This window comes from Kitasatospora sp. NPDC093679, assembly GCF_040683455.1.
GTDB classification, from domain to species: Bacteria; Actinomycetota; Actinomycetes; order Streptomycetales; family Streptomycetaceae; genus Kitasatospora; species Kitasatospora arboriphila.
The window spans coordinates 1-56,722 of sequence record NZ_JBFBDW010000036.1; the positions used below are offsets into that span (position 1 = coordinate 1).

General features: G+C 74.4%; 47 protein-coding genes and 5 pseudogenes (1 of these 52 cut by a window edge). 19 read left to right on the top strand and 33 right to left on the bottom strand.

The features are described 5' to 3' along the window. Positions 1-431: 431 nt before the first annotated feature. Both AB0O09_RS25925 and AB0O09_RS25930 read right to left on the bottom strand, forming a co-directional pair. Positions 432-974 carry a GNAT family N-acetyltransferase gene (locus AB0O09_RS25925; protein ID WP_363545135.1) on the bottom strand — a complete coding sequence of 181 codons (543 nt, stop codon included), beginning with the start codon at positions 972-974 and terminating at the stop codon, positions 432-434. A 122-nt stretch (positions 975-1,096) separates the two neighbouring features. After that, positions 1,097-1,969: a protein phosphatase 2C domain-containing protein gene (locus AB0O09_RS25930; protein ID WP_363544999.1), complete on the bottom strand. Its 873-nt coding sequence runs from the start codon at positions 1,967-1,969 to the stop codon at positions 1,097-1,099. Between the two features lie 196 nt (positions 1,970-2,165). On the opposite strand from AB0O09_RS25930, the gene AB0O09_RS25935 reads away from it, so the two are divergent. Then, on the top strand, positions 2,166-2,606 hold the full coding sequence (locus AB0O09_RS25935; protein ID WP_363545002.1) for a NucA/NucB deoxyribonuclease domain-containing protein: 441 nt from the start codon (positions 2,166-2,168) through the stop codon (positions 2,604-2,606). 19 nt (positions 2,607-2,625) lie between these two features. Beyond that, on the top strand, positions 2,626-3,153 hold the full coding sequence (locus AB0O09_RS25940; protein WP_363545005.1) for a hypothetical protein: 528 nt from the start codon (positions 2,626-2,628) through the stop codon (positions 3,151-3,153). Positions 3,154-3,170: 17 nt separating this feature from the next. Here AB0O09_RS25940 and AB0O09_RS25945 read toward each other — a convergent pair whose 3' ends face one another. The 6 genes from AB0O09_RS25945 to AB0O09_RS25970 form a co-directional block, all read right to left on the bottom strand. Further along, positions 3,171-3,674, bottom strand: coding sequence for a methylated-DNA--[protein]-cysteine S-methyltransferase (locus AB0O09_RS25945; RefSeq protein ID WP_363545008.1), 504 nt, complete (start codon positions 3,672-3,674; stop codon positions 3,171-3,173). Between the two features lie 334 nt (positions 3,675-4,008). Next, positions 4,009-6,660 (bottom strand): bifunctional FO biosynthesis protein CofGH, encoded by a 2,652-nt coding sequence (locus tag AB0O09_RS25950; protein WP_363545011.1) that lies wholly within the window; start codon positions 6,658-6,660, stop codon positions 4,009-4,011. A gap of 68 nt (positions 6,661-6,728) precedes the next feature. Next, positions 6,729-9,176: a SpoIIE family protein phosphatase gene (locus AB0O09_RS25955; protein WP_363545014.1), complete on the bottom strand. Its 2,448-nt coding sequence runs from the start codon at positions 9,174-9,176 to the stop codon at positions 6,729-6,731. 133 nt (positions 9,177-9,309) lie between these two features. Beyond that, positions 9,310-9,825 carry a hypothetical protein gene (locus AB0O09_RS25960; RefSeq protein ID WP_363545016.1) on the bottom strand — a complete coding sequence of 172 codons (516 nt, stop codon included), beginning with the start codon at positions 9,823-9,825 and terminating at the stop codon, positions 9,310-9,312. 76 nt (positions 9,826-9,901) lie between these two features. After that, the gene (locus AB0O09_RS25965; RefSeq protein ID WP_363545019.1) at positions 9,902-11,419 is read right to left on the bottom strand and encodes an alkaline phosphatase; all 1,518 of its coding nucleotides are present in this window, start codon (positions 11,417-11,419) and stop codon (positions 9,902-9,904) included. A 148-nt stretch (positions 11,420-11,567) separates the two neighbouring features. Next, a complete protein-coding gene (locus AB0O09_RS25970) occupies positions 11,568-11,780 on the bottom strand; it encodes a hypothetical protein (RefSeq protein WP_363545022.1) in 213 nt (70 codons plus the stop codon). A gap of 242 nt (positions 11,781-12,022) precedes the next feature. Between AB0O09_RS25970 and AB0O09_RS25975 the strand changes: the two are divergent. The 3 genes and pseudogenes from AB0O09_RS25975 to AB0O09_RS25985 all read left to right on the top strand — a co-directional run. Next, positions 12,023-13,420: pseudogene (locus AB0O09_RS25975) on the top strand (APC family permease); the annotation flags it as partial. 402 nt (positions 13,421-13,822) lie between these two features. Then, positions 13,823-15,178: a dipeptidase gene (locus AB0O09_RS25980; RefSeq protein ID WP_363545137.1), complete on the top strand. Its 1,356-nt coding sequence runs from the start codon at positions 13,823-13,825 to the stop codon at positions 15,176-15,178. A 25-nt stretch (positions 15,179-15,203) separates the two neighbouring features. Then, on the top strand, positions 15,204-16,325 hold the full coding sequence (locus tag AB0O09_RS25985) for an aminopeptidase P family protein (protein WP_363545024.1): 1,122 nt from the start codon (positions 15,204-15,206) through the stop codon (positions 16,323-16,325). Between the two features lie 99 nt (positions 16,326-16,424). On the opposite strand, the gene AB0O09_RS25990 is transcribed toward AB0O09_RS25985, so the two are convergent. Next, positions 16,425-17,051 carry a response regulator transcription factor gene (locus AB0O09_RS25990; RefSeq protein WP_363545027.1) on the bottom strand — a complete coding sequence of 209 codons (627 nt, stop codon included), beginning with the start codon at positions 17,049-17,051 and terminating at the stop codon, positions 16,425-16,427. A gap of 220 nt (positions 17,052-17,271) precedes the next feature. Here AB0O09_RS25990 and AB0O09_RS25995 point away from each other — a divergent pair, with 220 nt between their 5' ends. Then, entirely contained in the window at positions 17,272-19,008 is a 1,737-nt protein-coding gene (locus AB0O09_RS25995) for a GAF domain-containing SpoIIE family protein phosphatase (protein WP_363545030.1), read from the top strand. A 10-nt stretch (positions 19,009-19,018) separates the two neighbouring features. Here the strand turns inward: AB0O09_RS25995 and AB0O09_RS26000 are convergent. Continuing rightward, positions 19,019-20,113 (bottom strand): annotated as a pseudogene (locus tag AB0O09_RS26000) (ATP-binding SpoIIE family protein phosphatase); the annotation flags it as partial. A gap of 228 nt (positions 20,114-20,341) precedes the next feature. Beyond that, a pseudogene (locus AB0O09_RS26005) lies at positions 20,342-21,154 on the bottom strand (ATP-binding cassette domain-containing protein); the annotation flags it as partial. Between AB0O09_RS26005 and AB0O09_RS26010 the strand changes: the two are divergent. Next, positions 21,090-21,314: a hypothetical protein gene (locus tag AB0O09_RS26010; protein WP_344624723.1), complete on the top strand. Its 225-nt coding sequence runs from the start codon at positions 21,090-21,092 to the stop codon at positions 21,312-21,314. The pseudogene AB0O09_RS26005 and the gene AB0O09_RS26010 overlap by 65 nt on opposite strands. On the opposite strand, the gene AB0O09_RS26015 is transcribed toward AB0O09_RS26010, so the two are convergent. Beyond that, a complete protein-coding gene (locus AB0O09_RS26015) occupies positions 21,293-22,111 on the bottom strand; it encodes a peptidoglycan recognition protein (RefSeq protein ID WP_363545032.1) in 819 nt (272 codons plus the stop codon). The genes AB0O09_RS26010 and AB0O09_RS26015 overlap by 22 nt on opposite strands. Before the next feature lie 331 nt (positions 22,112-22,442). Between AB0O09_RS26015 and AB0O09_RS26020 the strand changes: the two genes are divergently transcribed. The 3 genes from AB0O09_RS26020 to AB0O09_RS26030 all read left to right on the top strand — a co-directional run bounded on the left by AB0O09_RS26020 (position 22,443) and on the right by AB0O09_RS26030 (position 26,033). Beyond that, positions 22,443-23,438, top strand: coding sequence for an endonuclease/exonuclease/phosphatase family protein (locus AB0O09_RS26020; protein WP_363545034.1), 996 nt, complete (start codon positions 22,443-22,445; stop codon positions 23,436-23,438). Between the two features lie 87 nt (positions 23,439-23,525). Next, on the top strand, positions 23,526-24,455 hold the full coding sequence (locus AB0O09_RS26025) for an NAD(P)-dependent oxidoreductase (protein ID WP_363545036.1): 930 nt from the start codon (positions 23,526-23,528) through the stop codon (positions 24,453-24,455). 105 nt (positions 24,456-24,560) lie between these two features. After that, entirely contained in the window at positions 24,561-26,033 is a 1,473-nt protein-coding gene (locus AB0O09_RS26030) for a S28 family serine protease (RefSeq protein ID WP_363545039.1), read from the top strand. A gap of 27 nt (positions 26,034-26,060) precedes the next feature. Here the strand turns inward: AB0O09_RS26030 and AB0O09_RS26035 are convergent, their stop codons facing one another. From AB0O09_RS26035 to nhaA, 6 genes are all read right to left on the bottom strand, one after another. Beyond that, the gene (locus tag AB0O09_RS26035; RefSeq protein ID WP_363545041.1) at positions 26,061-26,771 is read right to left on the bottom strand and encodes a pyridoxamine 5'-phosphate oxidase family protein; all 711 of its coding nucleotides are present in this window, start codon (positions 26,769-26,771) and stop codon (positions 26,061-26,063) included. A 332-nt stretch (positions 26,772-27,103) separates the two neighbouring features. After that, complete coding sequence (locus AB0O09_RS26040) at positions 27,104-27,955, bottom strand: YhjD/YihY/BrkB family envelope integrity protein (protein WP_363545044.1); 852 nt, start codon at positions 27,953-27,955, stop codon at positions 27,104-27,106. Between the two features lie 112 nt (positions 27,956-28,067). Then, complete coding sequence (locus AB0O09_RS26045; protein WP_363545140.1) at positions 28,068-29,069, bottom strand: YihY/virulence factor BrkB family protein; 1,002 nt, start codon at positions 29,067-29,069, stop codon at positions 28,068-28,070. Positions 29,070-29,158: 89 nt separating this feature from the next. Beyond that, positions 29,159-29,500 carry a hypothetical protein gene (locus tag AB0O09_RS26050; RefSeq protein ID WP_363545047.1) on the bottom strand — a complete coding sequence of 114 codons (342 nt, stop codon included), beginning with the start codon at positions 29,498-29,500 and terminating at the stop codon, positions 29,159-29,161. A 106-nt stretch (positions 29,501-29,606) separates the two neighbouring features. Continuing rightward, the gene (locus AB0O09_RS26055; protein WP_363545142.1) at positions 29,607-31,025 is read right to left on the bottom strand and encodes an MFS transporter; all 1,419 of its coding nucleotides are present in this window, start codon (positions 31,023-31,025) and stop codon (positions 29,607-29,609) included. A gap of 211 nt (positions 31,026-31,236) precedes the next feature. Continuing rightward, positions 31,237-33,066: a Na+/H+ antiporter NhaA gene (gene nhaA, locus AB0O09_RS26060; protein ID WP_363545145.1), complete on the bottom strand. Its 1,830-nt coding sequence runs from the start codon at positions 33,064-33,066 to the stop codon at positions 31,237-31,239. Positions 33,067-33,363: 297 nt separating this feature from the next. On the opposite strand from nhaA, the gene AB0O09_RS26065 reads away from it, so the two are divergent. Together AB0O09_RS26065 and AB0O09_RS26070 are read left to right on the top strand one after the other, a co-directional pair. Further along, the gene (locus AB0O09_RS26065) at positions 33,364-34,155 is read left to right on the top strand and encodes a hypothetical protein (protein ID WP_363545049.1); all 792 of its coding nucleotides are present in this window, start codon (positions 33,364-33,366) and stop codon (positions 34,153-34,155) included. Positions 34,156-34,249: 94 nt separating this feature from the next. Continuing rightward, positions 34,250-34,432: an antitoxin gene (locus AB0O09_RS26070; RefSeq protein ID WP_363545052.1), complete on the top strand. Its 183-nt coding sequence runs from the start codon at positions 34,250-34,252 to the stop codon at positions 34,430-34,432. A 114-nt stretch (positions 34,433-34,546) separates the two neighbouring features. Here AB0O09_RS26070 and AB0O09_RS26075 read toward each other — a convergent pair whose 3' ends face one another. The 3 genes from AB0O09_RS26075 to AB0O09_RS26085 all read right to left on the bottom strand — a co-directional run bounded on the left by AB0O09_RS26075 (position 34,547) and on the right by AB0O09_RS26085 (position 37,560). Beyond that, positions 34,547-35,368, bottom strand: coding sequence for an SDR family oxidoreductase (locus AB0O09_RS26075; RefSeq protein WP_363545054.1), 822 nt, complete (start codon positions 35,366-35,368; stop codon positions 34,547-34,549). A gap of 228 nt (positions 35,369-35,596) precedes the next feature. Beyond that, positions 35,597-36,496: a hypothetical protein gene (locus AB0O09_RS26080; RefSeq protein ID WP_363545057.1), complete on the bottom strand. Its 900-nt coding sequence runs from the start codon at positions 36,494-36,496 to the stop codon at positions 35,597-35,599. Continuing rightward, on the bottom strand, positions 36,493-37,560 hold the full coding sequence (locus tag AB0O09_RS26085; RefSeq protein WP_363545059.1) for an SPFH domain-containing protein: 1,068 nt from the start codon (positions 37,558-37,560) through the stop codon (positions 36,493-36,495). Before AB0O09_RS26085 ends, AB0O09_RS26080 begins: the two co-directional genes overlap by 4 nt. 262 nt (positions 37,561-37,822) lie before the next feature. Here AB0O09_RS26085 and AB0O09_RS26090 point away from each other — a divergent pair, with 262 nt between their 5' ends. Further along, complete coding sequence (locus AB0O09_RS26090) at positions 37,823-38,194, top strand: hypothetical protein (protein ID WP_344624737.1); 372 nt, start codon at positions 37,823-37,825, stop codon at positions 38,192-38,194. A gap of 30 nt (positions 38,195-38,224) precedes the next feature. Here AB0O09_RS26090 and AB0O09_RS26095 read toward each other — a convergent pair whose 3' ends face one another. From AB0O09_RS26095 to AB0O09_RS26110, 4 genes are all read right to left on the bottom strand, one after another. After that, positions 38,225-39,757 carry a serine/threonine-protein kinase gene (locus AB0O09_RS26095; RefSeq protein ID WP_363545062.1) on the bottom strand — a complete coding sequence of 511 codons (1,533 nt, stop codon included), beginning with the start codon at positions 39,755-39,757 and terminating at the stop codon, positions 38,225-38,227. A 46-nt stretch (positions 39,758-39,803) separates the two neighbouring features. Then, complete coding sequence (locus AB0O09_RS26100; RefSeq protein WP_363545065.1) at positions 39,804-40,571, bottom strand: serine/threonine protein kinase; 768 nt, start codon at positions 40,569-40,571, stop codon at positions 39,804-39,806. 296 nt (positions 40,572-40,867) lie between these two features. Further along, entirely contained in the window at positions 40,868-42,097 is a 1,230-nt protein-coding gene (locus AB0O09_RS26105) for a PP2C family protein-serine/threonine phosphatase (protein ID WP_363545068.1), read from the bottom strand. Between the two features lie 205 nt (positions 42,098-42,302). Next, entirely contained in the window at positions 42,303-42,530 is a 228-nt protein-coding gene (locus AB0O09_RS26110; RefSeq protein ID WP_363545071.1) for a hypothetical protein, read from the bottom strand. 652 nt (positions 42,531-43,182) lie between these two features. Here AB0O09_RS26110 and AB0O09_RS26115 point away from each other — a divergent pair. The 3 genes and pseudogenes from AB0O09_RS26115 to AB0O09_RS26125 all read left to right on the top strand — a co-directional run bounded on the left by AB0O09_RS26115 (position 43,183) and on the right by AB0O09_RS26125 (position 46,695). Next, positions 43,183-44,577: an IS30 family transposase gene (locus AB0O09_RS26115; protein ID WP_363545074.1), complete on the top strand. Its 1,395-nt coding sequence runs from the start codon at positions 43,183-43,185 to the stop codon at positions 44,575-44,577. A 7-nt stretch (positions 44,578-44,584) separates the two neighbouring features. Further along, positions 44,585-44,764: pseudogene (locus AB0O09_RS26120) on the top strand (integrase core domain-containing protein); the annotation flags it as partial. 218 nt (positions 44,765-44,982) lie between these two features. Next, complete coding sequence (locus AB0O09_RS26125; RefSeq protein WP_363545076.1) at positions 44,983-46,695, top strand: GAF domain-containing protein; 1,713 nt, start codon at positions 44,983-44,985, stop codon at positions 46,693-46,695. Positions 46,696-46,730: 35 nt separating this feature from the next. Here the strand turns inward: AB0O09_RS26125 and AB0O09_RS26130 are convergent, their stop codons facing one another. From AB0O09_RS26130 to AB0O09_RS26140, 3 genes are all read right to left on the bottom strand, one after another. After that, a complete protein-coding gene (locus AB0O09_RS26130) occupies positions 46,731-47,129 on the bottom strand; it encodes a pyridoxamine 5'-phosphate oxidase family protein (RefSeq protein ID WP_363545079.1) in 399 nt (132 codons plus the stop codon). Positions 47,130-47,220: 91 nt separating this feature from the next. After that, positions 47,221-47,925, bottom strand: a complete 705-nt coding sequence (locus AB0O09_RS26135) for a response regulator transcription factor (RefSeq protein WP_363545082.1) — start codon at positions 47,923-47,925, stop codon at positions 47,221-47,223. Between the two features lie 789 nt (positions 47,926-48,714). Next, positions 48,715-49,599: a universal stress protein gene (locus AB0O09_RS26140; RefSeq protein WP_363545084.1), complete on the bottom strand. Its 885-nt coding sequence runs from the start codon at positions 49,597-49,599 to the stop codon at positions 48,715-48,717. A 325-nt stretch (positions 49,600-49,924) separates the two neighbouring features. Here AB0O09_RS26140 and AB0O09_RS26145 point away from each other — a divergent pair. Continuing rightward, positions 49,925-50,275: pseudogene (locus AB0O09_RS26145) on the top strand (amino acid permease); the annotation flags it as partial. On the opposite strand, the gene AB0O09_RS26150 reads toward AB0O09_RS26145, so the two are convergent. Then, positions 50,245-50,679, bottom strand: a complete 435-nt coding sequence (locus AB0O09_RS26150) for a helix-turn-helix domain-containing protein (protein WP_363545148.1) — start codon at positions 50,677-50,679, stop codon at positions 50,245-50,247. The pseudogene AB0O09_RS26145 and the gene AB0O09_RS26150 overlap by 31 nt on opposite strands. A 646-nt stretch (positions 50,680-51,325) precedes the next feature. On the opposite strand from AB0O09_RS26150, the gene AB0O09_RS26155 reads away from it, so the two are divergent. Continuing rightward, positions 51,326-51,514, top strand: coding sequence for a hypothetical protein (locus tag AB0O09_RS26155; RefSeq protein ID WP_363545087.1), 189 nt, complete (start codon positions 51,326-51,328; stop codon positions 51,512-51,514). Between the two features lie 387 nt (positions 51,515-51,901). On the opposite strand, the gene AB0O09_RS26160 is transcribed toward AB0O09_RS26155, so the two are convergent. The 3 genes from AB0O09_RS26160 to AB0O09_RS26170 form a co-directional block, all read right to left on the bottom strand. Further along, entirely contained in the window at positions 51,902-52,525 is a 624-nt protein-coding gene (locus AB0O09_RS26160) for a hypothetical protein (protein ID WP_363545090.1), read from the bottom strand. Positions 52,526-52,647: 122 nt separating this feature from the next. After that, complete coding sequence (locus AB0O09_RS26165) at positions 52,648-54,219, bottom strand: oleate hydratase (RefSeq protein WP_363545151.1); 1,572 nt, start codon at positions 54,217-54,219, stop codon at positions 52,648-52,650. A 242-nt stretch (positions 54,220-54,461) separates the two neighbouring features. Beyond that, the gene (locus AB0O09_RS26170; protein ID WP_363545093.1) at positions 54,462-54,641 is read right to left on the bottom strand and encodes a hypothetical protein; all 180 of its coding nucleotides are present in this window, start codon (positions 54,639-54,641) and stop codon (positions 54,462-54,464) included. A 273-nt stretch (positions 54,642-54,914) separates the two neighbouring features. Between AB0O09_RS26170 and AB0O09_RS26175 the strand changes: the two genes are divergently transcribed. Beyond that, complete coding sequence (locus AB0O09_RS26175; protein ID WP_363545096.1) at positions 54,915-56,114, top strand: globin domain-containing protein; 1,200 nt, start codon at positions 54,915-54,917, stop codon at positions 56,112-56,114. A 136-nt stretch (positions 56,115-56,250) separates the two neighbouring features. Here the strand turns inward: AB0O09_RS26175 and AB0O09_RS26180 are convergent, their stop codons facing one another. After that, positions 56,251-56,722, bottom strand: partial view of a class I SAM-dependent methyltransferase gene (locus tag AB0O09_RS26180; protein ID WP_363545099.1) — the 3' portion only. It continues 140 nt past the right edge of the window; only the last 472 of its 612 coding nucleotides appear in the window; its start codon lies beyond the right edge, outside the window; the stop codon is at positions 56,251-56,253.

Genomic DNA, 56,722 nt, shown 5'->3' on the forward strand with positions numbered 1-56,722 from the left:
TTCAAGCGTCCCGGGACGACACCCGGGCACGGGTCAGCAGACCCGATCGGCCTGCGGTTCATGGGGTGAGCCGGCACCGAACCCGCCGGGCCCTGGGGCCTCGGCGGTGTGCCGCGCTGGATTCGAAGTTACGGACCCCCCGCACCCGACACAAGGTTCGACCACGAACCCGCAGCTCAGCGCCCGGTTACCACCGGTATCCACCGAAAGTCGACCCCCATTTCACGGGCCCGACCACCACCACCCGCCCCCCGATGTGACCCGCACCACCGCAAACCGTCCGTGAACCGGACCACATCGTCGACAGCGCGTGAGGGGCCGCGAACACCGTGCGCAGGCCGGACCCCCGCCCCGACCCCCCGCGGATGGCGTGGGTCACACCGCACACGGACGGTACCGCCGCGGCCTCGCTCGGCAACCGTTCGCGCAGGTCAGGGGGGCGATCGGAGCCACTGCTCCCGGGTCAGGGCGTACTCCACGTCCCCGTGCTCGGCGCCCTCGACGTACTCCGGCCACTCCTCGAAGAAGGTCCGGACGTGGCGCAGCCCCGCCTTCTCCAGCACCCGGCGGGAGGCGGTGTTGACGGTCATCGTGGTGGCCACCACCCGGTCGGCGCCGAGTTCGGCGAAGGCCAGCCGGACGAGCTCCCGCGCGCCCTCGGTGGCGAGTCCTCGCCCCCACACGGCGGGCCGCAGCCGGTAGCCGAGCTCCGTGCCGCCGTCCAGGCCCGGGCTGCTCGCCGGAGCCAGGGCGAACCAGCCCAGGAACTCCCCCGAGCCGCGGGCCACCGCGGCGAAGCACCCCTCCCCCGGCGGGAGCTCCGCATAGCCGCGGAGCAGCGCCGGGAGCGTCTCGCGCTCGACCACCGGACGCGGCACCGGTCGCCCGTCGTCGATCCGCCGCATCACCTCGGGGTCGCCGTGCAGGGCGGCGAGGTCGTCGAGGTCGTCCGCGGTGAAGCGGCGGAGCAGCATGCGGGCGGTGGCGGCACGGATCGACACGGCGCGATTCGACCACCGGCACGGGCCGCCGGGCAACCGGATTCGGAACCGCCCGGCGCCCGCTCAGCCCGGCACCGGCTCAGCCCGGCAGCCGCTCAGCCCGGGCCGGTGGCGGCCGGCCGGCCGGGCGCCGCGGCGGCGACCGGGAGCAGCAGGGCGGTGATGTTGTCCTGTCCGCCGGCGGCCAGGGCGTGGTCGACCAGTGCCCGCGCCCCGGCGAGCAGCGGCCGGCCGGCGGGTGCGGTCCCGTGCCGGGCGCCGCGGTCGGCGACCGTCCGGAGGGCTCCCGGGTCCGGCAGGTGGCGCCAGAGTCCGTCGGTGCAGAGCAGCAGGCGGCCGGGCACGGCCGGCCGGTAGCTGCGGATCCGCGGCGCGGGCTCGCCGGCGTCCGCGCCCAGCCAGGCCGCGAGGACGTCGAGTTCGCCGGTGTCGTCCTCGGTGAGGGCCGTCCCCGGGCCCTCGTCGGGGAGCCAGTAGACGCGGCTGTCGCCGACCCAGGCGCTCCAGATGCCCTCCGGTCCTGCGATGCCGGCGGCGTAGGTGCAGGCGGGTGCGGTGCCCGGGGAGGCGGCGAGGGCGGTCACCGCCCGGCCGGCCCGGAGAGCGGACTCGGCGAGGGCGGTCTCCGGCAGGACGCCTTCGGCCAGCCGTGCTGCCAGGGCCGCGGCGCCGACGTCCGCGGCGAGTTTGGCGGCACGCTCGCCCCGGGGAGCCGTGGAGACGCCGTCGCAGACCACTCCGACGGTCCACGGCCCGGCGGTGGCGAGGGCCATGGCGTCCGCGTTCACCCCGCGGTGCCGGCCGCGGTCGCTCACGCCCGCGGCCCCGCCCACCGCCCCGATCTCCACGTGCGCCCGGAAGCCGGGCCGGTCGGCCCCGCAGTCCCAGCACCGCCCGTCGGGGGCGACGGTGCCCCCGCATTCGGGGCACGCACTGTCGTCGATGTCGTCGATCCCGTTGTCGGTCATTCGGCGGACCATCCTGCCAGACACCCCCGCCGATGATCCATCAGGAAGACTCCTCCACCGGACGGTTCCGCCGACACTCCGGGTCGACGTGCTCAGGCGCATGCTGAAGCGGGACCGACTGTGCTCGACTGGCGTATGAGCTCGAGACCTTGAGTCGCGATGCCGCCTCCCCGTCTGTGGCAAGTACAAGGACACCGTGTTCGTCGAGGCCCGGGTCGAGCTGGTCATGAAGCCCTCGGACCCACTCGTGGCCCGGAGCGCACGCCACATCAAGGACGCCCGGAGCAACCCCGAGCGCACCTTTCCCTCTTTCGTCGGCACGACGGTGCCCGGCGAGAAGGAGCCGCTGCACCGTCTGATCGACCGTGCGAAGCAGGACACCAACCGGACAGCGGCAATCAAGACGTGCGACGACGTATGGGGCAACTACGCGGGCTCGGGCCTTGAATGCGACGAGTACCCCTTCTCATCCACTTACGAAGGCGCCGCAGCGGGTGGGGCCTCGCCGACCGGGCGGTACTCGTCCCGGCTGATCGATGCCGCCGACAACGGCGCGGGTGGCAACATGATCCTTGCCGTGTACACGCAGAACCGGGTCCTGGACGGCGACCCGTTCTACGTGAAGACAACCCCGTGACGCAGGAACAGGAGAACCCATGGCCGCGGTTCTTGAATTCCGAACCGAAGCGAAGCCGGACCATGGTCTGATCTTCGTCTACGACTCGGACGCCTACCTTCCGGACAACGACGCCGCGGAGAGGAGCCGGCAGACCGTCGTGGCGGGCATCGGCCCCCAGCTCTACATCCGAAGCCTCCAGGGCACCTCGCCCGCCGAGATCGTCCTGCGCGTGTGGGACGGGCCGGTGGCCGGCGCCGGCCTCGGGGAATGCGCCGCCTTCTGCCCGGCCGTCCTCGACTGCCCCACCGGGACAGTGGTCATTCGGGCGTTCTCCCCCGAGATCGCCGGAGACATCGAACTGCCCCGGCCCGGTGTGTATGCCGCCCTGGTCTCCTGGCGTGGCAGGGAGGCCGCCGCCGAGCAGGAGGCCTCCCTGCTGCGCAGCCTCGCGGAGCCGGAGGGCCAAGCCGACTCCGACAACGTCTTCGCCGCCCACGCCGAGGTGCTCGAGTCCTACCGGATCGACCTGTGGTGGCAGTACGAATCGGACACCGAGGTCGACTGACTCCGCCGGCCCGCGGATCAGCGGGCCGGGCGGGCGTTCTCGTGGGCGAGCAGGTGCTGCTTGGCGGGCAGGCCGCCGGCGTAGCCGGTCAGCGAGCCGTCGGCGCCGATCACGCGGTGGCAGGGCCGGACGATCAGCAGCGGGTTGGCCCCGATCGCGGCGCCGACCGCCCGTACGGCCCCCGGCGACCCGGCGGCCGCGGCGACGGCGGTGTACGTGGTGGTGGTGCCGTACGGGACGGCGTCCAGGGCGGCCCAGACCCGGCGCTGGAAGTCGGTGCCGCGCACGGTGCACTCCACGGCGAAGGCGGTCGGCTCCCCCGCGAAGTACGCCCGCAGCTGCTCGGCCACCACGCGGAAGGCCGCGTCGTCCTGCCGCCAGCCGTCCCGGACGACGGCGCCGCGCTTCTGCCCCGGCAGCGAGACCGAGGCGAGCGCGGTGCCGCCCGGCGCGGTCGCGGACTCCTCGCCGACCAGCAGCAGGGGGCCGACCGGGCTGTCGACGGTCGTGTACAGGGTCATGGTGGTGTGTCCTTTCCGCTGGTCCAGACGGTACCGCGCCCCGGGGCGCGGGCCCGCCGGTCTCCACTGTGCCGCCTGCACCCGGCGGTCGGCTAGCGGATTTCGGACACGACGTTGGCCCCGGGGGTCGCACCACCCGGAGCCGCCCCCGGCCGCCGGAGATGCACGTCTCGGCGGCCGGGTCTGTACTCCGGCGGGGCGCCCGCCCGCGCGGCGGACGGGGGACGGGGACATCACCACCCGGGCGGGGCACCCTGCCTGCGAGCCGTCTCACCCCTCCGCCGCCCGGCAAACCCCCGTCGCGGAGTCCGGGACGGATTCGGTCCGGGACGGTTCAGTCCAGCACGGGCAGCAGCACCGGCAGGTGGCCGTCCGAGGCGAGTGCGGCGGCGCGGCGCTCCGCGGGGACCTCGCCGTAGGTGGTGGTGCGCTGCCGGGCCGGGCGGCCGGCGGCCTCGGCGATCGCCTCCAGGTCGCGGACGGACTTGTAGCTGCCCCACGAGGAGCCGGCCATCCGGGAGATGGTCTCCTCCATCAGCGTGCCGCCGAGGTCGTTCGCGCCCGAGCGCAGCATCTCGGCGGCGCCGTCGGCGCCCAGCTTCACCCAGGAGGTCTGGATGTTGGGGATGTGCGGGTGCAGCAGCAGCCGTGCCATCGCGGTGACCGCCCGGTTGTCGCGGGCGGTCGGACCGGGCCGGGCGACGCCGGCGAGGTAGACCGGCGCGTTGGTGTGCACGAACGGCAGGGTGACGAACTCGGTGAACCCTCCGGTGCGCTGCTGGAGTTCGGCGAGCAGCCGGAGGTGGCCGAGCCAGTGCCGGGGGGTGTCGACGTGCCCGTACATCATGGTGGAGGAGGAGCGGAGGCCGAGCCCGTGGGCGGTGGTGACGACCTCGATCCAGGCGGAGGCGGGCAGTTTGCCCTTGGTGAGCACCCAGCGGACCTCGTCGTCGAGGATCTCGGCGGCCGTGCCGGGGATGCTGTCGAGGCCGGACTCCTTGGCCCGCTGCAGCCAGTCGCGGATCGACAGGCCGGTGCGGGTCGCGCCGTTGACGACCTCCATCGGCGAGAAGGCGTGCACGTGGATGCCGGGCACCCGCTCCTTCACCGCCCGGGCGATGTCGAAGTAGGCGGTGCCGGGCAGGTCGGGGTGGATGCCGCCCTGCATGCAGACCTCGGTCGCGCCGACCTCCCAGGCCTGGGCGGCCCGTTCGGCGACCTGCTCCAGCGAGAGGGTGTAGGCGTCGGCGTCGGTGCGGCGCTGTGCGAAGGCGCAGAACCGGCAGCCGGTGTAGCAGACGTTGGTGAAGTTGATGTTCCGGGTGACGCAGTAGGTGACGGTCTCGCCGACGGTGTCGCGGCGCACCGCGTCGGCGATCGAGCAGAGCGCGTCCAGGGCGGGGCCGTCGGCGCCGAACAGGGCGAGGGCCTGGTCGTCCGTCAGCCGGGTCGGGTCGGCGGCGGCGACGCCGAGCGCCTCCCGCACGTCGGCGGGCAGCCGTTCCGGGGCGCCCGCCGCTGCCCCGACGCCCGCACCCGCGCCCGACCCGACGCCCGCGGCGACCTGCTCGCGCAGCACCTGCCAGTCGCCGTACACCTCGTCGAAGTCGGCGCGGCGGTCGCCGGTGCGGCCCACGGTGTCGATCTCGTGGTGGAGTTCGGTGCGGCCGGAGCCGGTCTGCGGCTCCTCGGGTTCCTGCCAGGGCAGGCCGACGGGCCGGGCGTCCTCGCGGGCGAGGCCGGTGGCCGGGTCGGCGAGCGCGGTAACGTGCGGCAGGATCCGCGGGTCGAGCCAGGGTTCGCCGCGCTGCACGTACTCGGGGTACACGGTGAGCCGCTCGCGGAGGGTGAAGCCGGCGGCGGCGGTGCGGGCGGCGAGGTCGTCGATGTGCGGCCAGGGCCGCTCGGGGTTGACGTGGTCGGGCGTCAGCGGGGAGACGCCGCCCCAGTCGTCGATGCCGGCGCCGATCAGCAGGGCGAACTCGCCGTCCACCAGGTTCGGCGGTGCCTGGAGGCGGACGGACGGGCCGAGCACCAGCCGGGCGGTGGCGACCGCGGCGGCGAGCTCCTCGAGTTCGGCGTCCGGCATGCCGCGCATCGCGGTGTCGGGCTTGGCGCGGAAGTTCTGCACGATGACCTCCTGCACGCCCCGGTAGGCGCGGGAGACCCGGCGGATCGCGAACAGCGACTCGGCGCGCTCCCGGTACGACTCGCCGATGCCGATCAGGATTCCGGTGGTGAACGGCACCGAGGAGCGCCCGGCGTCCTCCAGCACCCGCAGCCGGACGCGCGGCTCCTTGTCCGGGGAGCCGTGGTGCGGCCCGGACGGGTCGGACCAGAGCCGTTCGGCGGTGGTCTCCAGCATCATGCCCATGGAGGGGGCGACCGGCTTGAGCCGCTGGAAGTCCGTCCAGGAGAGCACGCCGGGGTTGAGGTGGGGCAGCAGCCCGGTCTCCTCCAGGACGCGGACGGACATCGCCCGCACGTAGGCGAGGGTGTCGTCGTAGCCGTGCGCGTCCAGCCACGCGCGGGCCTCCGGCCAGCGGTCCTCGGGCCGGTCGCCGAGGGTGAACAGGGCCTCCTTGCAGCCCGTGGCGGCGCCGCGGCGGGCGATGTCCAGCACCTCGTCGGGCGAGAGGAACATGCCTTCGCCGGCCCGGCGCAGCTTGCCCGGCACGGTGACGAAGGTGCAGTAGTGGCAGCGGTCCCGGCAGAGCCGGGTGAGCGGGATGAAGACCTTCTTCGAGTAGGTGATCACCCCGGGGCGGCCGGCCTCGCCGAGTCCGGCGTCGCGGACGCGGGCGGCGGAGGCGCACAGGTCGGTGAGGTCGTCGCCGCGGGCCTGCAGCAGCACCTCGGCCTCGCCCGTGTCGAGCGCGACGCCGTCGCGGGCCCGGCGGAGCGCTCTGCGCATCGCGGACGCGGTCGGGGCGGCGGGCGGCACGGGGGCCGGGGCGGGGGTCTGCTCGGGCTCGGAGGCGTTCATGCGCCGACGATATCGGCCCCGGTCGGCGGCGTGAGCCGCGGTGCGGGCCACACGCCGGGAGGTGCCGGTCACACCTCGGGCAGGGTCTGTTCCGTCCAGATGGTCTTGCCGAAGGGGGTGTGGCGGGTGCCCCAGCCCTGGGTGAGCTGGGCGACGAGCAGCAGGCCGCGGCCGCCCTCGTCGAAGGTGCGGGCCCGGCGCAGGTGCGGGGCGGTGCTGCTGGTGTCGGAGACCTCGCAGATCAGGCTGGTGTCGTGGATCAGCCGCAGCTCGATCGGCGGCCGGCCGTAGCGGATCGCGTTGGTGACGAGCTCGCTGACGACCAGTTCGGTGACGAAGGCGTACTCGTCGAGGCCCCAGACGGCGAGCTGTTCGGCGGCGAGCTTGCGGGCGTGCGAGACGACGGCGGGGTCGGGCGGCACGTCCCAGGCGGCGACCTGGGAGGTGTCGAGGGCGCGGGTGCGGGCGAGCAGCAGGGCGATGTCGTCCTCGGGGGCCTCGGGCAGCAGCAGCCGGAGGATCTCGTCGCAGGTCTCCTCCAGGGAGATGCCGCCGGCGGCGAGGGCGCGGGCGAGGCGTTCGATGCCGTGGTCGACGTCGTGGTCGACGGCTTCGACCAGGCCGTCGGTGAACAGCGCGAGCACGCTGCCCTCGGGCAGGTCGAGTTCGGCGGACTCGAAGGGCAGGCCGCCGAGGCCGAGCGGCGGTCCGGCGGGCAGTTCGGGGAACTCGACGCGGCCGTCGGGGCGCACCACGGCGGGCCCGGGGTGTCCGGCCCGGGCGAGGGTGCAGCGGCGGGAGACGGGGTCGTACACGGCGTACAGGCAGGTGGCGCCGATGTCGGCGGCCTCCCGCCCGTCCTCGTCGGCGGTGCGCGGGTCGGCCTCCCGGTCGAGGCGCAGCACCAGGTCGTCGAGGTGGGTGAGGAGTTCGTCCGGCGGCACGTCGACGTCGGCGAGGGTGCGGACGGCGGTGCGCAGCCGGCCCATGGTGGCGGTGGCCTGGATGCCGTGGCCGACGACGTCGCCGACGACGAGGGCGACGCGGGCGCCGGAGAGCGGGATGACGTCGAACCAGTCGCCGCCGACGCCGGCCTGCGGGCCGGCCGGGAGGTAGCGGGAGGCGATCTCGACGGCGGCCTGGCGGGGGGCGCGGTGCGGCATCATGCTGCGCTGCAGGGCGAGGGCGGTGTTCCGTTCGAAGGTGTAGCGGCGGGCGTTGTCGATGCTGAGGGCGGCGCGGGCGGTGAGTTCCTCGGCGAGCAGGACGTCGTCTGCGTCGAAGTCCTCCTCGGTGCGGTGCCGGGCGAACAGCGTGATGCCGAGGGTGGTGCCGCGGGCGAGCAGCGGGGCGACGATCAGCGAGTGGGTGCCGGACTCGGCGATGCGCTGGGCGCGGACGGGGTCGACGGTGAGCCAGCGGCGGACGTCGGGGTCGTCGACGCGGTGCCGGGAGGGGCGCCCGGTGGCGAGGGCGCGGGTCATCGGGGAGTCGGCGGGCAGGTGGTCGGTCTGGCCGGGCGGAACGGCGGACTCGGGGCAGCCGATGAGGACGGACTGTTCGGCGGCGCGGCGGAAGACGGCGGGCCCGCCGGTGGGCCGGGTGGCGGCCTCGGTGCCGAGGAAGACGCTGTCGAGGAGGTCGACGCTGGTGAAGTCGGCGAAGTCCTCGGTGGCGACGTCGGCGAGTTCCTGGGCGGTGCGGGTGACGTCGAGGGTGGTGCCGATCCGCAGGCCGGCGGCGTTGACCATGGCGAGCCGGCGGCGGGCCCGGTACTCGTCGGTGGTGTCGAGTCCGCCGACGGCGACGCCGCGGACGCCGCCGTCGGGGCCCTTGAGCGGGTAGAGGACGGTCGTCCAGGCGTGCGCGCCGGCCTCGCCGGGGGTGCGGAAGAGGTGGTCGGCGCGGACGGTCTCGCCGCCGGCGAGCACCCGGTTCATCAGGGCGGCGAGCCGGGCGTGCGGCAGTCCGGCCCAGCGGTCGGCGGTCTCCGCCATGAGCAGGCCGACGGGTTCGCCGCCCTCGCCCATCATCCGCAGCACCTCGTCGTTGGCGCCGACCAGGCGGGTCTCCCGGTCGTACACGCCGACGGCGATCGGCAGCTGGCTGAAAGCCCATTCGCGCAGTTCCCGGTGGCCGGTGGTGGCGGGGTCGGCGGCGGCGTCCGGGTCGGGGGCGACGGCGGGTTCGGCGGTGACCGTCCAGGCGGTGCCGGTGGCGGTGTGCAGCGGGGTGGCGTGCAGGTCGGCGGTGACGGGGCGGCCGTCCCGGTGGAGCAGGGCGAGCCGGCCGTGCCACTCGGTGCCGCGGGCGAGTGCGCGCAGCGCCGCGGCGGGCGGCGGGGCGGCGAGCAGGTCTCCGGCGGGGAGGCCGAGGGCCTGTTCGGGGCGGTGACCGAGCAGGCGTCGGGCGCCGGGGCTCCAGGCGGTCAGCAGGCCGTCGGGGCCGACGACGGCCGCAGCGCTCCCCGGCGGGGAGCCGCGATCACTCTCCGCTGAGCCGCCTGTCTCGTCCATCGGTGCTCTTCTCGCCGTCGCCGGGGCCGCCGGCCTCGCCCGTGCGGGGCCCGGGCCCGCGCGTGCACCCTCCAGCATGGCCCGCGGGCGGGGCGGGCTCAAACGGTGCCGGGTGCCCGGCGCGGCGGGGCGGCTACTCGTTGACGAGCACGGGCAGTGACAGGACGGCGGCGGCGGGGGTGCCGGTGAGGTGGTCCGCGCCGACGGTGAGGTCGATGCCCTCGCGGCCGGCGTGCGGGCCGTCGTGCCGGCCGGAGGCCTCCTCCTCTTCCTGGTAGTGGAAGGCGCCGGTGCCGACCAGGGCGCCCTTGGCGTCGTAGAAGGCCGCGCGGAGTTCGAGGGCGAGGACGTCGCTGACGTCGGAGGTGACGGTGAGGTGGCCGGTGACGGCCCGGCCGCCGTCCAGCCGCAGGCCGGTGAGGCGGACGCGGTCGGTGAACGGGCCGTCCTCGACGCGGACCTCGCCGGGGGCGGGCGGTGCGGCGAGGACGGCGGCGGGCGCGGCGGCCTGCTTGGGCGCGGGCAGCGCGACGGAGGGCACCGGGGCCGGCTGCGGGTCGGCCGCGGGGGCTGCGGAGCAGCCGGCGAGCAGGCCGAGGGCGAGGGCGGCCAGGGCGGGGCGGGCGAGGGCGCCGGGGCGGGGGTGCATGGGGCTCCTGGGTGTGGGCGGGGCCGGGAGGGTCGTGCCTCCCGGCCCCGGTTCCGGCGAGGGGTGGTGCGGCAGGTCAGTGCCGCGGGGCCTTCCGGAAGAGCGCGCTGTACATCTTCCCGTACAGCGAGGTGTTGTCCTGGCTGGCGGCGAAGCGGTCGCCGCCCGGGCCGTAGGCGAAGATCGGCACGTCGGCGCCGGTGTGGTTGCCGGACAGGTAGGTCAGCCAGAGGCTGGCGTCGGCGGTGCCGTCCTTGACGCCGGCCGGGTCGTCGGGGGTGCGGAAGGTCGCCGGGGCGAAGTTCTTCGGGTCGCCGGCGCCCGCGCCGTTGACGATGCCGCCGGAACGGGCCGGGTCCTTGGCGCCGCTGGTGGGACGGCTGGGCAGACTGTTGTTGGCGGTGTTGCCGGCGTCGGCGTTGGCCGGCGGGGCGGCCGCCTCGGCGTTGGTGTAGGAGCCCTTCTCGATGATGTTGAAGCCGGCGCACTCGTGGTCGGCGGTGACGATCACGAGGGTGTGGCCGTCCTTCTTGGCGAAGTCCACGGCGGCGGCGACCGCGTCGTCGAAGGCCTTCACCTCGCCGAGGGTCTGGGCGGCGTCGTTGGCGTGCGAGCGCTTGTCGATCTGGGCGCCCTCGACCTGCAGGAAGAAGCCCTTGTGGTTGTTCTTGCCGAGCAGCGAGACGGCCTTGTTCGTCATCTCGGCGAGGGTGGGCTCCTGGCGCTGCGGGGCGTCGGCGGGCAGTCCGGCCTTGGCCTGCTCGACCGTCAGGTTGCCGCGGTTGAACAGGCCGACGACCTTGCGGCCCTTGGCGGCGGCGAGGTCGGTCCTGGTGGCGACCTTCTGGGTGGCGGCGGTCTGCGCGGGCAGCGCCGGGTCGCCGAAGCTGCCGAGCACCTGGTAGCCCTGGGCCTGGAGGGCCTTCTGGTCGTCCGGCTCGAAGCGGGCGAGGCCGCCGCCGAGGACGACGTCGGCGGTGCCGTTGCGGGCGATCTGCTCGGCGATCGGGGTGATCAGGGTGCGGTCCGCCGGGGCGGACTCGTAGGTGCCGTCGGCCTTCTTCGGCAGGCAGGCCGCGTCGGAGTACACCGGGCCCTGGCAGCCGCGCAGCAGGGCGTGGCTGAACTGGGCGGCCGGGGTGGCGTCGGTGATCTCCGCGGTGGAGACGTTGCCGGTGGCGAAGCCGGCCGCGTGGGCCTGCTCCATCAGGGTGGCGACCTTCTTCTCGTAGGCGTCCACGCCGATCGCCGCGTTGTAGGTCTTCACACCGGAGGACCAGGCGGTGGCGGAGCTGGCGGAGTCGGTGACCAGGGCGGGCCGGGTGCTGTCCTTCTCGACGGCGTGGGTCGCCACGGCGCCGGTGAAGGGCAGCTTCTCCATGTTCAGGCGGCCGGCGGCGCCGTAGTAGCGCTCACGGCCGGCGGTGACGTGCGTGCGGCCCATGCCGTCGCCGAGCAGGTAGATGACGTTGCGGATGTCCGCGCGGTGCTCGTTCCGCTCGGCCGGCTCGGAGTGGGCGGTGACCGCCGCACCGCCGACCAGGCTGCCCGAGAGTGCCAGCACGGTGGCGGCCTTCAAGGCCTTGCGCTGCATCAGGGTGTCTCCTCGACACATCGGCGCGCCCGGCAGGTCGGTGCCGCGGCGCACACCCGGGAACGACCCCGGGCGGTGTGAAGATAGGAGCACGAAGTGAACCGCGTACGCAGTGGACATGACGTACGGTCGAACACCTGACGCGCGGTCAAGATCCGCCCGGGTGAACCGGCGGCCCGCCGTGCTCGGGCGTCCGGGCGAAGACCTCCGGGGTGATCACCGGGACGGCGACGGCGGCGACCGGCGGCAGCACGGCGGTGAGCCGCGGCAGCCGTTCGGCGGTGACGGCGAGCACCGCCGTCGTCCCCGTCTCGTACCGGGTGGCCTGCATCGGCGGGGCGAAGCCGAGCGGGAACAGCACGATGCCGAGCAGCCGCAGCCACCGGGCGTACGGCTGCGGGCGGTGGCGATCGCCGCGAGCCGGCGGTCGGCCTCGGCGGCACCGGGCACGGCCCGTCCCCGTGCTGCCCGGACGGGGCCGCCGCCCGTACTGCGCGGCCGTCCGGGAAGGGCCGTCACACGGACGGGCCGAGCCGGATGCGCCGGCCGGGGCGGCCACGGAGGGTGAGGGAGCAGCCCGACGCCGTCGGAAGGAGGGTGCGCATGAGCACGATGGACGTCCCGGCCGACGAGGGCGGCCGGGAGGCCACCAGGGCGGCTCCCGCCGTCCAGCAGGCGGTGTCGGCGCCGCGGACGACCTGGCTGACGCCGGCCCTGATGACGACCAGTTCGGTGGCGAGCCTGCGGGCCGCGCCCACCATGGCGGGGTACGGCCTGGCCTGCGTGTTCCTCTACGTAGTCCCGGCGATCGTCTTCCTGCTGCCGACGGCGCTGGTCTCCGCGGAGCTCGCCTCCGGCTGGACGGGCGGGGTCTACAACCGGGTGGCCCAGGGGCTGTCGAAGCCGCTGGGCTTCCTCGCGGTCTGTGCCGGTTCGCGATGACGATCTTCTACTACCCGAGCCTGCTGGCCTACGCGGCCTCGACCATCGCGTACGTGATCGATCCGGCGCCGGCCGACAGCGGGCTCTACACCGCCGTCGTGATCACGGTGCTGTACTGGACCGGCGTCCGGGTGTCCTCCCGCGGGACGGGCGCGGTCGCCGGCCTCGCCTCCTGGGGCCCGGCGATCGGCACCCTGGTCCCCGGCACGCTGCCGGTCGTGCTCGGCCTGGTCTTCCTCGGCCAGGGCAACCCCCTCCGCGGCGCCGATGAACGCCGGTCACCTCTTCCCGGCCTGGACGGGCCTGGCCGGCCTGGTGCCGATCGTCAACAACTTCCTCGGCTACTCGGGCACGGAGATGAACGCCGTCCACGTCTCCTCGCCGAAGGACCCGCCCAAGGAGTTCCCGAAGTCGATGTTCACGGCGATGGGCCTGGTACTGCTGATCTTCATCCTGCCGGCGCCGGCGATCAGCTGGGTGGTGCCCGCCGACCGGCTCAGCCTGACGGCCGGCGTGATGCAGGCCTTCGACGCGTTCTTCCAGTACTTCGACATCGGCTGGCTGACCCCGGTGATCGCGGTCGGCCTGGTCGCCGCCTCGCTCGGCGGGATGCCCACCTGGCTGGCCGGCCCGTCCAAGGGCCTGCTGCCGATCTCCCGCCAGGAGGGCTACCTGCCGCCGTTCCTGCAGAAGCTCAACGCGCACGGTGTCCAGCAGAACATCCTCGTCACCCAGGGCGTGGTCACCACCGTGATCGCGCCGATGTACGCGTTCATCCCGAACGTCTCCAGCGCGTACTGGATCTTCTCGGTGATCACCACCCGGGTCTACCTGATCATGTACCTGCTGATGTTCCTGGCGGCGATCCGGCCGCGCCGCAACCGGCCCGACCACCCGCGCGGCTACCGCGCCCCGGCCCTGGTCACCCTCTGTGTGACCGGCCTGCTCGCCTCGGCGGCCGCCATGGTGATCGGCTTCGTGCCGTCCTCGCAGTTCAGCGGCGGCAGCGTCTGGTCGTACGTGCTGATCGTCGGCGGCGGCCTGCTGCTGCTCGGCCTGATCACCTACACCCGGCAGCACGCCACCAACGAGTCCTACCGCAAGGCGCAGCAGCTCTCCGACGAGCTGGTCGCGGCCGGCTACCGAGCCGTGCCGGACCAGGACCAGATCGCGAAGACGCTGGGCACCGACGGCGGCGCGGTCTGCAAGGACCCGGCCGGCACGCTGAACAACGCGCTGTGGAAGGTCAACCCGGCGAACGGCGCGGCCGGGCCCGGTCGTCGCCGATGCCAGCTCCGTCGAGGCCGAGGCGATCGTCCTGAACGTGTACTGCCCGGACAAGCCGGAGGACTTCCGCGACGAGCTCGACGACCTCGACACCGCCAAGACCGTCAACACCTGACCCGGCCGGCCGCGCCGCCCACCCCGGCGGCGCGGCCCGCCCGCGCCCCGGGAGCCGCCATGTCCGACCCCGCCGACGACCTCGCCGGGCGGATCTCCGCCCTGATGCCCCGCGCCCTGGCCGACCTCGCCGAGCTGGTCGCGATCCCCTCGGTCGCCGACCCCCGCCAGTACCCGCCGGAGCACTGCCGGCGGGCCGCCGAGTGGGTCGCCGCCGCCTTCACCGACGCGGGCCTGCACGACGTGCACCTCGCCGAGACGCCCGACGGCAGCCACGCCGTGATCGGCCACCGCCCGCCGCCGCCCGGCGCCCCGACCGTGCTGCTGTACTGCCACTACGACGTGCAGCCGCCGCTGGACGACGCCGCCTGGACCTCGCCGCCCTTCGAGCTGACCGAGCGCGACGGCCGGCTGTACGGGCGCGGCGCCGCCGACTGCAAGGGCAACGTCGTCATGCACCTCACCGCGCTGCGGGCGCTCGGCGAGGACGTCCCGGTCGGCATCAAGTTCGTCGCCGAGGGCTCCGAGGAGCAGGGCACCGGCGGCCTGGAGGCGTACGTGCGGCAGCACACCGACGAGCTGCACGCCGACGCCCTGCTGATCTGCGACACCGGCAACGCCGAGGTCGGGGTGCCCACCGCCACCATCAGCCTGCGCGGCCTCGCCAACGTGGTCGTCACCGTGCGGACGCTGGCCGGAGACCTGCACTCCGGCATGTTCGGCGGGCCCGCCCCGGACGCGCTCGCCGCGCTGATCCGCATCCTCGACTCGCTGCGCGACACCGGCGGCGGCACCCGGATCAAGGGCCTGGACGGCAACGGGACCTGGCCGGGCGTCGGCTACGACGAGCAGCAGTTCCGCCGCGACGCCGGGGTGCCGGAGGGCGTCGCGCTGACCGGCTCCGGCACGGTCGCCGACCGGCTGTGGGCCCGGCCCGCGGTCACCGTCCTCGGCATCGACTGCCCGCCGGTGGTCGGCTCGGCCGCCGCGGTGCCCGCCACCGCCCGCGCCCGGGTGAGCCTGCGGGTGCCGCCCGGCACCGACCCGCAGGCGGCCCGCGACGCGCTCGCCGCCCACCTCACCGACGCCGCGCCCTGGGGCGCCGCGGTCGAGGTCGAGACCGAGGGCACCGGCTCGCCGTTCCGCGCCGCCACGAACGGCCGGGCGTACGCGGCACTCGACCGGGCGATGCGGCGGGCCTACGGCAAGCCGATCTCCTTCCTCGGCCAGGGCGGCTCCATCCCGCTGTGCAACGTGCTCGCCGACACCTACCGGGAGGCGGAGATCGTCCTGATGGGCGTCGAGGAGCCGCGCTGCCTCATCCATGCGCCGAACGAGAGCGTCGATCCGTCCGAGATCGAGCGCATGGCCCTTGTCGAGGCCCTGTTCCTGCGGTACTACGCAGACCGTTCCTGACCGTCCCTCCGGAGAGGCCGCCGCCATGCCCGCACCGTTCACCACCGAGGACTTCACCCGCCGGATGGCGCTGGCGGTCGAGGCCGCCGCCCTGGCCGGACTCTCCGGACTGGTCGTCACCCCCGGCCCCGACCTCGTCTACCTGACGGGCTACCGGCCGACCGCCCCGACCGAGCGGCTGACCGCACTGCTGCTCACCCCCGACACCGAGCCCGTGCTGGTGGTGCCGCGGCTGGAACGGCCGGACGCCGAGGCCGCCCCCGGCGCCGCCGCCGTCCGGTTCACCGACTGGACGGACGGCACCGACCCCTACCGCGGGGCGGTCGCACCCGTCCTGGACCCGGCCGGGTGCTACGGCATCTCCGACTCGGCCTGGGCGCTGCACCTGCTGGCCCTCCAGGAGGCGCTGCCGGACAGCCGGTACGCCTCGCTGACGCAGGCGCTGCCGATGCTGCGGGCCGTCAAGGAACCGGACGAGCTGGAGCGGCTCGCCGCGGCCGGCGGCGCCGCGGACGCCACCTACCGGCGGATCCTGGAGGTGCCGTTCGCCGGCCGCACCGAGAACGAGGTCGCCGCCGACCTCGCCGCGCTGCTGCTCGAGTACGGGCACAGCCAGGTCGACTTCACCGTCGTCGGCTCCGGCCCGAACGGCGCCGACCCGCACCACGAGGCCGGCGACCGGGTGATCCAGGAGGGCGACACCGTCGTCCTCGACTTCGGCGGCCTCAGGGACGGCTACGGCTCCGACACCACCCGCACGGTGCACGTCGGGGAGGACGCGCCGGACGAGGTCACGGAGGTCCACGAGGTGGTGCGGCTCGCCCAGCAGGCCGCCTTCGAGGCCGTCCGGCCGGGTGTGGAGTGCCAGGAGATCGACCGGGTCGCCCGGGCCGTCATCACCGAGGCCGGGTACGGCGAGTACTTCATCCACCGCACCGGCCACGGCATCGGCCTCACCACGCACGAGCCGCCGTACATGGTCGAGGGCGAGAAGCAGCAGCTGGTGCCGGGCATGTGCTTCTCCATCGAGCCGGGCATCTACCTCCCCGGCCGGTTCGGCGTCCGTATCGAGGACATCGTCACCGTCACCCCGCACGGCGGCCGCCGCTTCAACAACACCCCGCACGACCTGGGCACCGTCGCCTGACGGCCCGGCTCCGGGACGCCTCGCGTGGGGCGCGTCCTCGGAGGTCGTCGACGCCCACGAGGAGCGCCCGTACGCCCCCGCGATCTGAGGCCTCAGGCCTCAGGCGGGATCCTGCGGGTCGCCCGGGAGGATGTCGTGGGCGAGGGCGAAACGGGTCAGGTCGACGCGGCGGCGGGAGCCGACCTTGTCGCGGAGGCGGTCCAGGTGGGAGTGGACGGTGTGCTCGCTGATGCCCAGCCGCCGGGCGATGCCGTGGTCGGTCTCGCCGCCGGCGAGCAGCGCGAGGATCTGCCGTTCCCGGTCGGTGACCCGGGTCTCGGCCTCCGGCCAGGGGCGGAGGGCGAGATCGGCGGAGACGTAGGAGCAGCCGGCGGCGACCAGGCGGATCGCGGCGAGCAGTTCGATCTCGCCCGCCTGCCGGCTGAGGCAGCCGCGGGCGCCGGCCTGCATCGGCGGCAGCACGTCGCGCTGCGAGTCGGAGCACAGCACCAGCACGGCCAGGCCGCGGCCGGCGAGCCGGTGGGCGGCCTCGGCGAGCTCGCCGGGCGGTAACTTCAGGTCGAGCAGGACGACGTCGCCCGCTTCGAGGTCGGCCTCGGCCTCGTGCACCGACGCCGCACCGACCGCGCAGACCAGGTCCTCCGCGGCGTCCACGGCCTGGGCCAGGCCGCGCCGGAAGAGCGGACAGTCACCGATGACGGCGACACGTCTCAGGTCTGTGCTCATGGGTGGTCCTCGGCCGGGGCGGCGCACGGTCACGCCGCGGCGCGGGGCCGCGGCTCGCCCGCACAGCTCCAGTGTTCGCCCTGACCGGCGGCCCGGCACCCGGAACCCGGAACCCGGCCCGGTGGTCCCGCGCAGGCCGGGCCGGGGCGGCATTGGATGCGCCCGGCTCCGGCCCGCGTGATCCTGGGCAGTGGGGTGCCGACACGGCCGAGGAGGCGCGTTGCACGCGGAGGCTTCGGGCCGGGACGCCGCCGCCGACGCCTCGATCGCCGCACGGGACTCGATCGACCGGGCGGCGGCCGCGCTGGCCACGGGCGGCGAGGAGCTGCTGCGGCACGTCCTGACGGACGCCCCGGTCGGCCTCGCGCTGGTCGGCCCGGACCTGCGCTGGCGCTGGGCGAACCCGGTGTTCTGCCGCACCGCGGCGGTCGGCCCGGAGCGGCTGCTCGGCCGGGCGGTGGCCGCCACCGCGCTCGCCGCCGCGGCGCCCGCGCTGGACGCGGTCCTCGTCGACGGCAGCCCGCGCGAGCCGTCCGCCGGGCACCCCGCGGTGCCCCGGCTGCGGCTGCGCGCCCGGCGGCTGGTGATCGGCGGCCGGACGGCCGGGCTGGTGGTCGCCGCGCTCGGCCCGGCCGAGGAGCCGCGGCCGCCGACGACCGGACCGGACCTGCCGCACGAGCTGGAACAGGCCCGGATCCGGCTGGCCGTGCTGGACGCCGCCGCCGGCCGGATCGGCACCACCCTGGACGTCGACACCACCTGCGTGGAGCTCGCCGACTTCACGGTGCCCGCACTGGCCGACCTGGCGACCGTCGAGCTGCTGGCGCCGGAGGCGGTCGAGCACGGGGCACCGGGCGGCACGCTGCGGCTGCACCGGGCCGCCGCGGTCTGCACGGCCGCCCTGAAGCCGTACCTGGCCCCGCTGGCCCGCCCCGGCGAATCGGTGCGCCACCCGGAGGGCTCGGCCGTCGCCCGGTGCCTGCGCACCGGCCGTCCGGTGGCCGCGCCGGTGCGGGAGGGCGCCTGGCCCGGTTCCGCGGAGGAGGCCGGCCCGGCCGCGTACCGGGCGGCCGGGCCGGCCTCGGTGCTGGCCGTCCCGCTGACCGCGCGCGGCCGCGTCCTCGGGGTGCTGTCGCTGGCCCGCGCCGGCGAGTCCGCGCGGGCCTTCACCGAGGACGACACGGTGCTGGTCGGCGACCTCGCGGGGCGGGCCGCCGTCGGGATCGACAACGCCCGCCGCTACACCCGTTCGCAGGGCATCGCCCTGCAGCTGCAGCGGGCGCTGCTCGCCGAGCCGGGCAACCCGCACCCGAACCTGGAGCTCGCCTCCCGCTACCTGCCCTCGGGCACCAGCTCGGTGGTGGGCGGCGACTGGTACGAGACCGTCCGGCTGCCGTTCGGGCGGACCCTGCTGGTGATGGGCGACGTCATGGGGCACGGCGTGGAGGCCGCGGTCGACATGAGCACCTACCGCTCGATGCTGCGGGACGTGGCCGGGATGGACCTGCCGCCGCACCGCATCCTGCGTCAGCTGGACGCGCTGATCTCGGAGAACGAGTCGTCGCGTCCGGCGACCTGCCTGCTCGCGCTCGCGGACCCGGGCCGCAACCGGTGGACGTTCTCCAGCGCCGGCCACCTGCCGCCCGCGCTCGTCCTCGCGGACCGGCCGACCGACCTGGTCGCGGTGCCGACCGGCCCGCCGCTCGGCACCGGCCTCGGCGGCTACGAGCAGCAGGCCCGCGAACTGCTGCCCGACCAGGTGCTGCTGCTGTACACCGACGGCCTGGTGGAGCGGCGCGGCGAGGACATCGACGCCTCGCTGGCCCGGCTCGCCGCGCTGCGGCTGCCCGCCGCCGGAGACCTGGACGACCTGCTGGACTCGGTGCTGCACGCGCTGACGCCGGAGGCCGCGGAGGACGACGTGGCGGTGCTCGCGGCCCGGGTACGCCGGCGCTGAACGGTGCGTCTCAGGGCAGGTTCTGCTCGGCCCAGATGACCTTGCCGGTGTCGGTGTAGCGGGTGCCCCAGCGCTCGGCGATCTGCGCGACCAGGAACAGGCCGCGACCGCCCTCGTCGGTCGAGGAGGCCTGCCGCAGCCGCGGCGAGGTGCTGCTGCCGTCGGAGACCTCGCAGATCAGCGACCGGTCGAAGAGCAGCCGCACCCGGATCGGGCCGGAGGCGTGCCGGATCGCATTGGTGACCAGCTCGCTGAGGACCAGCTCGGTGCCGGGCTCCAGCAGCTCCAGGTCCCAGCGGCGCAGCTGGGCGGTGGCCGCGGCCCTGCTCTCCGCGACGGCCGCCGGGTCGGGGGGCACCACCCACTCGGCGACCCGGTCGGCGGGCAGCGCACGGGTGCGGGCGACCAGCAGCGCCACGTCGTCCTCCGGGCGGTGCGGCAGGAGTTCCTCCAGCACGGCCCGGCAGGTCTCCTCCGGGCTGCGGTCGGCGTGCGAGAGCGCGGTGCGCAGCAGGTCGAGGCCGATGTCGATGTCCCTCGTCCGGGCCTCCACCAGCCCGTCGGTGTAGAGCACCAGCTGGGCGCCCTCGGGTACCTCCAGCTCGGCGGTGGTGAACGGCATGCCGCGCAGGCCGAGCGGCGGGCCGACGGGCGTGTCGGGGATCTCCACCGTGCCGTCCGGGTGGACGAGGACGGCCGGCAGGTGGCCGGCCCGGGCCAGTCGGCACCGCCGGGAGACCGGGTCGTAGATGGCGTACAGGCAGGTGGCGCCGATGATGGCGCCCTCCATGCCGCCGGCCGTCTCCTCCTGGTCGATCCGGCTGACCACGTCGTCGAGGTGGGTCAGCAGTTCGTCCGGGGCGAGGTCGAGTGCCGAGAAGTTGTGCACGGCGGTGCGCAGCCGGCCCATGGTGGCGGCGGCGTGCAGGCCGTGGCCGACGACGTCGCCGACGACCAGCGCGACCCGGGCGCCGGAGAGCGGGATCACGTCGAACCAGTCGCCGCCGACGCCCGCGTGCGCGGGCAGGTAGCGGTAGGCGGCGTCCACGGCGTCCTGCTCGGGCAGGCCGCGCGGCAGCAGGCTCTGCTGCAGGGTGACGGCCATCGGGTGGCTGCCGGTGATCGCGGCGGTGATCTGCTCCTGGGTGGTGTACTTCGCCTCGAACACGCCGTTGTTCCGGCCGAGCCGCAGCACCGCCACCCGGTCGGCCACGGCCTGCACGTCGTCGAGGTTGTGGCTGATGACGATGACCGCGTGGCCCTGATCGCGCAGCCGCCGGATCAGGTCGAGGGTCTGCGAGCTCTGCTCCAGGCCGAGGGCGGCGGTCGGCTCGTCGAGCAGCACCAGCTTGGGGTCGCCGATCAGGGACCGGGCGATGGCGACGGCCTGGCGCTGGCCGCCGGAGAGGGACAGCACGGGGATGCGCAGGCTGGGCAGCCGCACCGAGAGGCGCTGCAGCAGGGCGCGCGAGCGCCGCTCCATCTCGACCTCGCGCAGCGTCCCGAAGCGGCGCAGCTCGCGGCCGAGGTAGAGGTTGGCGACCACGTCGAGGCTCTCGCAGAGCGCGAGGTCCTGGTAGACGGTGGCGATGCCGAGCTGCTGGGCGTCGCGGGGCCGGCGCAGCTCGACCGGCCGGCCCTCCCACGCGATGACGCCGGAGTCCGGGGCGCTCACCCCGGCGATCGCCTTGATCAGGGTGGACTTGCCGGCGCCGTTGTCGCCGACGAGCGCGAGCACCTCGCCGTGGACGACCTCCAGGTCCACGTCGCTGAGGGCCTGCAGGGTGCCGTACCGCTTGGAGATCCCGCGCAGCGACAGCAGCGGCACGCGGGCCACCCGGCCACCTCCACTCTCCCCGATCCGTCTGCTGGTGCCACGAGTCTGCCGCCTGGCCGGGCCCGGGTGCGTCACCAACGCGCGGCGACCGCCCGAGCGGCCCCGCCCGGAGCCGCGGACGGGGTCCGTCCCGGCGACCGCGGAGGGCTGCCGCGTGCCCCGGGGCGGGCATCGGCGGCATCGGAGCCACCGGCTCGGCCAAGGCCCTCGCACAGCCGCCCGAACGCCTCCTACACTCCCTGCCGTGGAGAACCTGAAGTGCACGCAGTGCAGTGCCGTCGGGCTGGAGCCGGGCTTCGTCGAGGACACCGGCCAGTCGTCCTACGGCTACGCCCGGTGGATACCGGGCGTGCTGGAGCGCGGCATCTTCGGTGTGGCGAAGCGGATGGGCAAGCCGCGCTGGCAGGTCGACGCCTTCCGCTGCCCGGCCTGCGGCCACCTGGAGCTCTACGCGGTCAAGCCGGTCTGAGCCGCCGCCGGGGCCTGCGGTGCGCCGGAGGCCGCCGCGGCCTCCTGCTGGAGGCGGCAGGCCCGTTCGACGATGCCGGGGATCGCGGCGTACAGCGACTCGCCCGGGCAGAGGGTGCAGAAGGCGTCCCGGTGGCCGGAGACCGCGTTGAACGCGTGCCGGGCGCCGACCGGGAACCGGCTGCCGCTGTTGGTGGAGGTGAGTTCGGAGCGGCCGTCGGCGCGCACCCCGTGCAGGCCGAGCTTCCAGGCCGCCAGCCGGGCGATCGCGTCCAGCACGGCCTGCGGGACCTCCGTCCCGGCGTTGTACGTGCCGATCGCCGCGATGCCGACCGTGTCGCGGTTGAAGCCCATGGTGTGGGCGCCGACGACCGGGCGGTCGACGCCGCCGAGGCGGCCCTCCCAGATCCGGCCGAAACGGTCGACGAGGAAGTTGTAGCCGATGTCGTCCCAGCCGCGGAACTCCAGGTGGTCGCGGCGGATCGCCCGCAGGATGTCGGGCACCTCGTCCGCGGTGTAGGAGTTCGGGTCGTCGGTGTGGTGCACGAGCACCGCCCGCACCGCCCGGTCGTACTGCACCTTGGGCACCGGATCCGCGGACTGCCAGGTGGAGCGCAGCACGATCGGCGGCTCGGCCGGGACGGGGAGGGCCGCGGCGGCCGGCGGCACCGCCGCCGCGGGCGGGCCGTCGGCGGCGGCCGAACGGCGCGGGCGGGCCATGGCCGGCAGCGCGGTCACGGCCCCGGCGGCGACGGCCTGCAGGGCACGGCGCAGCACCAGACGACGGTTGATGTCCATGCCACGGAAGCTACGGTCCGCCCATCGGCCCCGCACCTTGTCGCCCGCGTGTCCGGTCCGTCCGCCGTACCCCCTACGCCGACCGGGTCCGTCAAGGCTCCTGACCGGCCGTCGGGCTGACCCTCCGTCGCCCGCGGCGGGTCCGGGCGTGTCGCGCGGGGCCTGCCGGCCGGCCGTGACGACCGGCGGAACCGTCCGGCCCCGTCCCCGCGTCTCCAGTCGACGTCGCCGCCCGGTGATCACCGCGGAGGCGGTGCCGGGCGGTGCGTCGGCGGTCGAGCGGCGCCCGGTGCGCGGGCGCGGGAGGCGGGAGTGTCGGATGGTCGGTGTTGTGACGGAGGTCGAGGCCCCTGCTGCGCCGCCGGCCGCGCCCGGGTGGCTGCGTGCGCTGCGGCTCGCCGTGCTGGCCTGCTGCGCGCTGGTGCTGCTGGTGCCGGCCGCGCTGATCGTGGTGCGGCTCGGCGGGCTGGACGACGGGACGGACCTGTCGCTGCCGGTCGCGGGCGTGCCGTACGTGGCGGTGCTGAGCGTGCTGGTGCTGTTCACCACGGCACTGCTGCGGTCCCGGGTGCTCACGGCGGTGGCCCTCGCGCTGACCGCGGTGCAGCTGTTCTGGCTGGTGCCGCGGTTCGTCGGGGACGGCGGCGGGGTGCCGACGTCCGCGCCGCGGCTGCGGCTCGCCACCAGCAACGCCTACCTGGGGCAGGTGGATCCGGCGGCGCTGGTCCGGCTGGCCCGTGAGGAGCGGGTGGACGTGCTCGCGGTCGAGGAGTCGAACCCGGGACTGGCGAACGCCCTGGAGCGCGCCGGGATGGCCGGGGTGCTGCCGTACAAGGTGGCGGGCCGGTACTCCGACACGGCGCTGTACTCGCGGCTGCCGCTCTCCGCGGCCCGGGTGGCGGACGCGCCGTTCTCCGACGAGCCGACCTCGGCCGAGGTGGCGGTGGAGGGCCGTACCGTGCGGGTGGTCGCCGTGCACACCTACTACCCGCTGGGCGATTCGCGGAAGTGGGCGGCCGGTTTCGACGCGCTCCGCTCGGACGTGGCGGGGCGGGCCCGCAACGCCGTCCTGCTCGGTGACTTCAACGCCACGCTGGACCACACGCCGATGCGGCGGTTGCTCGGCACCGGCCTGACCGACACCCACGCCGAGCTCGGCCGGGGCTTCGACGGCACCTGGCCCGCGGACCGCCCGGTGCTGCCGCCGATGCTGCAGCTCGACCACGTGCTGCACGGCGACGGGCTGAAGGCCGTCACCGTCGCCGAGCGCACCCTGCCGGGCACCGACCACCGGGCGGTGGTCGCCGAACTCGCCGTCACCGGCTGACGGCCGCCCGGGTACGCCTACGATCACCGGTACGACCCCGCGGGGCCCGGCCGGGCCCCGCGGACCACGAGGCGGGGAGTCGGCACGGTGGACGTGGGATTCGTCGGTCTGGGCACGATGGGCCGCGGGATGGTCCGTCAACTGCTGGCGGCCGGGCACCGGGTGACGGTGTGGAACCGGTCGCCGGAGCCGGTGCGGGAGCTCGTCGCGGAGGGCGCAGCGGCGGCCGACGGGCCGGACGGGGTGTGGCGGTGCCAGGCCGTGGTGTCGATGCTCGCGGACGACGCCGCGGTGGAGTCGGTGCTGCTCGACGAGGAGGCGCTGGCCTCGGCGGCGGCCGGCCTGCACGTCAACATGGCCACCGTCTCCCCCGCGCTGGCGCGCCGGGCGGCGGAGCTGCACGCCCGGCACGGGGTGGCCTACGTGGCGGCGCCGGTGCTGGGCCGCGGCGAGGTCGCCGCGGCGGGCAACCTGGCGATCCTGGCGGCCGGTCCGGCCGACGCGCTGGACCGGGCCGCCCCGCTGTTCGAGGCGATGGGGCGGCGGACCTGGCGGCTCGGCGACCGGCCGGAGATCGCCAACACGGCCAAGATCTGCGCCAACTTCGTGCTGGTCTCGGCGGTCGAGGCGGTGGCGGAGGCGACCGCGCTCGGCGAGGCGAGCGGGCTGGCCGCCGAGGACCTGCTGTCCGTGCTGACCGGCACGGTCTTCCCCGGCCCGGTGTACGAGGGGTACGGCGCGATGATCGCCGAACGGCGGTACGAGCCCGCCGGGTTCCGGCTCGACCTGGGGTTCAAGGACGTCGGCCTGGCGTTGGACACCGCGGCCGCCGCCCGGGTGCCGGTGCCGCTCGCCGGAGTGCTGCGCGACGCCCTGCTGGAGGGTGTGGCGCACGGCCGCGGCGGCCAGGACCTGGCGGCGCTGGGCGAGACCTCGCGGCGCCGCGCCGCCCTCCCCCGGGAGGACTCGGGCGCACCCGGCGAAGGCGGCGCGCCGGACCCCGATCCGCGAACATGACATTCCGTCAAAAGCCTTGTGGCCGGGCCGGGCCGCGCCTAGGTTGTGCGACGGGTTAAACGCACTTACACCGTCGCTTGACTTCGCCGCCCCGGGAGACCCCTGTTGCGCAGCCGTCTGTGGACCACCCTCGCGGCGGGCCTCGTGTCCGCCTGTCTGCTCCCCGCCCCCGCGTTCGCCGCGGACGGCCCGGCCCGCACCGGCGCGCCCGCCGCCGCGGCCGCGACCCGGGACACCGACCTCAAGGACCGGCTCGCCGCGATCCCCGGCATGACCGTCGTCCAGGAGAAGCCGGTCGACGGCTACCGCTTCTTCGTGCTGACCTACACCCAGCCCGTCGACCACGACCACCCCGGGCGCGGCAGCTTCCAGCAGCGGCTCACCGTGCTGCACCGCGGCGCCGACCGGCCGACCGTCCTCTCCGCGAGCGGCTACGGACTGCCGGCCGACCCCGGCCCGTCCCGCTCCGAGCCCACCCGGCTGCTCGACGCCAACCAGGTCTCCCTGGAGTACCGGTTCTTCCGCGGCTCGGAGCCCGCCACCGGCGGCGACTGGTCGACCCTGAACGTCCGTCAGGCCACCGCCGACCAGCACGCGGTCTTCACGGCGCTGAAGGCGTTCTACCCCGGCCGCTGGATCGCCACCGGCGGCAGCAAGGGCGGCATGAACGCCGCCCACTACGAGCGGTTCCACCCCGGCGACATGGACGGCACGGTCGCCTACGTCGCCCCGGACGACGCCGCCCGGCCCGGCGACCGCGCCTACGCGGACGTCATCCGCAGCAACGGCACCCCCGAGTGCCGGGCCGCGATCGCCGGCGCCCAGGTGGAGGCGCTGCGCCGCCGCACCGCGCTCACCGCCCGCTACGAGCAGTACGCCCGCGACAACGGCTACACCTTCTCCGCCGAGTACATGGGCAGCGCCGACAAGGCCCTGGAGGCCGTGGTCGTCGACACGCCGTGGGCGTTCTGGCAGTACGGCACCGAGGCCGACTGCGCGGCCGTCCCCGGCCGGGACGCCACCGACCAGCAGCTGTGGGACTGGTTCGACGCCGTCGACGGCTTCTCCTTCTACACCGACCAGACGCTCTCGTACTACGCGCCGTACTACTACCAGGCGGCCACCGAGCTCGGCGCGCCCGAGGTGGCGTACCCGCAGCTCAAGGGCCTGCTGAAGTACCGGATCTCGGTGTGGGACTACATCCCGGACAAGGTCGCCCGGCGCCCCTTCGACCCGGGCACGACCCGGGACGTCGACCGCTGGATCCGCCGGAACGCCCGCAACACCCTCTTCGTGTACGGCGGCCGGGACCCGTGGAGCGCCGAGCGCTTCTCCGTCTCCGCCCGGACCCGCGACAGCCACGTGCTGACGGTGGCCGACGGCAACCACGGCGCCTCGATCACCGCCCTCGCCCCGGCCGACCGCGCCCTGGCCACCGACGCCCTGCTCCGCTGGGCCGGCCTGCCCCCGGCCGGCGGCAGCGGCCTCACGGCGTCCCCGGCACCGGCCCCGTACGACGCCGTCCTCGACGCGCCCGACCCGGCCGAACGCCACCGCCTGCCCGGCCTGCCCGGCTGACCGCTCCGGCGGTGCCGGTCCGGTGCCTCACGGCCCGGCGCCGCCGTCCCGCCCGTCGGCCGGTCCGACCACCCGGCCCGTCACCGTCTCCGGGACGACGCGGATCCACAGCGCCCGGTGGCCGCCCGCCCAGGGCTCGCCGACGGCGAGCTCGACCAGCCGCCGTTCGGCCTCCGGGTCCTGCACCCGCTCCGCCCGGCCGCCGAGCAGGACGCTCCAGCCGCTGCTGCGGTGCTCGTCGATGCGGTCCACCTCGAAGGCGACGCCGTCACCGACCGCGGCCGCCGCGGCGCCGAAGTCGGCGGTGCGGTAGGCGACCGTGGTGCCGTCCACGGTGTAGTTGACCGGCAGCACCAGGGGGAACCGCTCCCCCGGGAGGGCGAGCCGGCCGACGCCGTGGGTGCCGAGCCGGTCCCAGCACTCCTGCTCGGTGAGCCTGAGCATCCGTGCCCGGGCCGCGGCCGGCGCACGGCCTGGCGGCGCGTCCGCGCGGCCCTCGACGAGGTCCGCCCGGCTCAGGCCGAGGACCCGGGCGAGGCGGAAGACCGCGCCCGGGTCGAAGCCCGGGCCGAAGTCCAGCAGCTGGCCGAGGTAGCGCGGCGACATGCCGGCCCGGGCCGCCGCCTCGTCCTGGCCGAGCCCGAGCTGCCGGCAGCGGCTGACGACCCGTCGGGCGATGTCGTCCGGGTGGCCTGCGGCCTGCTCGGCGGCGGCCGGGGTCCTGGTGGTCTCGTTCATGTCCGGTGCCCGTTCGTGCGGCGACGCTCCGGTGCCCCCTGCTGTCCAGCGTGGGGCCGCGGCACCCCGGACGCCAGGGCTGGAGGCCTCCCCGCCGGGGCCGAACGGCCCCATCGGCGCACCCCGCCGCCGTGGGCCGCCCGGTCGGCGGCCCTGCCGGCGACGGCCGTGCGCAACGGATGCGGCCGCCCGAACGGCGGCATAGCGTGGCTGCCCGGGGATGCCGATCCGGGTCCGGCTGCGCGGTTCCTGCTTCACCGTGCACCCCGGGCGAGCGCCGCGTCCTGTCGCTCTGAACCGGCCGGTCCTGCCCGGCGGGGGCCGGGGCGTCCTCAGCGCGGGCCGCGGCGGCGCGGGGTGGGTGGGCGCTGCAGGGCCTGACCGGCCAGGGCGCCCGCGTACACGCAGTAGCCGACGCCGATCAGCCAGGACTGCACCACCAGCACCGTGCCGATCGCCCCGTAGGACACCGCGTTGGAGACGATCATCGGGGCGAACGCCAGCCGGGAGAACACCCGCAGCCCGACCAGGGCGCACACGGTCAGCACCGCCCCCGGGAGCAGCGCGCGCCAGGACGCCCGGGAGCCGAGCAGCAGCCGCGGCAGCCACCAGAAGAAGAGCAGCCCGCCGATCAGGGTCGCCGCCACCCGCAGGGCCGGCTGGGCGCCGGAGCGGTGCCACGGCACCCCGCTCCAGGCCGCCAGCAGCACGTAGCCGATCAACCCGCCGAGGCCCACCACCTGGCGCCACACCGAGTGCCAGGCACCCGGCGGCAGTTGCCAGATCCGCTCGTAGGCGTTCTGCACCGCCGCCATCAGCGACACCCCGAAGACCGCCAGGGCGGCGAGGCTCAGCCCGGTCGTGGTGGTGACGACCTCGCGGCGGGAGGCGAAGAGCTCGTCCACCGCGGCGGCCGAGCGGCCGGACAGTCCGAGGCCGTCGATCATCCAGTCGGCGATCCCGCTGCCGCTGGTCGGCGAGGCGGCGGCGATCACGACCAGCAGCGGCACCACGGTGACGAAGCAGAGCGCGGCGAAGGCCATCGAGCGGTGCAGCAGTTCGATCTCCCGGCCGCGCCGCCAGGTCTCCCGGGCCGCCTCGGCCAGCCGCGCCCGCAGACCGCCCTGCCGCGGGCCGCCGGACCGCGGCAGCGGCCGCCCCTGGAGGTGCTGGCCGCCGGTCACCGCGGGGCTCCCCCGTCCGGGCGACGCCGTACGGCCGGACGGCGGCGCGCGGGCCGCCGCCCCGTCCCGCCGGGGTCGGTCCGGTGCGCCGCCATCGCTGGTTCCCCTCCGCTCAGGGGCCGCCACCGGAATCGGCGTCGTCCCAGGTCTCCGTGGAGCGCGGCTGGACGTAGGGCTCGTGCGTCCGCGGCAGGCCGCCCTGGACGGCGCGCGCCCGCGACAGCTCGGCGTCGAACTCCAGCCCCAACAGGATCGCCAGGTTCGTCAGCCACAGCCACACCAGGAAGACGATCACTCCCGCGAGGGTGCCGTAGGTCCGGTTGTAGGAGGAGAAGTTCGCCACGAAGGCGGCGAAGCCGGCGGACAGGCCGATCCAGAGCGCCACCGCGAGCACGCTGCCGGGCGACACCCAGCGGAAGCCGCGGCCGCGGACGTTGGGCGCGGCCCAGTACAGCAGCGCGATCATCAGCGTGACCAGGACGAGCAGCACCGGCCACTTGGCGATCGACCAGATCTGCACCCCGACGTCGCCGATCCCGAGCACCTCGCCGGCCCGCTGCGCGATCGGCCCGGTGAACACCACGATCACGGAGCTCCCGGCGAGCAGCAGCATCAGGACCACCGTCAGACCGAGTCGCAGCGGGGTCAGCTTCCAGGCCGGGCGACCCTCGCGGATGTCGTAGACCGCGTTGGCGGCGCGGATGAACGCGGCGATGTAGCCGGACGCGGACCAGAGCGCGCCGGCCAGGCCGAGGACGGCGAGGACGCCGCTGGTGCCGTGGCTGCGCTGCAGTCCCTCCACGCCGCCGCGGAGGATGTCCCGGGCCGGACCGGGCGTCCAGGTGCGCAGGTTGTCGAGCATCTGCTCGGTGGCGGACCGCCCGACCAGGCCGATCAGCGAGACGAGCAGCAGCAGGGTCGGGAAGATCGCGAGGACACCGTAGTAGGTGAGCGCGGCCGCCCGGTCGGAGAGGTCGTCGTCGAGGATCTCCCGTCCGGTACCGCGCAGTGCGTCCTTCCAGCCGCGGCGGCGCAGCCGGGTCGGCCGGTCGGGGGCGCGGCGGCGCACCCGGGCGCTGGGCCCGGGTCGGGCGACCGTCCGTCGCCGGGCCAGCGTGTGTCTGCGAAGTCGGTCCACGCCCGCGCGTCTGTCCGTCCGCGGCGGATCCAACCGCCCGGCGGCTCCCGCCGGACGCACGGGGGTCAGGCGGCCCCGGGGCCCGCGTCCGGACCGCGGCGGGCGCGGACGGCCCGGACCGCACGGGTGATGCCCCAGCCGAGCACCCAGGGCAGCACCGTGATGCCGAGGACGTAGCCGCCGAAGTACATGAGGTAGTCGCCGGGCTCCTTGCCCGGGCGGCAGGCGACGACGCCCAGCGTCACCACCGGCTCCAGCGGCAGCAGCACCGACCACAGCCGCGGCCACGGCCCCGGCTCGCGGGCGTTCCACACCCCGAGCGCGGCCATGACGAAGGGCCCGAGCGGGACCCAGAACACGACCGGGTAGAACAGCAGCACCCACCAGTCGTCCGACGCTCCACCCATCATGGGATCCCCCGGCACCCGTGGCCGCCGCGTCTCCCGCCCCGACGGCACCCCTGTGTGACGTACGGGGACCAGCATGCCGTACGGGTGCGACGGCGGGGTCCGGTCAGTGCAGGGCCTTCTCGGGCGGCGGCGGGCGGTGGCCGCGGATGTCGGCGGCGGCCACGGCGAGGGCCACCAGGACGAACGCGGCGGAGACGGCGATGCCGAGCTGGAAGGCGTCCGTCCAGGCGTCCGGGGCGCCGCCCGCGTGGCCCAGGAAGACCGAGCCGACCACCGCGATGCCGACGGCGGAGCCGATCCGCTGGGCGGTCTGCAGCACCCCGCCGGCGCTGCCCGCCCGGACGACCGGGACCTCCTGCAGGGTGACCGTCTGGTTGGGGGCGATGACCAGGCCGCTGCCGGCCCCGGCGAGCAGCAGCGGCGCGGCGGTGGCCCAGCCGGTGCTGTCGCCCGAGGTCAGGTGGGCCGCGAGCGCGGCGCCGCCCAGGCCGACCAGCACGGAGACCAGGCCGAGCGCGACCAGCCGCCGCCCGCGCCGGGCGACCAGCCGGCCGCCGACGGCCGCCGCCACCGCGGAGCCCACGGCGAACGGGGTGATCGCCAGTCCCGCGGCGAGCGCGGTGTAGTGCAGCCCGGCCTGCAGGTAGAGCGTGAAGACGAAGAAGACCGAGGTGAACCCGGCGAAGTACAGCAGCGAGAGCAGGGTGCCGGCGGCGTAGGAGCGGCGGGCGAAGAGGTCCATGCTGACCAGTGGTTCGCGGTGGCGCCCGTACCTGCTCTCCCAGGCGGCGAAGGCGGTGAGCAGCAGGACGGCGACGGGCAGCAGCAGCCAGCGGGCCCGGTCGTGCCACTGCTCCTGGACGAAGGGCAGCAGGAGGGCGGTGGTGCCGACGCCCAGCAGCAGGATGCCGACCGGGTCGAGGTCGCTGTGGCGGACGCGGCCGGCCGGGCGGGGCGGCGGGTCCGGCAGCAGGCGGCGGGCGACCGGCAGCGCGGCGACGCCGATCGGGACGTTGACCAGGAAGACCCAGCGCCAGCCGTGCTGCGGACCGGCGAGTTCGATGAGCAGTCCGCCGAGCAGCGGGCCGACGGCGGTGGAGATGCCGATGACGGCGCCGAGCATGCCGAAGGCCCGGCCGCGTTCGGGGCCGGGGAAGGAGGTCTGGATGAAGCCGGAGACCTGCGGCACGATGATGCCGCCGGCGAGGCCCTGGACCAGCCGGGCGGTGATCAGCCAGGCCTCGTTCTGGGCGGCGCCGCACAGGGCGCTGGCCGCGGTGAACAGGGCGAGGCCGGTCAGGAAGACGGCGCGGCGGTCGCGGGCGTCGCCGAGCCGTCCGGCGGGCACGAGGGCGAGGCCGAAGGCCAGGGCGTAGCCGCTGAGCACCCACTGCAGGCCGCTCTGCGACATGTGCAGGCCGGTGCGGACGGTCGGCAGGGCGACGTTGACGATGCTGACGTCGAGCAGGGTCATGAAGCCGGCGATCAGGCAGACCACCAGGGCGCGCCAGCGCTGGGGCACGGGCTCGGCGGACGTGTCGGGGAGGTCCGTGCGGGCGTCGGGTTGCGGGCCCCCGCTGCCGGGGCCGGCGCTGGCCACCTGGGGGCCTCCTTCCGGCTGCCGCGGCGGAGGCCGGGCCCCGGGTGTGCCGCGGGCCGACTCCGCCCCTCCGACCAGGGTGCACCCGGGCGGGGGCGGGCGCGTCGCCGTGCAGCGGTGGCGGTGCCGGGTCTCAGCGGACCAGGGCGGCCCGTTCGCGGGCGGCGCGGACCGCCTCCTTGAGGCTGGCGATGTCGTAGGCGCCGTAGTGCCGGCGCCCGTTGACGAAGAAGGTGGGGGTGCCGGAGACGCCGCTGAGGTCCGCCGAGTCGACGTCCTCGGAGACCCGGACGGCACCCGCCCGGGCCCGCAGGTCGACCTCGAACCGCTCGCCGTCCACCCCGACGGTCTCGGCGTACTTCAGCAGGTCGTGGATCTTCAGCGCCCCCTGGTGGGCCAGCAGCAGGTCGTGCATCTCCCAGTACGCGCCCTGCAGCCCGGCGGCCTCCGCCGCCTCGGCGGCCAGCTGGGCGTGCGGGTGGACGTCGTTCAGCGGCAGGTGGCGCCAGACGTAGCGGATGTCACCGGCACCGGCCAGCAGCTCGCGGACGACGGGTTCGGCCTGGCCGCAGTACGGGCACTCGAAGTCGCCGTACTCGACGACGGTCACCAGCGCGTCGAGCGGGCCGCGGACGTGGTCGCGTTCGACGTCCACGGAGGCCGCCAGGTCGATGATGGACTCGGAGGTACCGAGCAGCGCCCGCATCCGGCCGGTCCGCGGCATCAGCGCGATCAGCCGGGTGATCACCCAGGTCACGGCCGAGGCGCAGACCACCGCGGCCAGGATGCCGACCTTGGCCTCGTCCAGCAGCGGGCCCTCGAACGCCAGCGTGGCGATCAGCAGCGACACCGTGAACCCGACCCCGGCGATCGCGCCGCCCGCCGCCACCGCGCCCCAGCCGACCGGGGGCCGCAGCCGGCCGCGGCTGAACGCGGTGGTGAGCAGCGTCGAACCGAGGATGCCGACCGGCTTGCCGAGCACGTAGCCGAGGACGATGCCGAGCGTGACCGGCGAGTGCAGGGCCCGGGTCAGCTGCTCCCCGGAGAAGGTGATGCCCGCGTTGGCGAGCGCGAACAGCGGCACGATGACGTAGCTCGTCCACGGGTGGTAGACCTGCTGGAGCCGCTCGTTCGGGGAGATCGCGGTGGCCAGGCCGGCCCGCAGGGTGCGTTCCAGCTCCGGGGTGGGCTGCTCGCGGAACAGCCGGAACAGGTCGCTCGCCCGCTCCAGGTCGCCGCGGGACGCCGGGTAGGCGTACGTCAGCAGGCCCATCGCCAGACCGGTGACCACCGGGTCGACGCCCGACTTCAGCAGGGCGACCCAGAGCGCCACCGCGAGCAGCGCGTACACGCCGCCGCGGCGCAGGCCGGCGGCCCTGGCCAGCAGGATCACCGCGAGGATGCCGAGGCCCGCGAGCAGGGCCGGCACCTCGATGCTGCCGCTGTACGCGACGGCGATGACGCCCAGGGCGACGAAGTCGTCGACGACGGCGACGGTGAGGATGAAGGTGCGCAGCGACTCCGGCAGCCGGCTGCCGAACAGGGCGAGCATGCCGAGGGCGAAGGCGGTGTCGGTGGACATCGCGGTGCCCCAGCCGTGCAGTTCGCCGTCCCCGGCGTTGACCGCGAGGAAGATCGCGACGGGGACGACCATCCCGAACACCCCGGCGATCAGCGGCAGCGCGATCCGGCGGCGCTCGCGCAGCTCGCCCATGTCGAACTCGCGGCGGGCCTCCAGCCCGACCACGAAGAAGAACAGCGTCATCAGGCCGCTGTTCACCCATTCGCGCAGGTCGAGGGAGATGCCGGCGTCACCCAGCCGCACGGCGAGGACGGTCTCCCAGAAGGACTCGTACGACCCGGCGGCGACGTTCGCCCAGACCAGGGCGGCCAGGGTGGCGGCGAGCAGGACGGCGGCGCTGCCGGTCTCGGTGCGGAGGAAGTCCCGCAGCGGGGTGCGCATGTCGGCACCGCAGGACGTCTGGCCGGAGTAGCGCGGCAGTTCTGAGGGGGCGGACACCCGATCATTCTCGCGCCGCAGGGGGTGTCCGCGCGGCGCACCGCCGGGGTCGGCGTGGTGACGGGGGTCACAGCGGCGCCTCGGGTGCGTGGGACGGGTCGTTCATGGGACTGGTCGGGTGGAGCGGGCCGGTGGGCCGCGTACGGGTTTCCGGAGAGGGGTACGGGGGACGGCATGGGACTGCTGCGCAGGCGACGGCCGGAACCGCCGGATGACGGGACGGGGGCGGCGGGGGCGGAGATGGGTCCGGAGGCCGCGGCGGAGGCGCTGGCCTCGATGTCGCGCGAGATGGAGGAGGGCTCGGAGTCGAGCCGGCGGCGGGCCGCCCGGCGGGCCGGCGCGCTGGTGGCGTCGACGGTCCGGCTGCTGCTGCGCGGGGGTGCCGCGACCGCGCGGGTGACCTGGGTGGGCGGCCGGGCCCTGACCGAGCGGCTGCTGCAGACCGCGCCGCGGATCCCGGTGCGGGACCTGGCCACGTTGCGGGCGCAGTACCCGAAGGCCGGCGACGCCGAGGCCCTGGCGGACCTGCTGGTGGCGGGGGCGCTGCGGGCCTCGGCCTCGGTCGGCGCCGGGGTCGGGGCGGCGGCGATGCTGCCGGTGCCGACGGCGATGGCCGCCGAGGTCGCGGCGGAGACGCTGGTGGTCGCGGCGGTCGAGATCAAACTGATCGCCGAGCTGCACCAGGTGTACGGCGTGCCCGCGGGCGGCAGCCCCGCGCAGCGGTCGGCCGCGTACGTCACGGCGTGGGCGGACCGGCGCGGGCTCGCCTCGGTGACGCCGTCGCATCCGGTGGGCGTGGCGGCGGTGACGGGACTGGCGGTGGGCACCGAGGTGCGGCGCAAGGTGCGCAAGCGGCTGACCCGCAGCACGCTGCGCAAGCTGCCCACGCTCTTCCCGCTGCTGGTCGGGGCGGGGCTCGGTGCGGTGCTGAACCGCCGGGACACCCGGCGGCTGGCCGTCCGGGTCCGGGCCGACCTGCGGCGCCGGACGGATGCCGCACCCGGGTACTGGGCGGCCGCCGCACCGCAGTGAGCCGGTGCCGGGCGGCGCCGGGCGCCCTGGAGATGTGGATCTCGTCCGGGTCGGCGATGGTGGGTAGACCGGCAGCTCCGAAGGAGGAAGCCAGATGTCGATGCTGGACAAGCTCAAGAGCATGATGAAGGGCCACGAGTCCACTGCCCAGAAGGGTGTCGAGAAGGCCGGTGACGCCGTCGACGCCAAGACCCAGGGCAAGTACCAGGGCCAGGTGGACACCGCCCAGCAGAAGATCAACGAGCACCTCGGCGAGCAGCCGCCCGAACAGCGGTAGCCCGGCCCCGGCCGTGGACGGCCGCCGCCCCGGGTGACCGGGGCGGCGGCCGTCGGCCGTTGCGGTGGAGTCCACCCGGGGCTCGGCCGATCGGCGGCCCCGCGGCTCAGTGGATCATCGGCCCAGGACGAGTGCACGGGCGGCGGCGAGTTCGGCGCGGGCGGCCTCGTCGACGGCGGCGAGGAAGGCGTAGGCGTCCTCACCGACGGGCACCCGGACGGGCGTCTCCTCGGCGGCGACCAGGCGGAGCACGTGGCGGGCGAAGTCCTCGGGGCGGCCGAGCTGCGGGTTGTCCCGCATGGCGTGCATGCCGTCGCGCATCGGGTCGGTGCCGGCGGCGTAGGCGGGCAGGCGGGTCGCGGCCTGCGCGATGGCGTCGCCGTAGCCGGTGGAGAATCCGCCCGGTTCGACGGCGGTGACCCGGATGCCGAGCGGTCCGGCCTCGGCGGCGAGGGCCTGGGTCATCCCCTCCAGGGCGTACTTGCCGGCGACGTAGGCGGAGAGGCCGGGGAAGGCCATCCGGCCGGCCAGCGAGGAGACGTTCACGATGTGGCCGGCGCCCTGGGCGCGCATCACCGGGAGGACGAGCCGGGCGAGCCGCCAGGGGGCCACGACGAGGATCTCCAGCTGGTCGCGGAGCTCCTCGTCGGCGACCTCCTCGACGGTGCCGAACAGGCCGCTGGCGGCGTTGTTGACCAGGACGTCCAGGCCGCCGAAGCGGTCGACGGCGGTGGCGACGGCGGATTCGCACTGGCCCGGGTCGCGGATGTCCAGGGCGGCGGTGAGGACCCGGTCCGGGTGGCGGGCGGCCAGCTCGGCGAGGGTGTCCGGCTTGCGCGCGGTGGCCAGGACGTACTCGCCGGCCTCCGCCGCGGCGGTGGCGAGGGCGAGGCCGAGCCCCGACGAGCATCCGGTGACCAGCCAGCGACGTGCCATGTGGGAGGCCTTCCTGTCGGTGGATGGGCTCCGACCGAGCCCCGGCCACTGTGGCAGAGCGGTGGACCACGACGCGCCGGGCGCGGACCGTCGCGCGGGGTCGCCCGGGGGCTCGCGGGAGCGCAGCCGACCTGCACCGCACGCCCCTCCGCCGGGCCGCGTTCCGCCGCCGAACGGTGGCCCCGTTCCACCCGCGGACGGGCCGACCGCGGGGCCGCCCGGTGCGGCTCAGGTGAGCAGGCGGAGGCGTTCGGCGGCCACGCCGACGGTCAGGCGCTGGCCCCAGGCGAGTTGGAGGGCGTCGGACTCGACGCCGTCGCCGAAGACCACCAGGCGGTCGGACTCGACGACGACCTCCAGGCGTTCGCCGCCGGCCAGCAGCCCCTGGACCCGGTCGGTGCCGGTGGCCGGGGAGGGCCAGGCCTCGCGGACGAACCAGGCGACGGCGGCGCCGGTCGGCTCGGGCAGGCGCAGTTCGGAGCGGCGTTCGAGCCAGGCGGAGCGGCACCAGCCGGTCGCGCCCGTCCCGGTGCCGACGAGGATGCCGGAGGAGGCCTGGGCCTCGGCGGCGGCGCCCGGCGCGGTGAGCCGGTAGCGGGCGGTCTGGTGGCCGCTCTGGCCGAGGTAGACCTCGTTCAGGGCGAGGAGGCGCTGGCTGTCGTCGGCCACCGCCTCGACCATGGTGCGCTCCTCCAGCATTCCGGCGGCGCCCGGTCCGGCGGCGGCGCGCAGCAGCTCGGCGGCGTCGGCGGGCCGGTGCCGGACCAGGACTCCGGGGTTGCGGCCGGGGTCGGTGTCGATGCCGATGACGGGCTGCCCGGTCAGGTACTTGGCGGCGTTGGCGACCAGGCCGTCCTGGCCGACGACGACCACCAGGTCCTCCGGGGTGAAGAGGAACCGGTCGAGGTCGGCGCGTTCGACCCTGGTGCGCCGCCAGTCGCCGGGAATCGCCCCGGCGACGGCGGCGAGCGCCGTGCGGGTGCGGTCGTGGCGCTCCTCGGCCTCGGCGATCGAGCGGCCGCGGGAGTCCAGGAAGAACGCGGCCTGACCGCGGGAGCCGTGCCGGGCGAGCAGTTCCTCGTACTCGGTGCGGCGGTGGACGAGCACCACCCGCGGGGCGAGGGTCATCGGGCACCGCCGTCGCCGTTGCCGGCGCCGTTGCCGACGCCGACGCCGAGGCGGCCGAGCAGGCCGGTGAGGACGTCCGGGGTGAGGGTGACGCTGTCGATCCGCGGCAGGTGCTCGGCGAGGCGGATCACGGCGAGCGCCCGCAGCACCTCCGGGCCGGCCTGCTGGTGGGCGGCGAGCCAGGCCTGTTCGGCGGCGGCCTTGGCCTCGCCGAGGGCGCGTTCCGCCTCGGCACGGGCCGCGGCGGTCAGCCGGTCGGCCTCGGCCTCGGCGGCGGCGAGCCGGGTGCGGCGGGCCGATTCGGCCTCGGCGCGGACGGCGTCCGCCTCGGCGTCCTGCTCGGCGCGGCGGCGGGCGTTGGCGCCCTCCTGGGCGACCAGTTCCTCCTCGCGGCGGGCGAGTTCGATCCGGTTGGCCATCTCGTTCTCGGCGATGGCGCGCTCCCGCTCGACGGCGAGGGCGCGGCGCTCGTAGGTGGCCCGGTCGGCCTCCTGCTGGACCTGCTCGCGGGCCGGGGTGCGCAGCGCCCGCTCGGTCTCGGCCTCGGGGCGGAGCGCGGTGACGCGGACGGCGATCACGGCGAGGCCGATCTCGGCGAGCCGGGCGTCGCCGGTGAGGCCCTCGGCGATGCGGCGGCGCACGGCGGTGATGCCGTCGGTGAGGGTGCCGGCCAGCGGGGTCGCGGCGACGAGTTCGAGGGCGTGCTGCTGGGCGGTCTCGGTGAGCAGGGTGCCGATCTGTTCGAGCGGCTCGGCCCGCCAGGCGCCGGTGTCCGGGTCGATGCCGAAGTCGAGGCGTTCCGCGGCCACCGCCGGGTCGGTGATCCGGTAGGTGACGGTGGCCTGCACCGCGAGGTCCTGGTAGTCGGCCGTCCGGGCGTGGAAGAGCATCGCCAACTCGCGGTCTTCGACCGGGACTTCGGAGATGGCCGCGGTGAGCGGGCGGAACCAGAAGGCGAGGCCGGTGCCCTGGTGGACGGGCCGGCCGCCGCGCAGGTGGCGGATGTGGGCGGTGGGCGCGGCCCGCAGGTGCCGGAATCCGAGTCGCCTGGTGATGTCGGCCATGATGGTCCCTCCCGAATCGTTTTCGTCCAGATGACGATAACCAGGTCGAAGGGTTGTCGTCAATACGACGAAAAGAGGGTGGTCGGGAACCTCGACCCGGAACCCCCGCCCGGGGCCCCGGTCCGCGGCCGACGCCCTGACAGATGTCAGGTACCGGGCAGACCGCGGCTCGGCTTTCCTGGAGTCAGACGGGGACGGCCACCGGGCCGCCCACCGGTCGGAGCCCCCTCCGGGGCCACTCCCACGACGCAAGGAGCGTTCCATGTTCGCTGTGCGCAAGCTCGCCCTCGCCGGAGCCGCAGCCGCCGTCGGTCTCGCCCTGACGGGCCTCGTCCCGGCCTCCGCCGAGGCCGCGAGCGGCTGCTACGGCATCGGCGGCGGCAAGTACAACTGCAACGTCTGGAAGACCGCACCGTCCTACTTCGCCGGCAACGTCCGCGCCGGCACCCTCAACGCGGGCACCAACTACTTCTACTGCCAGGCCGTCGGCAGCGAGGTCGTCGACGGCCCGTACCGCAACCACTGGTGGGCCAAGACCGACGACGACAGCGGCAACAAGGGCGTCTGGGTGAACGTCGTCTACCTCTCCGGCGGCGACAACGACCAGCCGGTGCCCGGACTGCCGAGCTGCTGACGCAGGCTCACCCACCCGGCCCGGGCGGGCTCACCGGCCGTACTCGGCGAGGTACTGCTCCACCTTCGCCACGTGCGGCCGGACCCGCTCGGGCACCCCGCGGGCCTCCGCGACGGACTTGTCGCTGGTGCGGTAGCCCGCCGCCAGCAGCCCCGGCAGGTCGTCCGTGAGCCCCCGGCGCTTGAACTGCTGCGCCAGCCAGCAGACGTACGAGCCCATCGAGATGATGGCGTCCGGCGGCGACATGTAGTCCTTGCGGCCGTCCAGGTCGCCGTCCTGCGCCCAGGCGTTGAACACGGCCGGCGTCCACATCGCGATGCCGTACTCCCCGGTCTCCGGCCGGGCGGCCTTCGGGTCGAAGCCGCTCTCCGCCTTCAGCATCGCGGCCAGCAGCACCGGAGTCACCTCCGGCTCGGGGCAGCGCCGGGCGGCCCGGGCAATCGGCTCGCGCAGCGCCACGGGCACGTCGGCGTCCGCGGGCAGTGCACCGGGCAGCGCGCCGGACGGACTGCCGATCGGGCTGCCGGAGGGGACCGCCCGCGGACGGCCCGGGCCGGTACCGTCCGGCGACCCCGGGAGCACGGCCACCGCCGCGGCACAGACCAGCGCCCCCACCGCGGCGACGGCCACCGCCGGCGCCCCGCGCCGGCGCCGGGGCCGGCGGACCGGTGCCGACGCCGGCAACCGGGCGGCCAGGGCGGCCGCGTCCGCCGGACGTGCCGCCCGGTCCGCGGCCAGGCAGTCCGCGACCAGCGCCCGCCACTCCCCCGGCACCCGCTCGTCCAGCCGCAACCGCTCCCGGCCGCGGGCGTACGACTGCGCCGCCAGCGCCCTCGCCCTGGCCGCCGCGCCCGGGAAGGGGTGCGTGCCGCCCGCGAACACCTGGTGCGCCAGCACCCCGAACGCCCAGACGTCGGCGCTCGGCCGCAACGCCACCCCCCGCGCCCCGCTCCGCTCGGACCACCACTCCGGCGGCACGTGGTCGAGCGTGCCGAGCGGCGGGACGTAGGCGTGCGTGCCGTCGAGTTCGGCGGTCAGCCCGAAGTCCGCGAGCCGCACCGAACCGTCGGCCATCAGCAGGACGTTCGCCGGCTTGAGGTCGCCGTGCACCCAACCGTGCCGGTGCATGTGGGCCAGGCCCTCGCAGACCTCGGCGAGCAGCCGGGCACCCTCCGCGGGCGGCACCGCCCGGCCCTCGGCGAGCAGGTCCGCGAGGCTCCGCTCCGCCCGTTCCATCACCAGCACCACGGCGCCGTCCAGGCCCGGCCGTCCGGGGTCGCGGAGCACCGCGGTGGCGAACGTCCTGATCAGCCGCGGGTGTTCCGCCCGGGCACTGAACTCCGCCTCCCGCCGGGCGAGTTCGCTCGCCTGCCGGCACTGGCCGGGAGCGAGCCGGGCGGCCGGCAGGATCTTCACCGCCGCCGGCGCCCCGTCCCGCCGCCGGACCGCCGCGTAGACGGCGCCCCAGCCGCCCGCACCGATCGGGCCGGTGATCCGGTGCCCGGCCACCCGGTAGCCGGGCGGCACCTCGGGCACCGGCCCGTCCGGGAACCCCGTGCTCACCCCGCACGCACCCCCCGGCTCACCCGGCTCACCCGGCTCGTCCGGCTCACCCGGCACCCGCCGCACGGCGTTCCCGGCGGGAGGGCAGCAGCGCCAGGTGCTCCTCGCGCACCAGGTCGAAGCGGAGCGCCAGGTCGACCAGCTCCTCGCGCTTGCGCAGCGGCCCCGCCCCGTCCTCCGAACCCTCCGGCCGCAGCCGGAGTTTGGACTCCGCCAGGTAGTCGATGTGGTAGTTCACCGCCGACCGGCTCGGCCCGGCGGCGCCCGGACCGCCGCGCAGCCGCTCCACCACGTCGCCGACCCCGGGGACGGCCGCGGAGGTGCCGCGCAGCCGCGGCTCGCAGAGCGCCACCAGCACCAGGAAGTACTTCGCCGTGGCGTCCAGCGCGAACGGGCTGACGGTGTGTTCGCCCGGCGGTCCGACCTGCGCCCGGTCCAGGTAGGCGTGCTGCGGCGCGAAGACCTTGAAGTGGCAGCCGCCGCCCAGCGAGGGCAGCACCACCCGGGAGAACTCGAACGGCACCGGCGCCCCCAGCCGCCCCGGCGCCACCTTGAGGTGCTCCCCCGCGCCCTCCAGGTTCTCCACCACGTAGGTCGCCGACCGGCTGAAGTTCGACAGCCGCCAGTAGTCGGAGGCCGCCGTGAGCTCGCCGGCCCGGCGCGAGACGCCCTGGTCGGGCAGCGGGATCGCGACCGGCCGGCCCGGTGCGCCGCGGCCGAAGTCCGCGCAGTCGTCCGGGCCCATCCGCAGCAGCCGCGGCTCGGCCTGCGGTCCCCCGCCGGTGTCCGGCAGCTGCACGATGACGGTGTCCATCACGCCCCCTCGGCGAATTCCCGCTCCGCCGAAGGCCCTTGCGCACGACAGGACGGACCTGCGCACGCCACGGCGGAGCCCGGAGACACACCTCGTGTGCCCGTGGCGTGACTCAGTGTTCCAGAAAAGGCATGCTGCGTGTGCGATGCTTCGGCCCTCGCGCCGGGCGCCGGGCACGCTGCCGTGCCGGACGTCGCCGCAGGCCGACGTGTCAGCTGCCGCGCGGTCGGCGCCGCTGGGGCCGGTCGACCGTGGGAACCGGTCGGTCGTTGGAACCGGTCGGCCCTTGGAACCGGTCAGCCGCGGGGATGCCACTCCACCAGCACGATCGTGGCGTCGTCGTGCAGGCGGTGGTCCTGGTGCTCCAGCAGGGCGAGGACCAGCCGCCGCAGCGCCTCGGGGGCCGGCTCGCCGGCCGCGGCCGAGCGCACCACCAGGTCGACCAGCCGCTCCTCGCCGAACAGGTCACCGGCCCCCGACCTCGCCTCGGTCACCCCGTCGGTGTGGACGAGGATGCGGTCCCCCGGCTCCAGCTGCGCCCGGTGCACGGTGACCGGCCCGCGCGGATAGCCCTTGCCGAGGCCCAGCGGGAGGTGGGCCGGGCGCTCCAGCGCCCGGGGCACCACGTGCTGACGGCGGATCAGCAGCGGCGGCGGATGGCCGAAGTTCACCCAGCTGAGTCGGCCGGTGCCGGTGTCGAGCTCGGCGAAGACCGCGGTCAGCAGCCGGTCCGGGATCCACCGCGCCAGCGCCCCGTCCACCGCCTCGGCGATGTCCGCCAGACCGCCGCCGGCCCGCCGGGTGGACCGGCTGCCCGCCACCGCCACCGCCGACGCGCCGCCCGACGCCAGGTCGTGGCCCATCGCGTCCACCACCGTCAGATGCAGCCGGTCCCGGAGCAGGCTGTGGTCGAAGGCGTCGCCGCCGATCTCGTACGCGGGCTCCAGGGCGGCGGACGAGGTGACGTTGCGGGTGCCCAGCGTCCGCGGCGGCATGAACGCCCAGGCCAGCTCGGCCTGCAGGGTCATCGGCCGGCTCCGGACGGCCTCCGCCATCACATCGCTGAACGCCGACTTCGAAACCACCAGCAGGGCGGTCAGCGAGGCCAGCGTGCGGCACCGCTCGTGCACCGCCGGACCGGGAGCCGCGGCCGTCACCCGCAGCACCCCGATCCGCTCCACCCCGTCGACGAGCGGCAGCCACAGCTCGACCCGGCCGTCGGCGGACGACTCCTGCGGTTTCATCGTCCGGTACGCCCAGCCCGCGAGGGTGCCCTCCACGGGGACGCCCGCCTCGTCGGCGCCGGGCCCGCGCGGCCGGTCGTCGGGCAGCGGCACCAGGCGGACCTGCTGGACGTCGGCCAGGTAGACGGCTGCGCCGGCCATCCCGAGCGCCCGGGCGGTGTCGTCGACCAGGCCGGCGATGTCGCGCGGCCCCACCTCGTGGGACATCTCCAGGAACTCGCCGACCACCCGGCCGACCCCGGCTTCGTCCACCGCCGCCACCGCCTTCTCCTCGGACGGCACCCCTGCACCCCCGCCCGGTTGCATCGAACCACCGCCCCACCCCCACGGCGACCGGACGGCAGCGCGGGACGGACCCGGCGGGCGAGTGCCGCGACGGCGGGAGCGGGGCTGCCGGCTGCCGGCGCGGGCACTAAGGGGCTGTTGCGCTGAGGACAGGACTGCTCGGTGGGGAAAGTCGTGTTGGCGGGGGCGGCCGGGCGGGCGCTCAGCGGCGCAGGACGTTGACGCGCTCGGTGCCGAGGATCTGGGCGTCCTCGCAGCCGACGGGGGTCACCAGGTAGGGGCCGATCCAGCGGCGGGCCTTGCCTGTCGGGGCGGTCTTGTCCGGGTAGGTGCGGCGGTGCAGCCGGACCACCCATCGGTGTCGGTAGATCCGTTCGGCGTGCTCGGCGTCGCCCGGCTTGTGGTGCGCGGGTCGCAGGGACTGGCGCAAGGTGATCAGCCGGACCGTGCGGTCGGGGTCGAGGCCGGCCCGGCGCAGTCTCCTCTGGGGTGGTGCGGGGTGCCGGGATGTCGTCGGTCTGGTAGAGGGTGCGGTCGTCCGCGGGCTGGCGGATGAGGAGCCAGGTCGCGAGCAGAGTGCGGACGACGGCGTCGTCGTCGGCGAGGTCGAGCTGGTCCCAGGGGCGCTCGGGTTGGTCGATGGGCAGGGTTGCGGTCTGGCTGCGCATGATCAGGTGCCCGGCCTGGAGGGTGCGGGTTCCGGCGTCGGCCTGCGGTCCGAAGGCGTGGGCCCAGGCGGCGTAGGCCGTGGTGGAGACGAACATCGTGACGTTGAAGGTCGCGCCGTACGAGGCCCGCAGGACGGCGATCGGCGCGTAGTGCGGGGCGTCGTCGGTGAGGGGCTGCTCCCACACCAGGAAGCCGGAGCGGGACAGCAGGTCCTCGCCGGTCAGGGCGTAGACGTCGAGGCTCTGCCCGACGGTGCGGGCGAGCTGGGTCATGTCGGCGTTGACGTCGTACAGGTCGGCGCCGGCCGCGGCGTAGGTGAGGAAGTCGGCGGCACCGGGGCGCCGGCCGGTGGGGGATGCGGCCGGTGGATTCAACCGGTCGTCGCAACACCTCTGTGAGCTGGAGGTTTACGCATGGGCGTGGGGAATCGGCAGCGGGAGTATCGGGGGCAGATGCCATCGCCGGGTCGGCCGAGCGTTGCATGGCGTGAGGACAGGGTCCGGCTCTGGCAGGCGATCGCTCGGGGGCTGAGCTCCGTGGACGCCGCAGCCACGATCGGGGTCCCGCCGGCCGTGGGGTCGCGATGGTTCCGCCGTGCTGGCGGGGTGAATCCCCGCCTCGCCCCGAGCACCTCGGGTCGCTACCTGTCGTTCGCCGAGCGGGAAGAGATCGCCCTGCTGCGGGCCCGGGACCTCGGCGTGCGTGCGATCGCACAGTGTCTGGGGCGCTCGCCCTCGACGATCTCGCGGGAGCTTCGCCGCAACGCCTCGACCCGCACCTACCATCTGGACTACCGGGCCACGCTCGCGCAGTGGCACGCCGAGCGGCGCGCACAGCGGCCGAGGACGGCGAAGCTGGTGACCGACCAGCGCCTGCACGACTACGTGCAGGACCGACTGGCCGGCGACATCGTCCACGCCACGGACGGCCGGATCGTCGAGGGACCGCAGGTGCCGGACTGGAAGGGCAGGAACAAGCCGCGGCGGCAGGACCGCCGCCGGGCAACCGCGTGGAGCCCGGAACAGACATCGCAGCGCCTCAGGGTGGATTTCCCCGAGGATGAGTCCATGCGCATCTCCCCGGAAGCGATCTACCAGGCCCTCTACGCGCAAGGACGCGGAGCGCTCAAGCGAGAACTGGTCGCCTGCCTGCGCACCGGGCGGTCACTGCGCGTCCCGCGGGAACGCACCAGGCAGAGCCTCCGCGGGCACGTCACCGCCGACGTGCTGATCAGCGAGCGCCCCGTGGAGGCCGAGGACCGGGCGGTCCCGGGCCACTGGGAAGGCGGCCTCATCATCGGCACCGGCCGGTCCGCGATCGGCACCCCGGTCGAGCGCACGACACGGTTCACGATGCTGCTGCACCTGCCGCCGATGGAAGGCCTTGGTTCCGAGCCGCGGACCAAGAACGGGCCCGCGCTGGCCGGCCGCGGCGCCGAGGCCGTCAAGGACGCGATCACCTCAACGATCACCACGCTGCCCGGGCACCTACGCAAGTCGCTGACCTGGGACCGCGGCACGGAACTGGCCCAGCACGCCCAACTGAGCATCGACGCCGGGCTGCAGGTCTACTTCGCCGACCCGCACAGTCCGTGGCAACGCGGCCCGAACGAGAACACGAACGGCCTGCTGCGGCAGTACTTTCCCAAGGGCACGGACCTCTCCCGCTGGAACACCGACGAGCTCCAGGCCGTCGCCGCCACCCTCAACAGCAGACCCCGCACAACCCTCGGATGGAAGACACCCGCCGAAGCCCTCAACGAGCACCTACTTCCTCTCCAGGAAGCCGGCGTTGCGAGGACCGCTTGAGTCCGAGCAATACACCTCTGCCGCGTTTGCCGACGCCTGCCGCGACCACGGGATACGCCGCTCGATGGGCCGGGTCGGGTCAAGCCATGACAACGCCATGGCGGAGTCGTTCTTCGCCGCGCTGAAGCGCGAACTGCTCTATGGCTCACGCTGGCTGCCCCAGGCCCAGGCCCGCAGCGAGATGTTCTCCCGGGGTCCGCGGGCCGACAGGCACTGATATCGGCGCGGGCCACCGCCGGACGCCGGGCGCTACTCGTAAATTGCCAGCCCTGATCACCGCGAGTACGTGCGTGACCTGCGGTCTTTCGCCGGTCGCCGCGAAGGGGGCATGGGGCGGGCGCTGTCATGTCCAAACAGGCATCTGCCAGAATCGACCGGTCGGTGACCGGAGACGAGGAGGCTCGCGTGGGCGGGGACGAGGTGCGGTCGCGGATTCCGCAGCTGCGGTTGGACGAGCTGCTGGAGGAACTGCAGGCCCGGATCGACGCCGCTCGCGGTACCCGGGACCGAGTGCACAGCCTGTTGGAGGCGGTGCTGTCGGTGGGCCGGGAGCTGGACCTGACGCAGGTGCTGCGGCGGATTGTGGAGGCCGCGGCGGTGCTGGTGGACGCCCGGTACGCGGCGCTGGGGGTGATCGGGCCGGACGGCGGTTCGCTGTCGCAGTTCCTGACGGTGGGGCTGGGCGATGAGGAGATCGCCCGGATCGGACCGTACCCGACCGGCAAGGGGATCCTGGGCGAGCTGATCCACCACCCGGAGGCGTTGCGGCTGAAAGACCTGGCCGCGCATCCGGCCTCGTACGGCTGCCCGGCGCACCACCCGGTGATGCGGACCTTTCTCGGGGTGCCAGTGCGGGTGCGAGAGGAGGTGTTCGGCAACCTCTACCTGACCGACAAGCGCAACGGGGAGGAGTTCGACGCCGACGACGAGTCGGTGATCTCGACACTGGCAGTGGCGGCGGGTGTGGCGATCGACAACGCGCGGCTCTACGAGGAGGCGCAGAGCCAACAGCGTTGGCTGAGTGCGAGCGCGGAGATCACCCGAGGCCTGCTGTCGGGGGCCACGCGCGGCGAGGTGATGGAGCTGATCGCGCGGCGGGCGCTTGAGATCACCGCTGCCGAGCTGGTCGACCTGTCGGTGCGTGAGGACAACGGCGAAGGGCTGCGCGTCGAGCTCGCTCTGGGGGGCGACCCGTCCGCCCGGTCGGGAATCCATCTGCCGCTGGTCGGCACGCTCTCGGGGGAGGCGTTCAGCCTGGGATCCCCGGTCACGACCCTGGACTTGGCGCAGGACCCCCGGCTGACCGGCGGGCCGCGCCGGTTCTCCGGTCTGGGGCCGGCGGTGGCCGTGCCGCTCGGCCTGGCGGACGGACAGACGGAAGGGGTGCTGCTGCTGGCCCGGCCGACGGGGGAGCAGGCCTTCACCGAGCGCGAGATCGGCCCGCTGCTCGGATTCGCCGATCAGGCCGCACTGGCACTGGAGCTGGCGGATCGACGCCGGGACGCCGAACAACTGGCGATGCTGGAGGACCGCGACAGGATCGCCCGCGACCTGCACGACCTGGCCATCCAGAGGCTGTTCGCGACCGGTATGACGTTGCAGAGCGCGGCCCGGTTCATCGAGCACCCCGGCGCCTCGGACCGGGTGCTGCGGGCAGTCGGGGATCTGGACGAGACGATCAAGATCATCCGTTCGACGATCTTCGGACTGCGGGCGCGCGAGGATTCAGCGGCCCAGGGGCTGCGCTCCCGGGTGGTTCGGGTGATCGAGGAGGCGCAGGCGGCACTGGGCTTCGCGCCACGGCTGAGCATGGAGGGTCTGCTGGACACGGACGTTCCGGGTCAGGTGGCCGATCACGTGGTGGCGGTTCTGGGTGAGGCGCTGAGCAACGCGGCCCGGCATGCGAAGGCCGGCCTGGTCGAGGTGGCGCTGCGGGCGACCGGAGGCCGGGTGCTGCTGACCGTGCAGGACGACGGCGTCGGCATCCCGGAGCAGGGCCGGCGCAGTGGGCTGCGCAACCTGGCGGAGCGTGCCGAGAGCCTGGGCGGGGCACTGGAGTTGTCCAATCCGCCGGAGGGCGGGGCTCGGCTCGTCTGGGCAGTCCCGTTGGAGGGCTGACCCTGGCAGGCAAGCGTGGACGGTGCGTTCCGGTGTCAGGACTGCGGGGCAACGGCGGTGGGCAGGAGACGGCCGGTCACCCACTCGGGGCGGATCCGGATGGTCACCTGGCCGATGGGCGGCGGCGCGGCAGGATCGGCCGCAGAGCCTTCCCCGCTGGCCTCGGCGGTGCCCAGCACCGTGACGCTCCAGCCGCTGCCGTCGGCCTCGCTGATCTCATCGGCCTGGAAGGCGACGAGTGATCCCGCGACCGCGCGCAGGAATTCGGAACCGGTGGTGGCTCGCAGCAGCACGCTGCCGTCGTCGTCGAGCCGGTAGCGGGTCGGCAGGACCGCCGGCAGGGCGCCGACGGTGTAAACAACACGCCCGACCGGCGCCCCGGCCAGCAGGCGCAGGCAGTGCCGCTCCTCGAGCGGCGCGGTGTCAGATGTCATGGCACCGATGCTCGTTCCATGCCGGCGGACGCGGGAGAGGCCGTTGGTCCCCCAGCCAGTGGCCGGGCGGTCCGACTGCCGGCGGCAGGTGTCAGTGGATGCGCCGGCCGGACGCCTGGTCGTGGGTGGCCAGAGCCTGGGTGGCGATGACGGCAGCCTGGACCCGGCGCTCCACGCCGAGCTTGGCCAGCAGCCGGGAGATGTGGTTCTTGACGGTCTTCTCGGCGAGGTAGAGGCGCTGACCGATCTGCCGGTTGGTCAGACCCTCGCCGATCAGGGTGAGAATCTCCCGCTCGCGGTCAGTGAGCTGCGGAAGGTCGGAGGCCTGCGGGGCGGTCTCGCCACGTAGGCGGGCCATCAGACGGGTGGTGGCGTCGGCGTCGAGCATGGACTGCCCGGAGGCGACCGTGCGCACCGCGGAGACCAGGTCGGTGCCGCTGATCTGCTTCAGCACGTATCCCGAGGCGCCGGCCATGATCGAGTCGAGCAGCGCCTCCTCGTCGTCGAAGGAGGTGAGGATGAGGCAGGCCAGCTCGGGCATGCGCGAGCGCAGCTCGCGGCAGACGGTCACACCGTCGCCGTCCGGAAGCCGCATGTCGAGGATCGCCACGTCAGGGCGGAGGGCCGGAACCCGAGCGAGTGCCTGCTCGACCGTTGCGGCCCCGCCGACCACGGTCAGGTCAGGTTCGGCGTCCAACAGGTCGTGCACGCCTCGGCGGACCACCTCGTGGTCGTCGAGCAGGAAGACCTTCACCGGGCCGGTACCGCTCGCCCGGTTCGCCGTGCTGTCCGCCATCCACTTCTCCGTACCTGCTGAACCCGCCACCGGAATCGGACGAGTGGGACCGTCGGGCAGTCTGCTGCCTGAACCGGCACGCGCGATAGGGGCCGGATGACCCCATTCTCCAAGGGCTCCAGCTCGGCCCAGGCGCGCTGCCAGGCCGTGTCGGCACGGCGGTCCAGCAATCGCAGACGCAGGCCCAGGCCACCGGCGATGAGGACGAACTGGAGGCCCACGGTGAGCAGGCCGACGATGACGGCGTCGGAAATGAGGTCGGCGTTGCCGGGTGGGGCGGTGACTCCTCCCCCGGCTGAAGCCGGGGATACCCACGCAAGATCAGGGATGGCCGGTGTCGGCGACCCAGATGCCGACGGTGGAGCCTGTCCGGGCCTGTCAGCGGAGGCCCACCGTGCCGGTCTGCTGTTGCCCGGCGGGGTACGTCCAGGCGGCCGTGGCCTGGTAACGGGGGGCCGTGGTGTCGGTTCCGTCGGTCGCGGTGCTGGTTGCGGTGAGCAGGACGGCGTCCAGGTGGTGCAGGTGGGATTTCGCCGCGGCGACGCGATGCTCGGCGGAGCCGAAATCGGTCCCCGCGGCGGTGGCATCGAGCAGGAGGGCCAGTCCGGTGGTGAAGGCGGCGAGGAGTCCGGCTCGGCTGCGGGCCCGGTCTTCGGCCGGGCCAGCTCGTTGCGCTCGGCGCCGAGTGCCCGCCGCAGGCCGCGGCGCCAGGGGCGGAGGGGACGGGTGCCGGTATCGCGGGTCGTGGTCGGACTGCCCGGCGAGCGGCTGGGAACGGACGGGGCGGGCTCAGTTGTGCGGGATCACCGCTACCGGGGCGGCGGCGTGGTGGAGCACGGCGTGAGTGACGGGACCGAGCCGAATGCCCAGGGGGTGGCGGCGGTCGCGGCGGCCGACGATGACCAGGTCGGCGCCTTCGGCGGCGGTGACGACGGCATGGGCCGCGCTGCCGCGCCGGACCTCGACGACGACCGGGACGTTCGGGTGAGCAGCTCGTGACGTGGCGAGCGATTCGGTGAGCGAGCGTTTCACGGCGGCCTCCCGCGCGGCGATCTCCGAACGTGGCGGCACCCAGCTGGTGGCGGCCCACAGCGGCACCGGATCCCAGCCGTGGACGGCCCGCAGGCGCGCGCCGCGCCGGGCGGCCTCGGCGAACGCGAAGTCGATGACCGGGTCGGCGGGCTGACGGGGGTCCACACCGACGACGACCTCGCCCCGCGGTGTCGTGCCGTTGTGGGGCGAGGCGAGCCGGTCGGCCCGGACCAGGACCGTTGGGGCGTTGACGCGAGCCGCCACCGCCAGTGCGACCGAGCCGGTCAGCAGGCCGGCGAAGCCGCCGAGGCCGCGTGAGCCGAGCACGAGGAGTTCCCGGCCTTCAGCTGCCTTGACCAACGCGTCGACGGGGTCGTCTCCGATCACCGCGGTCTCGATCACGAGCCCCGGGTGGTTTCGGCGGATGCTTGCGGCGATGTCGGCCAGTGCCCGCAGGGCGGCCGGGCGAAGGTCGCCGGGCCGGAAGTCGCCGGGGGCCTCGGTGTCCTCGGGGCTGAGCCAGGGCCAGGCGTGCAGCAGCCGAAGCGGAGCGCCACGGCGTTGGGCTTCCCCGGCGGCCCAGTGGGCCGCAGCCTCGCTGCTCGGGGATCCGTCGATTCCAGTCAGGACGCGGCGCGTCATCAGTGCTCTCCTCCAGGGTCGCTGGTTGGCCTGCGGTCAGGCTGCTTGCTCGGGTCCGGTGCCGAGAGAACTCTGTCGGTGGTGATCCGACCGGGCCCAGGGACCTATCGGGCCGAGGAGTGGGCCAGTGGTCCCTGGCAGCGCCGGATCCTGGGCAAGTGGGGCTGCGGGACCGGTGGGAGGTGCGGGAGGGGACCGGTGGCACCCGCGACAGGGCCCGACGGTCCCCTGGGACGAGCCCTGGTCGCGGCCCAGGATCGTCACCGTGAGTGATGGACGCACTGGTGTCCGTCTCTCCCCGGAGCGCACCACGGAGGAGCAGTCCATGTCCGCACACGATCGCGGAAGATCACAGCAGGGCAGTGCAGTCGACGGGCGGCGAGATGCCGCCGGCGGCTTCGGGCTACTGGCCGCGACTGCGCTGGTGGTCGGCAGCGTCATCGGCATCGGGGTGTTCGCGCTGCCCTCTGCGCTCGCGCCGTACGGGCCGATCGCGCTGGCGGCGTTCGTGCTGGTGACGATTGGCGCGCCGGCGCTCGCGATGGTGTTCGGGCGGCTCTCGGAGCGGGTGCCGGGAAGCGGCGGACCGTACGTCTACGCCCGTGAGGCGTTCGGGGAGTTCGCCGGGTTCCTGACCGCCTGGTCCTACTGGATCACCGCTTGGGCCCGGCACGCGGGCGGCCTTGGCCTGGAAGTTCGGGTCGCGGATGAAGATCCAGGACGGGTACTGCCAGGGCTTGATCGCGTCGGCCTTGAGCCGGCGGCGCACAGTGGAGGCCGCCATGGCCGGGGCGATAGCCCGGGCGACCACCTCGCGGGCCAGTTCCGGGCACAACCAGCGGGATAGCGGAGTACCGGTCTCGGCGGGCAGTTGGCAGGCCAGCGCCTTGATCTGGCGCTCTGCAGTGCGGGGAACGAGGGTGGGCGACCGGGGCGCCGGCGGTCGGCCAGCCCAGGCACGCCCTGCTCGGCGAACCGGCGCCGCCAGGTCCGCACGGTATCCACGTGCAGTCCCGTCTCGCGGGCGATGCGTGCGTTGGAGCAGCCCCTGGCCGTGTGGAGCACGATGTGCGCACGCATCCGGGCTTGGTGGGGAGTCTCGTGGCCGTAGGCCACCTTCTTCAGCCGGTACCTCTGTGAGACGGTGAGCGATATCGGGCGAGCAGCGACAACGGCAAGGTAGGCAGGCCGATCAGCAGAGGTGGCTTTTACCGCTGGAGCCTGCCGGACCACCTGACGCCACGACCAGGCAGGATGGCCCCATGCCCGCCGCGCCGGAGTCGACCGGGACTGTCAAGGGACAGTAGGAGTTGGCTCTGGCGCGAGTTCCGTGAAAGCTGCCCGTGGATCTCGAAAGTTATCGATCATGATGGGTGTCTGTCGATCTTCTGTCAGCCTTGTTCCCCCAGTTCGCGCTGCTGAGCGTGGACTTGGTCAGGCCGGTTGGCCGGTCGGTGCGGGTACACGCCCGAGGTCGGGCGCCGGAGGCAGAGTGCCGGAATGACCGAAACTGCCGCCGCGCCGGCCGACGCCGCGGCACCTCCGCCCTGTCCGCCGACCGACCGGCTGCACTCCTGGGACCTGTTCACCGGCGTCGACGACTCGGGCACGCGCTTCGTCGCCTTCCTCGCCGGCTGCCCTGCTTCTACTGCCACGACCCCGACGCCTGGCAGCTGTGCAACGGCCGAGGCACCACAGCCGACGAAATCGCCCAGGAGGCAACCAAGTGCACCGAGTTGGATTCGCCCGCTGGCTGGCCGGCCTCGGCACGGGGGTCTGGGTCCGCTTCGTCCTCGTCCCCGGACTCACCGACCTCGTCGAGAACATCGAGGGCGTTGCCGCATTCACCGCCTCGCTCGGCAACGTCACCCGGGTCGACGTCCTGCCCTTCCACAAGATCGGCGCTGTCAAATGACGGGCTCTCGGCAGGGAGTTCACCGTCGCCGTTACGCAGACACCGGCCCCCGGCCAGGTGGCTGCGGCCCGCGCGGTGTTCGGCGCCCAGGGGCTGCCCACCGTCTGATCGCGCCGGCCGCACCCGCTCCTCGACCGGTCGAGGCCCACAACTCTCGACCGGCCGGGGGCTTCGTCGTCCTCGCGGCGAGTGCCAGTGCTTGGCGACGGTGTCGATCCGGACATCGGGACGTTGAGCCGGCCGACGCCGCCGGTCATCGAGGACACGTTTTCCCGACCGTTCGGCGCTGATGAGGCGGGTCCGGAGGGTGTCGAGACGCCCGCCATGCAGAAACGCAGTGGCCGACCGCGGGACGATCACGGTCGGCCACTGCGCGCGGTGGGGCGCTCAGCGCAGCCAGGGGTGGTCGCGCACGACCGGGAGTGCGGCCCAGCGGCGGCCCAGCCCCCAGCGGTCACCGGCGGAGGTGGCGGCCAACACGATCAGCAGCAGGGCGTAGACCAGGTGGTAGTCGGCCACCGGGTTGCTGGAGCCGCTGGCGGCGCCGTTCGCCAGGTGGCGTGCGGGCGGCCACTCGGCGGCCCACATCATCGCCAGCAGCAGGGTCCCGCTCGCCGCGGCGATCCGCAGGCCGATCCCGCCGATCAGAGCGAGACCGAGGCCGAGCAGGCCGAGCATGAACAGCCAGTCGGCCCAGGCCTGTCCGGCCCAGGAGTGGAACGTGGACTGCAGCGGGCCGGCCGAGACGTGGCTGAGGAAGCCTTTGGTGGGCGAGCTGCCGTTGACCCAGGCAGCGGCGCTCTTGGTGGCGTACCCGAGGCCGAAAGCCTTGTCGAGGAACGCCCACAGGAACACGAAGCCGAGGGCGACTCGGGCGGCGGCCAACGCGGTGATCGCGGTCACCGTCGCCGTGCCGGCGCCGGCTCGGTCGGTCGGCCGGGCGGTGCGGTGGTGAAGCCTGGCCGCGAGGCGGCGGGGCATCCGGGAGGGGTGGGCGTGGTGGACGGCCATGATGGGCTGCTCTGCCGGTTCTGCTACTGGGACGGTGAGCTGGTGAGGTACGAGTTGCGTTCTGCCCTGGGCGCGAGCCCGCGGGCGGTTCGGTGAGGGCCGGGCCCAGGGTCGGCCCGACGTCACTTGCGGTGCATGGTGTGCAGAGCCTGAGCCAGGACGTGCGGGTCGTGGTGGCCCTTGTAGACGGCCGGGGGCTGCCGGTCGAGGCCGAGGAGCTGCGCCACGGCGGTCCAGGCGGTGCGCACGGAGTACTCGACGGTGAAGACGACGTCGTCGGGGACCTCGGCGAACTGGCCGATGAAGGCGAGGTTGGCGGAGCCGTTCGGGACGACCTGCGGCCGGTCGCCGTGGCTGCGGACCAGGAACTGGCTGGTGATGTAGGGCATCAGGCAGGGGATGACGGTGGATGTCTCGGCGACGCGCTCCGCGGTGGCGGCGTCCACGGCCAGGTGGTGCAGGACCTCCTGGAGGATCTCCTCCCCGCTGCACTCCCGCATGGGCTTGCGGACGTACGTCCCGGGCTTGTCGGGGAAGAGCCCGTAGCCCCACCAGACGGACACGCCCTCGGGCTGCTGCTGGTAGACCGGCTGGCGGTTGACCACGACGGTGAGCAGCCAGGGGGAGTCGGTGAGGGTGAGCAGACCGCCGCGGCCGGTGGCGCGTGCAGTGAACGTCTCCATCCAGTCCAGGAAGGCCGGGTCCTTGGCGGTGACGGTGAAGGACTCCCAGGTGGATTCCGCGACACTTCGGTCGAACACTTCCGGGCGGCCGAAGTCCTCGCGGCCGCGGGCGATGCGGTGCCAGAGCAGGAAGGAGGAGGGGCTGCGGTTGGTGTGCGGGCCTTCCGGCGCCGCGGTGTGCGAGCCCAGGGTGGAGTCGGCCGTCATCGAGCCGTTGGTGACGAACACCAGGTCCTCCGGGGCGACCGGCAGGTCGGCGTGGGCACCCGCGAAGTGGATGCGCTGGACGCTCGTACCGGGTCCGGCTCGGAAGGACAGGTCGGTCACCTGGTGGCCGGTGTGGATCCGCACTCCGCGATCCAGCAGCCAGGCGGTCAGTGGGCGGACGATCGAGTCGTACTGGTTGTACCGGGTCCGGTGGATCCCGGACATCGTCTCGAACTCCGGGAACAGGTGCACGAAGCGCCGCAGGTAGCGGCGGAACTCGATCGCGCTGTGCCAGGGCTCGAAAGCGAAGGTGGTGCACCACATGTACCAGAAGTCGGTGGTGAAGAAGTCCTCGCTGAAGCAGTCGGTGATCCGCTTGCCGTCAAGCATCCGCTCCGGTCCGGCCAGGCAGGCGACCAACTCCACGCGGTGGCGCTCGGAGAAGCCCATGGCGTGGCCGTCGCGGATCGCCCCTCCCGCACCCACCAGCCGGGTGGCGTCGTCCCACGGGGACTCCTGATGGGAGTCGAAGATGTCCTGGGTAGCGGACACGGACGGGTCGTCCAACGACGGGATGCCAGACAGTAGGTCGTAGGTGCAGCGGAACTGGGCCTCGAACATTCGCCCGCCTCGCATCGTGTAACCCGTCTCCGGGGTGCCGCCCGCATCCAGGCTGCCACCGACCTCCTCCTGTTCCTCGAAGACGTGGATGTCGCTGCCGGCGAAGCCGCCGTCGCGGATCAGGAACGTCGCCGCGGACAGGGCCGCTATGCCACTGCCGACAAGGTAGGCCTTTGCCATCAGAATTCTCCTCAACTCTGCTCTGCAGGAATGGCGTTCGTGGCTGCCCAGCCGCTCGTAGCTGGACGCTCCATCGTTCGGGGTGTGGCTAACAGCCTGGCCTGCGGTCGATCAGCCGAGCATTGGGCCATTGGTCACTGGCGGTGGAACAACGGTCCCGAGGGCACGACCCTCGATGCCCGAAGCGGATTCCGGGGGTCCTCGGCTGGGGTTGACGCCCGGGCAGGATGGGGGCGGCTCGGTGCTCAGGGGTCCAGGTCCCGGCGCAGCAGGAGCGGGGGCGCGGTGGCGATCCCGGCCAACCCGACGGCTACCAGGACGGCGAACGGGTCCCAGGTGATCGTTCCGTGGGAGAGCGCGTCGTCCGGCGTGTAGTAGTGGAACAGGCTCAGGTAGCACAGCGGTGCGGCCGGGTGCCAGGCCATGACGATGACGTTGAGGGCCTGGGCCCAGAACCCCCACTTTGGCTGCGTTGCCCGCTCCCCGCCAAGGCCCACCGGCGGCTCGCTAGGGCCGAACGGTGCAGCCCGGAGAGCCCGGCTTCGGCCCTGGAGACCTCGCCCAATGGGACCTTCGACCTCGATCCGAGACGTTGTCCGATTTGTTCCATCGTGGCGGTCCCGGCGCCTGATACACCGGTCCTGGCCTTCGAACAATCGGCCCCACCCGCTCCCTGTCCCGCCTTCCAAGGAGCTGCCGTGCTCTCGCCCGACTCCGCTGACATGATCCGCGCCACCCTGCCCGTGGTGGGCGCGTCCCTGGACGACATCACCACCCGCTTCTACGCCACGATGTTCGCTGACCGGCCCGAGCTGCTCGACGGGATGTTCAACCGCGGCAACCAGGCCAGCGGGGCCCAGCGGCAGGCCCTGGCCGGATCCATCGCCGCCTTCGCTGGCGCACTGCTGGCCCACCCGGACAGCCACCCCCAGGCCCTGCTGGGCCGCATCGCGCACAAGCACGCCGCGGTAGGCGTGACCGAGGACCATTACGCGATCGTCCACAAGTACCTTTTCGCGGCGATCGCCGACGTCCTCGGCGACGCCGTCACCCCCGAAGTCGCCACCGCCTGGGACGAGGTCTACTGGCTGATGGCCCAGGCCCTCATAGCCCGCGAGGCAAGCCTGTACCGCGAGGCCGGGGTACGCCCGGGCGACATCTGGCGCCAGTGGACCGTCGTGGCACGCACACAGGAGACCCCGGACACCGCCTCGTTCCTGCTGCGCCCGGCCGACGGCGGCCCGGCCCCGCTCGTACATGCGGGACAGTACGTGAGCGTTCGCGTACTCATGCCCGACGGCGTCCACCAGCTGCGGCAGTACAGCCTGTCCAGCGCGCCGGAAGCGGAGGAGCGCAGGATCACCGTCAAGCGCGTCCACACGCCGGGGGCACCGGACGGGGAGGTCTCCACCCTGCTGCACGACACCGTCCGACAGGGCGACCAACTCACCCTGTCCGCGCCATTCGGCGACGTGGTCCTCGACGACACCGACAACTCCCTGGTGCTGATCTCCGCCGGCATCGGATGCACCCCGATGGTCGGCATGCTGGAGCACCTGGCCGCCACCGGCTCCAGCCGGCCCGTCCTGCTGCTTCACGCCGACCGCTCTCCGGCCGACCACGCGTTGCGCACCCGCACCCGCGAGCTGGTCGCCCAGCTGCCCGGCGCCACCTCCCTCTTCTGGTACGAGCACCCGGGCGTCGACGAGCCCGGCGCCCGGCAAGGCCTGATGGACCTCACGGACGTGGAGATGCCCGTGGACGCCCAGGTGTACCTGTGCGGCTCCCTCCCCTTCATGCGTAACGTTCGAGGCCAGCTGATGCACGCGGGCGTCCCCGCCCGCCGGATCCGCTACGAGGTGTTCGGCTCCGACCTCTGGCTGGCCGATGCCTCCTGACTCTGAGCCGCATGAATGACTGGTGTCTGCGGGAACTCACCGAGACCTGCCCGAGGTGACCGATCTCGCTCGCCGTGCTGGCAATCCCCTGCAGCAGATTGCCCGCGACGAGCGGCGAGTCTCCACCGCGGCGAGCTCACGGGCCGCCTCGGCGAGGAGGGTCTTCGTCAGGGCTCGTCGTCGAGGCCGCGGAGGGCGCCCGCCGCATCCGGTAGACGCAGGTCCGGTAGGGCATCTCGACGCTGTCGCGGCCGGCCAGGGCCGGATCGGTGGCGGCCAACTCGCCGATCTTCCGGTCCAAGCGGGCCTGCTCGGCGGCGTCGGCGGTCAGGTAGGAGGAGCGGGACTGGACCAGGTCGATCAGCCGGTCGGTCGGGACGGTCACGGTGTGCTCGATCAGGCCCCGTTCGGGTTCGGTGAACCATGGCGTCACCGGCCCGTACTGCCAGGCGCTCTCCAGGCCGTATCCCTCGCTGCCGACGATGCCGGAAAGCGCGGCCACCCACGGGGTCCGGTCGTCACGGATGTTCCACAGCGCGGCGAAGACGCCGCCCTCGCGCAGCACCCGGTGGATCTGCGGCAGCGCGTCCTGCGGGGTGAACCAGTGG

Bases quoted from the DNA above. Each gene is read 5' to 3' on its own strand.
- AB0O09_RS26115 (WP_363545074.1), top strand. From the start codon at position 43,183: ATGGGCGTGGGGAATCGGCAGCGGGAGTATCGGGGGCAGATGCCATCG.
- AB0O09_RS26070 (WP_363545052.1), top strand. From the start codon at position 34,250: ATGTCGATGCTGGACAAGCTCAAGAGCATGATGAAGGGCCACGAGTCC.
- AB0O09_RS26085 (WP_363545059.1), bottom strand. From the start codon at position 37,560: ATGGCCGACATCACCAGGCGACTCGGATTCCGGCACCTGCGGGCCGCG.
- AB0O09_RS26035 (WP_363545041.1), bottom strand. From the start codon at position 26,771: ATGAACGAGACCACCAGGACCCCGGCCGCCGCCGAGCAGGCCGCAGGC.
- AB0O09_RS25980 (WP_363545137.1), top strand. From the start codon at position 13,823: ATGTCCGACCCCGCCGACGACCTCGCCGGGCGGATCTCCGCCCTGATG.
- nhaA (WP_363545145.1), bottom strand. From the start codon at position 33,066: ATGCGCACCCCGCTGCGGGACTTCCTCCGCACCGAGACCGGCAGCGCC.
- AB0O09_RS25940 (WP_363545005.1), top strand. From the start codon at position 2,626: ATGGCCGCGGTTCTTGAATTCCGAACCGAAGCGAAGCCGGACCATGGT.
- AB0O09_RS25990 (WP_363545027.1), bottom strand. From the start codon at position 17,051: ATGAGCACAGACCTGAGACGTGTCGCCGTCATCGGTGACTGTCCGCTC.
- AB0O09_RS25930 (WP_363544999.1), bottom strand. From the start codon at position 1,969: ATGACCGACAACGGGATCGACGACATCGACGACAGTGCGTGCCCCGAA.
- AB0O09_RS26150 (WP_363545148.1), bottom strand. From the start codon at position 50,679: ATGCGTGCGCACATCGTGCTCCACACGGCCAGGGGCTGCTCCAACGCA.
- AB0O09_RS26015 (WP_363545032.1), bottom strand. From the start codon at position 22,111: ATGGACATCAACCGTCGTCTGGTGCTGCGCCGTGCCCTGCAGGCCGTC.
- AB0O09_RS26065 (WP_363545049.1), top strand. From the start codon at position 33,364: ATGGGTCCGGAGGCCGCGGCGGAGGCGCTGGCCTCGATGTCGCGCGAG.
- AB0O09_RS25925 (WP_363545135.1), bottom strand. From the start codon at position 974: ATGCTGCTCCGCCGCTTCACCGCGGACGACCTCGACGACCTCGCCGCC.
- AB0O09_RS25945 (WP_363545008.1), bottom strand. From the start codon at position 3,674: ATGACCCTGTACACGACCGTCGACAGCCCGGTCGGCCCCCTGCTGCTG.
- AB0O09_RS26090 (WP_344624737.1), top strand. From the start codon at position 37,823: ATGTTCGCTGTGCGCAAGCTCGCCCTCGCCGGAGCCGCAGCCGCCGTC.
- AB0O09_RS25955 (WP_363545014.1), bottom strand. From the start codon at position 9,176: ATGGACGAGACAGGCGGCTCAGCGGAGAGTGATCGCGGCTCCCCGCCG.
- AB0O09_RS26160 (WP_363545090.1), bottom strand. From the start codon at position 52,525: ATGGCCGTCCACCACGCCCACCCCTCCCGGATGCCCCGCCGCCTCGCG.
- AB0O09_RS25960 (WP_363545016.1), bottom strand. From the start codon at position 9,825: ATGCACCCCCGCCCCGGCGCCCTCGCCCGCCCCGCCCTGGCCGCCCTC.
- AB0O09_RS25965 (WP_363545019.1), bottom strand. From the start codon at position 11,419: ATGCAGCGCAAGGCCTTGAAGGCCGCCACCGTGCTGGCACTCTCGGGC.
- AB0O09_RS26140 (WP_363545084.1), bottom strand. From the start codon at position 49,599: ATGACGCGCCGCGTCCTGACTGGAATCGACGGATCCCCGAGCAGCGAG.
- AB0O09_RS26130 (WP_363545079.1), bottom strand. From the start codon at position 47,129: ATGACATCTGACACCGCGCCGCTCGAGGAGCGGCACTGCCTGCGCCTG.
- AB0O09_RS26170 (WP_363545093.1), bottom strand. From the start codon at position 54,641: ATGGCCTGGCACCCGGCCGCACCGCTGTGCTACCTGAGCCTGTTCCAC.
- AB0O09_RS26050 (WP_363545047.1), bottom strand. From the start codon at position 29,500: ATGGGTGGAGCGTCGGACGACTGGTGGGTGCTGCTGTTCTACCCGGTC.
- AB0O09_RS25985 (WP_363545024.1), top strand. From the start codon at position 15,204: ATGCCCGCACCGTTCACCACCGAGGACTTCACCCGCCGGATGGCGCTG.
- AB0O09_RS26080 (WP_363545057.1), bottom strand. From the start codon at position 36,496: ATGACCCTCGCCCCGCGGGTGGTGCTCGTCCACCGCCGCACCGAGTAC.
- AB0O09_RS25950 (WP_363545011.1), bottom strand. From the start codon at position 6,660: ATGAACGCCTCCGAGCCCGAGCAGACCCCCGCCCCGGCCCCCGTGCCG.
- AB0O09_RS26100 (WP_363545065.1), bottom strand. From the start codon at position 40,571: ATGGACACCGTCATCGTGCAGCTGCCGGACACCGGCGGGGGACCGCAG.
- AB0O09_RS26135 (WP_363545082.1), bottom strand. From the start codon at position 47,925: ATGGCGGACAGCACGGCGAACCGGGCGAGCGGTACCGGCCCGGTGAAG.
- AB0O09_RS26075 (WP_363545054.1), bottom strand. From the start codon at position 35,368: ATGGCACGTCGCTGGCTGGTCACCGGATGCTCGTCGGGGCTCGGCCTC.